The organism is Ruminococcus flavefaciens (genome assembly GCF_900119075.1).
Taxonomy (GTDB): domain Bacteria; phylum Bacillota; class Clostridia; order Oscillospirales; family Ruminococcaceae; genus Ruminococcus; species Ruminococcus flavefaciens_Q.
This window is the reverse complement of sequence record NZ_FPIP01000009.1, coordinates 115,344-173,014: the sequence shown is the minus strand read 5'-3', so window position 1 is coordinate 173,014 and position 57,671 is coordinate 115,344. Positions and strand designations below refer to the sequence as shown.

The following is a 57,671-nucleotide window of genomic DNA, read 5'->3' as shown; positions in this document are numbered from 1 at the left end:
AGCTCCGTCTGACAGCTCTGCCATTGCCTTAGCCTGCTCGGGCTTTGAGATACCGAAGCCTACTGCGCAGGGCACTTTCGTATTCTCACGGATGACCTTTACGATATCGCCGATATTGGTGTTTATCTCGCTTCTAACGCCTGTAACTCCGAGACTTGATACGATGTAGATGAAGCCCTCTGCTTCCTTTGCTATCATTGCGATACGGTTCTCGGACGTAGGAGCAATAAGCGATATAAGGTCAACTCCATACTGCTTTGCAACTGCTGAGAACTCCTCCTTTTCCTCAAATGGAAGGTCGGGAAGTATGATACCGTCAACTCCTGCCTCGCAGCAGCGAGCCATGAATCTCTCTGCGTCGTAGGAGTACACAACATTTGCATAGGTCATAAATACGAAAGGTATCTTGACGTCTCTGCGGAGCTCCTTTACCAGCTCGAAAACCTTGTCTGTGGTGACTCCACCTGCAAGTGCGCGGATATTAGCCCCCTGTATAACAGGGCCTTCCGCAGTCGGATCGGAGAAAGGTATTCCAAGCTCGATAAGGTCTGCGCCGTTCTCGGCAGCCGCACGAACTACCTTTGCGGTAGTCTCAAGGTCGGGATCACCGCAGGTTATAAATGGTATGAAAGCCTTGCCGTTTGCAAAAGCTGATCTTATATTACTCATAGATATCCTCCCCTCTGTAACGGGCAATTGCAGCGCAGTCCTTGTCGCCGCGTCCCGAAACCGTAACGATAATTATCTTGTCCTTGTCCATAGTAGGAGCAAGCTTCATAGCGTAAGCAATTGCATGAGCCGACTCGATAGCAGGGATAATGCCCTCGGTGCGTGAAAGATACTCGAAAGCGTTTACTGCTTCGTCATCTGTAACAGGTACATACTCAGCTCTGCCGATATCGTGGAGATGTGCGTGCTCGGGACCTACACCGGGATAGTCAAGACCTGCTGAGATAGAATAAACAGGAGCTATCTGACCGTACTCGTCCTGACAGAAGTAGGACTTCATACCGTGGAAGATACCTATTCTTCCTGTATTCACTGTAGCGGCAGTCTCAAAGGTGTCTATACCTCTGCCTGCGGCTTCACAGCCGATAAGACGTACTCCCTCGTCGGGGATAAAGTGATAGAAGCTTCCGATAGCGTTTGAGCCTCCGCCTACACAGGCGATAACTGCGTCGGGAAGTCTGCCCTCTGCTTCAAGTATCTGGGCTCTTGCCTCACGGGAGATAACAGCCTGAAAATCACGGACTATAGTGGGGAATGGGTGTGGTCCCATAACAGAACCGAGACAGTAATGTGTATCTGAAATACGTGAAGTCCACTCGCGCATAGCCTCGGAAACAGCGTCTTTAAGAGTAGCAGTACCGCTCTTTACGGGGATAACGTCAGCGCCGAGAAGCTTCATACGGTAAACGTTGAGAGCCTGACGCTTAGTGTCCTCCTCGCCCATGAAAACTACGCACTCCATATCGAGGAGAGCCGCCGCTGTTGCAGTAGCAACGCCGTGCTGACCTGCTCCTGTCTCTGCGATAAGTCTGGTCTTGCCCATTTTCTTTGCAAGGAGAGCCTGACCGAGAACATTGTTTATCTTATGTGAACCCGTATGGTTGAGATCCTCGCGCTTGAGGTATATCTTAGCTCCGCCAAGCTCTCTTGTGAGCTTATCTGCGCGGTACAGCAGAGAAGGTCTGCCTGCGTAGTTATTGAGGAGCTCTGTGAGCTCGCGGTTGAACTCGGGATCGTTTTTATAATGGTCGTAAGCCTGTTCAAGCTCGATGACCGCATTCATAAGCGTTTCGGGGATATACTGTCCGCCGTGAACGCCGAATCTTCCTTTTGACTGTGACATGATATCTTTCCTTTCGGTTTATATTTTACGCAGGATATCCAGCGTATGATTTGAAGCACCTGTCAAGTCCTGTCTTTCACAGGTAGCGAAGTGGTACTCCATGTATTTTTCAAATGTAAAATCGTCCATGCTGTCGATACATTCGCTGATGTAATTTGCCGCTCCGTCAGCCGCTATGAGCTTTATCCGCTCCACAGGAAGCTCTGTGTCGAGAGAAGCTATCTCCTCTGTTCTCACCAGCTGAAAGAGCTCCTTTGGCTCGCTTTTGCAGTGCCATTCGGAAGTCAGCATATCGTTTTCAAGGACTTTTTGCAGGTTGCCGTGAAGAAATGCGTGCTGTATAACAGCGGCTTCGTTCATGCAGTAGGCAACGAGTATATGTCCGCCCTTTTTGGTGACTCTCACCGCCTCGGACAATGCCTTCAGCATATCCTCACGGGTGAAAAGATGATACATCGGACCAAACACCAGAGTCATATCGAAGCTGTTGTCTGTAAACATTGACAGGTCAAGAGCATTGCCCTGTATCGCTGTAAGCTTTTCACTGCCGTCAAGCTTTGCCCTCAGCTTATTGAGATTGCTTTCAACAAGCTCCACAGCGGTGACATTATGTCCCTCACAGGCAAGAGCTATGCTGTAGCGCCCCGTGCCTGCACCCACTTCAAGGATATGGACCTGCTTTGCTCCGCCGAGGAAGTCGTGAATGTACTTCATGGTGGTCAGGTACTCCACCTGACCGTGACGGGAGAGCAAACGCCCGTCCTCATCAAAGTCGCTGTAAAATTCCTCAAGGTAATTCATAGTCTCACCACCATTCATATGTTTAACGGACGGGACGCCGAGGGCGGCGTCCCCTACACTACTCACTACTTACTAAGCTCGATAAAGTTTCTCAGCATGATATGTCCGTCGGGAGTCATTATTGACTCGGGGTGGAACTGCACGCCGAATATGGGGTAATCCTTATGCTGGACTGCCATTATCTCGCCGTCGTCGGCAACAGCAGTTACCTTGAAGCAGTCGGGAATGGTATCGGCTTTTGCCGCAAGGGAGTGATATCTCGCTACGGGAGCTCCCTCGTCTATGCCCCTGAACAGCGGACTGTCGTTCATGAAGCTGATAACAGACTGCTTGCCGTGCATGAGCTCCTTTGCGTAGGTGACCTCAGCACCGTAAGCCGCACATATTGCCTGATGACCGAGACAAACGCCGAGGGTAGGTATTTTCTGACACACTGTCTTAGCCGCTTCGATTATTATTCCTGCGTCCTCGGGACGTCCCGGACCGGGAGAAAGGATTATCCTGTCGGGAGCGAGCTTCTCTATCTCGGAAACTGTCATCTCGTCATTGCGTATGACCTTGATATCGGGCTCTATAGCGCCTATCATCTGATAAAGATTGTACGAAAAGCTGTCGTAATTATCTATGAGAAGAATCATAAGTCTCCCTCCTCTGCCATTTTAAGCGCATTCACAACAGCAGCCGCCTTGTTTATGCACTCCTGATATTCCTTTTCGGGAACTGAATCTGCAACGATTCCTGCGCCGCTTCTTACGAAGACCTTGCCGTTCTTCTTGTAGGCAATGCGGATAGCGATACAGGTATCGAGGTTTCCAGTGAAGTCAATGTATCCGATAGCGCCGCCGTAGATGCCGCGCTTGTTGTTTTCGAGCTCTGCGATGAGCTGGCAGGCTCTTATTTTCGGAGCTCCCGAAAGAGTACCCGCAGGGAGCACAGCGCTTACTGCGTCAAGTCCGTCGAACTCCTCACGTATCTCGCCGCGCACCGTCGAACCGATGTGCATAACGTGGGAGTAACGCTCGATACTGTGGAGCTTTTCAACTTCAACACTGCCGAACTTGCTTATCTTGCCGAGGTCGTTTCTGCCCAGGTCTACCAGCATATTGTGCTCTGCAAGCTCCTTTTCGTCACGGAGAAGTCCCTCCTCCAGCTCCTTGTCCTCCTTCTCCGTCTTTCCTCTCGGACGGGTGCCTGCAAGGGGGAACGTATGGAGAACGCCGTTTTCAAGCTTTACAAGAGTCTCGGGAGAAGCTCCTGCTATCTCAACGTCCGTGCCCGAGAAATAGAACATATAAGGCGACGGGTTGATAGTTCTGAGAACTCTGTAGGTATTGAGGAGACTTCCCTCAAAGCCTGCGCTGAGGCGGTTCGAGAGGACTATCTGGAAGATATCGCCCTCGTGGATATGTCCCTTTGCCTTTTCGACCATCTCACAGTACTCTTCCTTGCTGAAAAGTGCTGTAACATCGGTAGTGAGCTTGCCTGCCTGCTCCTTTACGGGAGCGCCGTTCCTGAGAAGCTCCGCCATCTGCATGAGCTCCATTTTAGCCTTGTTGTAGCCTGCCTCGCCCTCTTCAAGTCTCATATTCGCAATGAGTATGAGCTTCTGGCGGAAGTTATCAAATGCGATGACCTTATCGAAAAGCATCAGGTCTACGTCCTTGAAGCTCTCGGTGTCGTTCACGCCGATACGGAGCGACTTCTCGGTATAAGCGAGGAAATCATAGGAGAAGTAGCCTGCGAGACCTCCCGTAAATGTCGGGAGATAATCGAACTTTGGACTTCTGTACTTAGCAAGTATCTGTCTTATCTGTATCGAGGGATCGTCAGTGGTTATCTTGACATCGCCGATAGTCATTTCGCTTCCCACAGCTGTTATCTGCATTTTCGGATCATAGCCGAGGAAGGTGTATCTTCCCCACTTTTCCTTTTCTGCTACCGACTCAAGCATATAGCAGTGAGTGGAAACGTTTTTGAGCTTCATGATAGCTTCGATAGGAGTGCAGATATCCGACAGTATCTCACAGCTTACGGGGACAATGTCGTATTTTCCGCTTTCGGCTATCCTGCCGATTGTTTCAAGATCGGGCATAAAATTCATAAAAAAGCACCTCCGTCGGTCTGTCGGGCAACAAAAAAGTCCTTGACAGACCAGATTAGTCTGTCAAGGACGAATATACTTATCCGCGGTACCACCTTGATTCACAGCATAGCTGTGCACTTAACAGGATACTATCATATCCCTGATGATTAACGCACATCTTAACGTTGCAGAATACTCTGACCGCCGCCAATAGAATGTCATCTCCGCGATCATTTGACTGCACCCTCAGCGGTCCATTTGCTGACCTGTTTTTCGCCCCATTCTCAGCACCAGAGGCTCTCTGTACAAGCATAATCAACTTTATCTCCGCGTCGTCGGTTTGAATTTTTTTAATTATAGCATTGCATTATAGACTTGTCAAGTAGGCTTAAAATATTTTTTATATTTAACTTTAATAAACAACACATTTCATTTTATGCATAAACAGCTGTAAAGTGCGCATTTCCTATTGACTTTTTTAGGTGTAAATGCTACAATAAATATGATTATAGTATACTGGATAATTGTATACTATGCTCCGCAGAAAAAACTATAAATCACATCTGCGGAGAAAATATCGAGAGGGGTAATATAACATGAAAAAACTCACACGCACAGCTGCTGCGCTTGTTTGCGCTGCGGCAATGACCATTACGGGAGCAGCACCTTCCTTTGGTCAGACAAACGACATGACAGCACAGGCTGTTGACACAAACAACGACGACTGGCTCCACGCAGAGGGCAGCCGCCTTTACGACATGAACGGCAATGAGGTATGGCTCACAGGCGCTAACTGGTTCGGCTTCAACTGCAACGAAGCCTGCCCACACTACCTCTGGAGCGCCGACGCTGACGACTGTCTCACAGAGATAGCAGACCGCGGTATCAACATTATCCGCTTCCCTATCTCCACAGAGCTCATCGTCTCATGGATGAAGGGCAAGCCCAATCCGGTAAACAGCTTCTCATGCAACACAGACCCGGCATTTACTATCAATGCTGATTTCTGTGCTGAAGACGGCAAGACACCTGTTGACAGTATGCAGGTATTCGACATAATGATGAAAAAGTGCAAGGAGCACGGTATCAAGGCATTCATCGATATCCACAGCCCCCACACAGACAACTCCGGACATAACTACAACCTCTGGTACGGCAAGGCAGGAGTTACCACAGATGTGTGGATAGACTCACTGGTATGGCTTGCCGACAAGTACAAGGACGATGATACTCTTATCGGCTACGACCTCAAGAACGAGCCTCACGGCAAGGGACAGGAAGGCAAGGAAGCAGCCAAGTGGGACGGCTCAAAGGACGAGAACAACTGGGCATATGCCGCTACACGCTGTGCTGAGGCTATCCTTGATGTAAACCCACACGCTCTTATCCTCGTTGAAGGCGTTGAGCAGTCAATGAGCGGAGCTATGGAGGGCGACTACTGGGGTATGCCCGACAGACGTGACAACTCCCCTTACATCGGTGCATGGTGGGGCGGTAACTTCCGCGGTGCAAGAAAATACCCCATCAAGCCTAAGCAGGGTACTTCACAGATAGTTTATTCTCCCCATGACTACGGTCCGTCGGTTTACGCTCAGACATGGTTCGACAAGAACTTCACAGAAGAGACTCTCCTTAAGGACTACTGGTACGACACATGGGCATACATAAACGCAGAGGACATCGGCCCTGAGCTCATCGGAGAGTGGGGCGGCCATATGGACGGCGCTGAGAACCAGAAATGGATGACTCTCCTCCGCGATTACATGATAAAGCACCACATCAACCACACCTTCTGGTGTCTCAACACCAACTCGGGCGATACAGGCGGACTCTGGGACGACCTTGGATTCCAGGCTGGAAAAGGCACTACCATCAAGTGGAACGAGCCTAAGTACAAGCTCTTTGAGGAAGCTCTCTGGCAGACCAAGAGCGGTAAGTACATCGGTCTCGACCATCAGGTAGCTCTCGGCAAGAACGGTATCTCACTGAACGACTTCTACACAAACTACGCTAAGTCCGAGGGAAGCAACCTTGACGGCGGAAAGACCTCCGACGGCAAGGCAGTAAATGCTGATCCTTCAAAGACTACAACTTCTACAACAAAGCCTGTAGTTACTACAACTACTACATCAGACTCAACAACATCGACTTCAAGCACAACAACAACTCCCGAGGTCAGTAATCGCACTTTCGGGGATTCTAACTGCGACGGTACAATTGATATGTCAGACGTTGTTCTCATAATGCAGTCTCTTGCTAATCCGAACAAATACGGTATCAGCGGCAGCGACGAAAAGCATATGACCGAGGAAGGTCAGAAGAACGCAGACGTTGTCGGCAACAACGGCGTTACTACAGACGACGCTTTAGCTATCCAGCTCTATCTGCTCGGTAAATACACCAAGCTCCCTGTAGAGTAAGCTCAAACACGCATTTGTCTGCGCAGCTTCAGGGTGCTGCGCAGCAAAAATAACTTTATGAGAGGGAAATAAAAATGAACAAAATTCTACGCTCAGTGGCAGCTGTTGCTGCCGCAGCAGCTCTGACTGTCTCAGGCGCTGCTTACTATCCGTCAATGCAGACTCCCGATACACTTGGAAAGGCGCTTGCAGCTGACGACAACAACGACGACTGGCTCCATGCAAAGGGCAGCCGCCTTTACGACATGAACGGCAACGAGGTCTGGATCACAGGTGCAAACTGGTTCGGCTTCAACTGCTCCGAGAACTGCGCTCACGGTCTCTACGCAAGAGATGTTGACGATATGCTCCAGAGTATCGCAGACCACGGTATCAATACTCTCCGTCTGCCTATATCCTCAGAGCTTCTCGTATCGTGGATGGGCGGCAAGCCAAATCCCGTAAGCTCGGTGCAGGCTTCCTATACTCCTCCCGTTGACGAGGTCGGCGAGGACGGAAAGGTCACTCCTGCAGGCTATTACACAAATATCAACAAGGACTTCGTTGAGTCCGACGGCAAGACTATCAAGAACTCAATGGAGATCTTCGATATCATCATGCAGAAGTGCAAGAAGTACGGTATCAAGGTATTTATTGATATCCACAGCCCCGACGCCAACAACTCAGGTCATAACTACGAGCTCTGGTATGGCAAGGCAGGCGTTTCAACAGACGTTTGGATAGATTCTCTTACATGGCTTGCCAAGAAGTACTCAAGCGATGATACTCTCATCGGCTATGACCTCAAGAACGAGCCTCACGGCAAGCGAGGCTACAAGGGCGACAAATGCCCCGACGATATCGCAAAGTGGGACGGCTCAAAGGACGAGAACAACTGGGCTTATGCAGCTAAAAAGTGCGCTGATTCTATCCTTGCGGTAAATCCTCACGCTCTTATCTTCATCGAGGGTATCGAACAGTATCCTATGACCGAAAAGGGCTACACCTTCGATACAGCCGACGTATGGGAGCCCAAGACAGAAGAGGACAAGAAATGGCACGGCGCATGGTGGGGCGGAAACCTCCGCGGCGTTAAGGAATATCCTGTAGTTCCCGAAAGCGGAACAAGCCAGATAGTTTACTCTCCTCACGACTACGGCCCGTCAGTATATGCTCAGACATGGTTCGACAAGGACTTCACAACACAGACTCTCCTTGACGACTACTGGTACGATACATGGGCTTACATCAACAAGGAGGACATCGCTCCCCTGCTTATCGGCGAGTGGGGCGGTCACATGGACAAGGGCGCTAACCAGAAATGGATGGAGCTCCTCCGTGACTACATGATAGACAACCACATCAACCACACCTTCTGGTGCATCAACCCCAACTCAGGCGATACAGGCGGACTTCTTGATCCTACCTTTATGAACTGGGACGACAATAAGTACAACCTCTTCGAGAAGTCTCTCTGGCAGACAGACTCAGGCAAGTACATCGGTCTCGACCACCAGACTGCTCTCGGCAAGAACGGTCTTTCACTGAACGGCTTCTATTCATCAGGCGCTAAGAGCAATCTCGACGGCGGCAAGGCAGGCGGCGGTACTCCCGTAGTTGTTGACAAGACGACCACAACTACCACAAAGCCTGTAACTACAACTACTACAACAAAGCCTACAGCAACTACCACAACAGTTACAACTACTGCTCCCGTAAAGACTGTCAAGTGCGAGCACTGCGGCAAGGAGATACCCGAATCAGAGGCTATCTACGGACCTCTCGGCTTCCCTGTGTGTCAGGAATGCTACGATAACGGCGTTTACATCGGCACATCTGCTCCTTTCCCGACAACAACAACAACGACTACCACAACTACTACAGCTACCACTACTGTAAAGGTCACTGCTCCTATCCCTACAACACATGAGACCTATGAGTTCAACAAGGTCATCTCATATCCTACAAAGACAAATTACAGGCAGGGCGAGGCTCTTGATCTTTCAGGTCTGAAATTCGACGGTGTTTCAAAGATCGACGCATCTCACCCAAATATGGAATACACCGATAAGAGCATCCGCGCCGTCAGCAGTGATAAGGAGCCTGTGACTATCACCGACGGAAGCGGCAAGAGCGTTCCCAAAAAGGAGTTCATCAAGCTTCCCGCAGGCGAATACACTGTAAATATAGACAGCAATGCAGGTTATTACTACTCCTATAACCTCTGCTACAATGTAAAGATATCCTTCAAGGTGACGATCAAGGCTGGCAGCACTGTAACAACTGCTCCGAATGAGGGAAATAAAACTACTACCACAACAACACTTCCCAATGCTCATACTGATGCAGCTGTATGGGGCGACGCTAACAACGACGGCGGTGTTGATATGGCAGACGTTGTTCTCATAATGCAGAGCCTTGCTAACCCCAACAAGTACGGTCTCAACGGTACTGACAAGAACCACATAACAGCACAGGGCCTCAGCAATGCTTCTGTTGTCAATAAAAACAACAGCGTTACCACAGAGGACGCTCTCCAGATACAGCTCTTCCTTCTCGGAAAGCTTGACACAAAGGCTTCCAAATAAAAATATATCGGCACGGTCGATCCGTGCCGATTTTTTTGCACAAAATAAAGCATACAAATTTGTGGAACTCTACAAATCTGTATGCTTTTTCGTCTTTTTTGCCTTATGAAATCACTTACTTATAAAAGCAGTTGGACTTTTATATACGAAAGGAGTATTTTTATGAAAAGAATCATCGCTTTTACACTTGCTTTCAGCCTTATGGCTGCCTTTTCCTGCGGTAAGAACAAGGACAGCAGCTCTGAGCCCGACGGGGATACTCAGCAGGACATGCTGACTACCAATGAGATAACTATCGGTATGCCTGAGATAAACAAGCTTGTAGTGCCTGCTATAATCTCGTTCAACAACAGTCAGAAAGCATACCAACTCAAAATCGTCGACTATTCAAAGCTCGTCAGCGAGGACGACAATTTTCACTCAAACGCCCTGCGGCAGCTGCAAATGGACCTTATATTGGGAACTGCTCCCGATATAATCGTTCTTAACCCTTCATATACGCAGCCGCTTGTGCATAAGGAAGTCTTTGCGGATATGTACGAGCTTATGGACAGCTTCGGCGGAGTTTCACGAGATGAGTTTATACCAAACGCCCTCAGCGGATTTGAGGCAAACGGCAAGCTGCCTGCAATAGCTGCGAATTTTGACCTGCACACAGCTGTTGCAAAGACAGAATTTGTTGGAGAAAACAAGGAAAACTGGACAATTGATGATCTGGTGAAGACTTATGAGAAACTCCCAGAGAATATGAAGCTCCTGCACTGCGAGCCCTGCAATGCACAGGCAGTCTGCGATTTTGTTACAAACAAACTCTCCTCAAAATGCGTAGATTTCGATAGTTATACCTGTAATTTCAACACTCCCGAGCTTGCAAAGGCTCTCGATTTTGCAGGCAGATTCGGCAGGGAAAACGCTGACATGAAATACAGCACCGATACAACTACATATACCAGCGATGAGTTTCAGAACGAATTAAAGAATAACGGCGCTCTTATATCTGAAATAGACATTGGCTCATTTAATCAGAGCGTTGCTTGGAACGTATGCTACGACTTTGGCTGCGAACCCGTCACCTTTGTTGGATATCCCTCAGAGGACGGTAACGGCTCTGTATCCGATTGCAGATGGCTGTACGGCATAAGCAAGGATTCCCCCAATAAAGAAGGCGCTTGGAGATTCATCACCTATATGCTCAAGGATAAAAATTATCAGCACAAGGCGAATGAGGAAAACAGAGGACTTCCCGTTATAAAGAGCTTCTACGACGATTATATGTCACTGTCTGCCGACAATGAAAACTCAATATTATTCGTCCCTGACTGGCAGGAGGATACTCCTATCACAAAGGAGCAGGCTGAGCAGATAAGGGATTACATTTTCAGAACAAAATTCTCCCCCTATTTCAACTTTGAGATAAACAGTATCATATCAGAGGAATGTGCCGCTGTTATCAACGGTGAGAAAACAGGCAGTGAATGTGCAGATATCCTTAACAACAGGATAGGGATATACCTCAGTGAGCGAAGCTGACTATAAAAAGAAGAGGACCGCCAACACTATTGCGCCGGCGGTCTTTCTTTCCGAAAGGTGTGTTCATGAAGCGGTGGTGTGCGGGCACCGCTTTTCGCGTCGGGAGGTATAGGTCGACGCGGAAGTAAAATGAGAAACAATGAAGGTTTTTTCTTGTTTATTTCCTTTTCCTTGACTATATTATACCCCACTGCGGCGCGATTTGCAATAACAGAGCGATTTCGGTTTGAATACAGTTCGGCTATGAAATGCTTACGGACAGTTTCAGAGCGGTTACACAATTCTGACAATGATTACTGTAAGATTTTTCTTTGTACCTTTTTGCCTTTTCTGCATAATATAATGTAAGCGGCAATATGCGCTGCGTCGTCAGGAGGTGGAGTTTTTTCCCGTGAGCAGCTTCCCGACACATGACGGAGCTGCTGACGGCTGCTTTGATATAAAAAGCTGCCGAAGCAGATTCGCTTCGGCAGCTTAACTGTTAATTGTAATAAGATGTTACTCCGAGGTATTCCTCAAGGCAGAGACCGCTGTTGTAAACAGCGGTGGCAGTATCTACGCCTAAGTATCTGATATGCCACGGCTCGTACTGGAAGCCCGTTAAAGCCTCCTTGCCCTTTGGGTAGCGGATAATGAAGCCGTACTTATGGGCGTTCTTTTCAAGCCATTTGCACTCTGGAGTATCTGCAAACTCTGAGCTTATTGAATTCACGTCGATAGCAAGTCCTGTCTGGTGCTCGGAATGACCTGGTCTTGCGGAATAGGTATCAGCCTTTAAGATACCGTCCGCAGCAACGTAGTTGTTGTAGATGAGCTCCTGATTTGCGTATGAACGATAGCCCGATGTACAGATTATCTTCAGTCCGTGGAGAGCCGCATCTTCGGAGAGCTTATTGAACATCGCAAGAGCATTCGCATTGAGTCCGCCCCCTGCGTTGAAGTCCTTCGGAACGCTGTATGTCTTGTTTACGATAAGGATACCGTCCACATATGTAGCGCCGTTGCGCGTCATAATAAGGTGCTCAGGAACAGAGGTAGTCGAGCTTGAAGCAGGCTGCGGCTTTGTTGTTGTAGAAGATGTTGTTGATGTTGAGGTGGTCGTAGTAGTTGTCGTGGTCGTGGTCGTAGTCGTGGTAGTAGTAGTGGTTGTAGTAGTTGTTGTCAGAATAACAGGCTTATTGTGAACAGTTACCTTTATATCAGCCTTTACATTGGTATTGGACTGGCTGTATACCGTTATGGTGCAGACGCCTGCGGAAACTCCGTAAACATTTCCCCACTTGTCCACCTTGGCAATGGTGTTGTCGGAGCTTATCCACAGCTCGGTCTTATCAACGGCTGTCTTCGGGAGCATAGTTACATAGGATATATCAAGCGTACCCACAAGAATATCCATTTCGTACTTGCTCAGCTTTATCTCTGATACCTGTTTCGGATCGGTAACAGTTACCTTTATTGAAGCATGAACGTCGGGATTTGACCTGCTGTATACCGTTACGATACAGTTTCCAACAGCTGCACCCGTTATCAGGCCCTCGCTGTCAACTGTAGCGATCTTTTCGTCGGAGCTTACCCATATCTCCTCCTTATTCGGAGCAGTGACAGGGTACATAGTTACCATTGAGATGTCCTTGCCGCCTACAGGTATGGATATCTCGCTCTTGCTGAGCTTTATCTCCCTGACCTTGTTGGGATCGACTACCGTTACATTTATTTCGCCGTAAACCAGCGGATTATTTACGCTCTGTACCTTTATTGTACAGTTTCCCTCGCCTACAGGGCTTATCCAGCCCTCAAAGTTTACGGTAGCAACATTCTCATCGGAGCTTGTCCATATCTCCCTTTTGTCGGGAGCTGTTCTCGGCAGCATAGTGACCATTGATATATCGCCGTCGCCGCCCACAGTGAGCTTTATCTCCGTCTTGCTCAGCTTTATCTCAGACACCTTGTTAGGATCGGGAGCCTTAGTCGTTGTAGTTGACACAGGCAGAGTTGTCGCAGAAGTTGTTGACGATGTGGCAGTTGAAGTCGTAGATGCAGCAGTTGCCGTTGTTGTTGGCGCTGCTGTCGAGGTCGTTGTAGGAGCAGCTGTTGTGGTAGTTGTAGGAGCTGCGGTCGTTGTTGTGGTCGTAATAACTGTTGTTGAAGTGGTAGTTACAGCAGTCTTAACAGTGGTAGTTGTCGGCTTTGGAGCTGTAGTAGTTGAAACAGTCGTTATAGGATTTGTTATCGGGATAGGCTTTGTGGTAGTTACCGCTGTAGTAGTCGATGAGGTCGGGGGATTTGTCAGCGGTATCTGCTTTGGTGCAGTGACAGTGGTTGTGACTGCTGTTTTTGCTGTTGATGTTACAGCAGTAACAGTAGTTGTGGCAGTTGCAGTAGTAGTTGTTGTTGTGCCGTCCGTCTGCGCCTTGAGCTCCTCCATAGCCTTATCGGGAGCGCTGAGGTATTCCTCCAGCGAGCGCTTGCCCTTTACCGAACGGTAGGCATAGTAGGACAGGATACTTGAGGCGTCAACGGCATTGACGCTTCCGTTGTTATCCACATCGGCTGCAACGACCTGAGCCGCTGTAAGTCCGATAGGTCTGCCTGACGAGATATTTGCATAGGCAGTGAGCACAGTTGACGCGTCCGAAGCGTCGATACTTCCGTCGTTGTTGACATCTCCAAGCTTTATGGTTATAACAGATGCAGACGGAGTTTCATCAGGAGTTGTTGCAGTGTCTTTGTTGCTTGATGCAGTGGCTGCCGCGCCTGTATCATCGGCTGTGACCGTTGGCATAATGCCAGCAGAAATGCCGCCTGCTGACAAATTGCCCTCCGCATGGACGCCGACCGAGGTCATAGCACCGACGCACATGGCAAATGACAGCACAGACGCAATAATTCTCTTTGCTCTCATTTTTTTCTCCTTCAAAATTTACCTTCCGCGCCTCACATTCCTCTTTTTTTAGCCGACTCGGAAAGCATAATAGACTGTATTTCTGCGTTTATGTAATTTATTCGCATAATTTATGAACAATACAGCCATAAAATCATAAATATAATTATATCATATATTGTATAAAATTGGAAGATGTTAAGCACAAAAATACAAGATTTTGTCGTTTTTTCGTAGTTTTATATAAAATTTTTGCAGTAAGCCGCTGCTGCCTCTAAGACATTGTGCAAGTTTTTCCCCTATATACGTTGATTTAGTTGTTTACTAAGGCTATCATACAAAAAATATCCGCTGTACTTCCGTACAGCGGATATGCGCATTAATTTGTCTTTGAGGACGTATTTCCCGACGCAGACGACTGCTTTACAGCGCCCTCCTTGGCAGTTTTCCTGATATTGACCTTTGGCGCATTGAAGCACCATACATTATTATGCGTACTGCATGACACATCAACATAATACTCAAACAGGTCAGGATTCTTTGAGGTATCCTCACCGAGGAAGTTCACGGTAGCGTCAAGGTCAGCCGCTATGATATCGTCTATCACATCAGCAGGTCCTATTAGCTTGAACGTTATCTTCGCAGTCTCGATCGAATAATTATATCCGTCGCTCGGAACATGGAGAAGTTTGACATTTCCGCCCGCAAGAGTTATCTCCTTGGACGCGAGCCCCTCATCTTTGAGAGTTACCTTAACATTCTCTATTCCCGATACATTTATAACATTCTTTGCCGACAGCATATTCTCAATGTTGTAATCCTTTGAGAAGCCTATATCAACAGCACTCAGCGAGATCGGTATCTCCAGAGGATCGTCAGTAAGAGTAACATCTGATGAACCCGAAGCGATAGTGAGCTCGGCAGGAGTTATATCGAATTTGAGGCTGTCCTTATCAAAGTCTGAATTCTGCGGCAGCTTAAGATTTACCTTGAACGGCAATGTCTTCTGAGTCAGTACCTGCATACTTATGTTTACAGTAGCAGGATCGGTGGTGATGAACTGGGTATCAATAAGCGGATTGCCCTCAGCGTCAATAAACTCCAGCCTGTCGCTGTTAAGACCGCTGTAGCTTGTATCAAGGTCAGTGAGAGTTTTCTCGGATACCGCATAGCACTCGGCTATCTGAGCGAGCTTTGAGGACGGACCTGTAATGGTTATCTCCTCAGGCTGGCACTTTATATCACCGAATACCTTACCCTCTGCAAGGGTAACATTGGTCAGCTTCGGCTTGACGTTTATGGTCTTTATCTCAAATTTGTACAGCTCAACTTCAACAGTCTCGGGATAGACCTTGAGGTTTGTGAGCTCCACGCCGTTGTCGGAATCCACCTGAATAGTGAGAGTCTTTTTGCCCTCTGTTGTGATATTGTCGAAATTCACATAGGCTCTGATGTCGTCAGCGTTTATACGGTTGTAGTTGGTACGGCTGCAATCAAAGCTTACAGTTACCTTTTCAACGTTCCTGTTGGTAATGGAAAGGCCGTTTTCTGCGGCAGAAGTACCTGTAATATCCATTATCAACGGGATATCGGTGATAGTCTTGGATTCCGAAGGATATATGGTCATAGCTACGATGAACCACGCCGCAACAGCGCAAATTATAGCGATAAGCAGCAGTGTAGCGTTGTTTGTGGTCTCGTTTATGCCGCGTTTTCTGTTTTCATTCATTTTTTCTTCCTCCTTTCGGAGCGCGAAGAAAAAAGCTTCTTTTTGCCGATAGATATTTCCGTCTTATCCTTGAAAAGCTGCTCCTCGAGGAGAGCCTTCAGCTTGTCACGGGTATAATCTCTGGTAAGATTGCCGTTGAGAGCTACGGATATCTGTCCTGTTTCCTCCGAAACAACGATAACAATAGCGTCGGAATTCTCGCTCATACCAATAGCGGCTCTGTGGCGCGAGCCCAGCTTCTTGTTGATGAGAGCGTCCTTGGCAGGCTTCGGGAGGAAGCAGGCTGCCGCAAGGATAATACCGTCGCGCATGATGACAGCTCCGTCATGGAGCGGTGTTTTCGGATAGAATATATTGCCGAACACCTCTTTGCTGGGTGTGGCGTTGAGGATAGTGCCTGTTTCTATCTGTTCGCCAAGTCTTACCTGACGCTCAACTACTATGAGAGCGCCCGTGAAGGTCGCCGACAGCTCAACGCATGAATCGCAGATAGCCTCGATAGCAGGATTCCAGCGCTGCTTCATCTCGTCGTTGTCCTGTCCGAGACCGAACAGCCTTATTCCGAACTTGGTTCGTCCTGCTTTTTCGAGAGCTCTTCTCAGCTCAGGCTGGAAGAGGACTATCATTGCAAGGACGCCCATGCTGAGAGTTTTTTCCAGCAGATAGCTGACTACCTTGAGCTCAAGGGCTATACTTATGAAATAGCCTGCAACGAGAAGCATGATACCCTTTACGAGCTGTCCTGCGCGAGTCTCGCGGATAAGCTTGAGAAGCAGGTAAATAACGTATGTAAGGATAACTACGTCGATAACGTCGGTAAACTTGAAGGTACTGATAACGCTGAGAAAAGCGTCCAGTATCTCCTGCGGCGACGACTTGAAGAACTTATTTTGAAAAAAGATGGACATCTATACACCCCCCCGGGGATTTGCGTTTAATTACACATATTTATCTTATAGTTTATCTATGTAAGTATGAGGACTCGCGTCCTCATAGCTGACTGCACAATACTGCATATTAATATTGTACCACAAATTCAGATAATTTCAATAGTTTTTTAAGAATTTTGTAAATTTTTCAATATCTTAACATAATATACAAGTTTTAGCACCTCTGCTTCGGTATTGAACACCGAGGGAGCAAAGCGGACAGTTCCGCCTTTGGTGCCCAGTGTGGCGTGGGCAAGAGCCGCACAGTGGTAGCCTGCACGGAGACAAAAGCCCTTTTCACCAAGTATCGCCGCGGCTTCTTCAGAGCCCATACCATAGGCATTGAAGGACACTATGGGTACGTACTCCGCCCCCTCGTCACGATAGATCGTGATACCCTCTACAGGGCTAAGCTCCGAGATGAACCTGCGGCAGAGCCGTTCCTCATGGGCACGGATATTGTCGATACCGCGCCCCTTTATGAAGCGTATCCCCTCGCCTGCCGTGACTGCTCCTATGATATTGGGAGTTCCGCTTTCAAGGCTGTCGGGAAGAATAGTCGGCTGAAAAAGGCTGAGGGACTCACTGCCCGTGCCGCCCTGTATTATGGGAGCTATAGGGTATTTCCCGTCTGTGATGAGAAGTCCCGTGCCTGTTATGCCATAGAGTCCCTTGTGCCCAGCGGTACAGAGTATATTTATGCCGTCAGACAGCTTTATATCGTAAATGCCGCAAGCCTGCGCTCCGTCCGCGATAAAGCAGACTCCGCGCTGACGGCAGAGCTCCCCTATCTCACGGTACGGCAGGAGCTGTCCCGTGACGTTGCTTGCAAGAGTACAGACCACAGCCTTGGTATCGCTTCGGATAAGCCTGCGGAAGCTCTCAATCGTTTGCTCCTTGTCGGGATAGACCTCGGCTACGGATAGAGTTATCTGCTTTTTCAGCGCAAGAGCCACGGCAGGACGAGCCGCTGAGTTATGCTCCATACTGCTGATTATAAGATGTCCGCCCTGTGACATAACGCCCTGTATAGCCATATTCAGCGCATAGGTGCAGTTTAGGGTAAAAACGGTGTTCTCGGGCTCTGCCCCGAAGAATTCCGCTGCTGTTTCACGGGCATTGTAGTATGCCTCGGAGGTCCGCATGGCGAGCTGATGTCCGCCTCTGCCTGCATTACCGCCGAAGCTCATTATGGCGTCGGCAGCCGCCTTTCTCACGCTCAGCGGCTTTGGGTAGGTGGTGGCGGCGTTGTCAAAGTTTATCATCATCGTCAGCACCGTCCCTTCTTATGGTATAGGGCACGGAATAGCTGTCGAGTATCTCTGCTGCCCTGCCGCAGCGGTCTCCCACGTACAGCGAATAGCCGCAGCCGTTTTCGCTGTCCTTGCTGCGCCGTTTTATAGCACAGGGATAACCGCGCTGTCTCAGCAGGCGCTGTCCCTTGACAGCGTATGTGTAGGACGGCATATCCAGTATACATTTCGTCAAAAGTATCACCCCTGACTGCTCAGACTGCGCAGCCAGCAATATTGCGGTACATTTTATTATATGCGCTGCGGAGTTTTTAGTGCTTAGTGGTCAGTGATTAGTGAGTAGAAAAATCGGTACCCAAACTACTTCATGACAACCTGAACGGGATTCCTAAGGGACGTGTTCCTTAGGCGGTGTCCAGAGGCAGAGCCTCTGGCAGGTTTGGGCAGCGCCCAAGAATCGAAGGCGCTCCGCAAGAGGTGAATAAAAAAACAGTCCAGCGGACTGTTTTTTTAGAGGAGACGCCCTGCAAGAGAGGGCGTCTCCTAAAGGGCTGTCGAGGACGCCAGTCCCTACATTCTTAACTCTCAGTTCTAAATTTCAAATATATCATAAAAAAATAAAATACCCCTTGACAAGCAGGAAAATATATGCTAATATATGAATAGATATTCAAGTGTTCAATCGTTTGGAGTGAATTATCAGAAAGGAAGTGCAAATGTGACAGAAAAAACGGATATGAAATATTATGCTATTACAGATGAAAAAGCCAAAAAGCTGAGCGAGGAAATGCCTGCCGATGAAAAGCTTTACGACCTTGCGGAGCTTTTCAAGGTCTTCGGCGACAGCACAAGGATACGGATACTGTATGCCCTGCTTGAATCCGAGGAGCTCTGCGTAAGCGACCTTGCCCAGTTTCTCACCCTCACCCCCACAGCCTGTTCACATCAGCTGAGAGTGCTCAAAAACAACAAGCTGGTAAGAGCACGCAGGGACGGCAAGACCATATTCTATTCCCTTGCAGATGAACACGTAAGGCATATACTCGGCATGGGTATGGAACATATAATGGAATAAATTTTATATAACGAAAGGATAATTATTATGAAAAAGGTATTCAAGCTTATCGATCTGGACTGCGCTAACTGTGCAGCAAAAATGGAAAACGCTATAAAGGACCTCCCCGAGGTAGAGGACGCAGTTGTCAGCTTCATGACGCAGAAAATGACTATCAAGGCTCCCGACGGCACTGATTTTGACGAGCTCATGAAAAAGGTAGTCAAGCTCTGCAAAAAGGTAGAGCCCGACTGCGAGATAGTTCTGAAATAAAAGCTATGAGCAAAAAGCAGAAAAACATACTGATAAGGATAATCTCGGCAGGTATTCTCCTGATAATCGCCGCATTGCTGCCCCTTGAAGAAAAAAGCCTTTTAAGGCTTGCGGCATTTCTTGTTCCCTACGGTATCATAGGCTGGGACGTACTGTGGAAAGCCATACGCAATATCAAAAACGGTCAGGTCTTCGACGAGAATTTCCTTATGGCTGTGGCAACTGTCGGAGCTCTTGCGGTAAAGGAATACCCCGAAGCTACTGCGGTAATGCTTTTCTATCAGATAGGCGAGCTTTTCCAGAGCGTTGCAGTTGGAAAGTCCCGAAAAAACATCGCATCTCTCATGGATATACGTCCCGACCACGCCAATATCGAAGTGGACGGCAAATTAGTCGAGGCTGATCCCGAGGAAATAGAGCAGGGACAGCTCATCGTCGTAAAGCCAGGCGAGAGGATACCTCTTGACGGCATAGTGACCGACGGTACTTCCTCAGTGGATACCTCCGCACTTACAGGCGAAAGCGTTCCTCGCACCGTCAGAGTCGGCGACAGCGTAATAAGCGGCTGTATAAATCAGAGCGGTGTGCTTAAAGTCGAAGTCACCAAGGAATACGAGGACTCCACCGTTGCAAAAATACTTGACCTCGTTGAAAATTCGGCTTCAAAAAAGGCAAAAGCAGAGAATTTCATCACAAAATTCGCCAAGTATTACACTCCTGCCGTAGTAATATCCGCACTTCTTCTTGCACTTATCCCGCCCCTTGTCACAGGCGGCAACTGGGCGATGTGGATACACAGAGCGCTCATCTTCCTTGTTATCTCCTGCCCCTGTGCGCTGGTGATATCCGTTCCCCTCAGCTTCTTCGGCGGCATAGGCGGAGCAAGCAAAAAGGGCATACTCATAAAGGGCGGCAACTTCCTTGAAGTCCTTGCAAATGCGGAGATAATAGTCTTTGACAAGACGGGAACTCTCACAAAGGGAGTTTTCGAGGTAGACGAGATACACCCCCACGGTATAGACGAGGATAAACTCCTTGAGCTTGCGGCATATGCGGAAAGCTACTCCGACCACCCTATCGCTCACTCAATATCCTCGAAATACGGCAGGGAGACCGACAGAAACAGGATAAGCTCCAACGAGGAGATATCAGGTCACGGCATAAAGGCAGTCATCGACGACCATGAGATATGTGCAGGCAACTCCAAGCTCATGGACAAAATGGGCGTAGAGATAGTCCACTGCGACAAGGCAGGCACTATGGTGCACATCTCCGACAACGGACAGTACTCAGGTCACATCGTTATAGCCGACAAGGTAAAGGAGTCTGCACAAAGCGCCATAAAACGCCTGAAAGCAAGAGGCGTAAAGCAGACTGTAATGCTTACGGGAGATTCCTCATCGGCGGCAGACGCGGCTATGAAGGAGCTCGGTCTCGACAAGGCTTACAGCGAGCTCCTGCCTGCGGACAAGGTTGAAAAGGTAGAACAGCTCCTTGAAGAAAAGTCCCCCAAGGGAAGCCTTGTATTCGTAGGCGACGGCATAAACGACGCACCTGTGCTCTCAAGGGCAGATGTGGGCATTGCAATGGGCTCTCTGGGCTCTGACGCGGCAATAGAAGCCGCAGACATCGTTCTCATGGACGACGATCCCGAAAAAATAGCTCTCGCTATGGATATCTCCAAGGGAACGCTGAAAATAGTATACCAGAATATCATTTTTGCTCTCGGAGTAAAGTTCATCGTGCTCCTGCTGGGAGCTCTCGGCATAGCAAATATGTGGCTGGCAGTTTTCGCAGACGTGGGAGTTTCGGTAATAGCCATACTCAACGCAATGCGAGCTATGAGGATAAAGGAAAAGAATTAGTTTCACCGTTAAAAGGCAGCCGCTGGTGCGGCTGCTCTTTTTGCATATATACCAAACTGAAATTCAGCATAAACTCTCAGCTCTCAGAGCTAAAAAACTATTGAAAAAACTCCAAAACTCTGTTATAATGTATATTGATACTTTTATGAAAGGAAATTCCACATGGATATCAGATCAACTGTCGTTTCTCTCTCTGAAATATCAAGCACTTCGGGCAGCGAAAGCAAGGCTGCACAGCTTGCTCTCGGAATGCTCCGTGAATACTGTCCCGACGCAGAAATAATAAACGGCAATGTTACAGGCAAATTCGGCGTTCACAGGGAAGGTCTCCCCTCTCTGCTCCTTGACGCTCATATAGACCAGATAGGCTTCGCTGTGACCTATATCACAGACGACGGATTCATCAAAGTAGGCAACATCGGCGGCATTGACCGCAGACTGCTCCCCGCTCAGCCCGTAGTTGTACACGGAAGCCGCGATATCAAGGGAGTTATATGCTCTGTACCCCCTCACCTTACCAGCGGCAGCAGCGAAGTCCTCGAAATGGACGACGTTGCCATAGATACGGGACTTACAAAGGAAGAGCTTGAAAAGCTGGTCTCTCTCGGGGACTCCGTCACCTTTGACGTGACCTGCCGTGACCTGATCGGCAGCCGTATCACAGGCGGCGCTCTTGACGACCGCTGCGGAGTTGCTTCTATCCTCTATGCACTGGAGCTTCTCAAGGACAGCGACCTTGCGTATAATGTGACAGTCCTCTTCTCCACTCAGGAGGAAGTTGGCGAGCGCGGCGCAAAAATCGGCGCTTTTGAGATAAATCCTGATATTGCTCTTGCGGTGGACGTAAGCTTCGCATACGCCATTGGCGAGGAGGAAAGCAAGTGCGGCTATCTGGGAAAAGGTCCTATGATAGGCATTTCGCCCTCACTTTCAAGAGAAATAAGCGAAGAACTTATAAATACTGCAAAATCTGCTGATATCCCCTATCAGATCGAGGTAATGAGCGGACTTACAGGCACAAATGCGGACAGATTCTCCGTGAACCGCTGCGGCGCCAAAGCCTGCACAGTTTCCATACCTCTCCGCAATATGCACACTCCCGTTGAGGTCATAGACCTTACAGACGTGGAGCAGACCGCAAAGCTTTTGGCTGCATACATAAGGGGGGACAAGTGATGAAAGAGCTGCTTAAGAAGCTGTGTCTCACCGACAGTGTTTCGGGCGATGAAAACGCTGTCCGCGAGCTTATAATCAGCAGGATAAAGGACGTCTGCGAGTACAGAGTGGACAATCTGGGAAGTATCATCTGCTTTAAAAAGGGCAGAAAGACTCCCGAAAAAAAGCTTATGATATGCGCCCACATGGACGAGGTTGGCTTCATGGTGACATATATCCGCAGCGACGGAACTCTCAGCTTCGGCAATGTTGGCGGCATTGATCCCTCAGTTGTCATCGGCAGACAGGTCCGCGTTGGCAAAAGCCGTATCAGCGGCGTTGTAGGCTCTACAGCCGTTCATAATCTCAGCAAGGAGCAGCGCGAAAAGGCTCCCAAGACCGACAGTCTCTACATAGACATCGGAGCTGACGACAAGGAAGAAGCCGAGAAATATGTATCTCTCGGAGACTGCGCTTACTTCGATTCCGAGTTCACTGAACTGGGTGAACGCCGCATAAAGGCTAAGGCTATCGACGACCGCGCAGGCTGTGCAATGATGATAGAGCTTCTCCACGAGGAGCTTGAATACGACACATACTTTGTTTTCAACGTTCAGGAGGAAATAGGTCTCCGCGGCTCGACTGCATCTGCATTTGCAGTTGCTCCCGACTATGCTGTAGTCCTCGAATCAACAACTGCTGCCGATATCGACGGAGCAAGCGGAGCTAAGCGCGTCTGCGCACTGGGCGGCGGTCCTGTAGTTTCATTCATGGACAGACACACTATCTACGACAAGGAGCTCTACAGTCTTGCCTTTGATATCGCAAAGGAGCAGGGCTTCCCCTGCCAGACCAAGACCATGATAGCAGGCGGCAATGACGCGGGAGCTATCCACATAAGCGGCAAGGGAGTCCGTACTATAGCCGTTTCCCTGCCTTGCAGATACCTCCACTCCCCCTCGTCGGTCATTGAATACGCCGACATGGAGAACTCCTATAAGCTGGTAAAAGCACTCATCGGAAGGATACATGAGATATGATAACACTTATCGAACACGAGCACGAGCTTGACCGCGTACTGCTCAATAAGACTCTGTCGGGCAAGAAAATGCTGGCGTATATGCGGGCATACGGTCCCAATTATGAATTCTGCCGCTTCTACAAGATAACCGACGAAACAGGCGTGGGCTTCATGTTCATCATAAACTCCACCCTTATCATCTGCGGAGACGGCGATTTAGAGCCAAATGAGGAGATAGACCTCTTTGTCAGCATGAACGTGCCGTTCCGTATCGAGGGCGACCAGAAGATACTGGAGGGCATAAAGATACCTGACCGCTATCAGGTGCTGAACCGTACTATATTCGAGCTTATCCCCGATGATACGCCACTTGAAGCTATCGAGGAGCACGTTGAGTTCAATCCCAACCTCCCCGATGTATACAAGATACTCAGCGAGGGATTCCCGAATATCGCGGATTTCTCACTGTGGTACACCGATACTTCACACCGCTGCCGCCACGGCATAAGCCGAGTTTTCACTTACCGTGATTCCACAACGGCTTCGGCAGTTTTCGATATCGGCAGCACCGTCCTCATCGGACAGGTTGCTACCAATAAGGCTGCCCGTGGACGGGGCTACGCAAGGGAGTTCCTCAAATGGCTCGCCAAGTTCTTCAACGGACTTGGAAAACGTGCGTATCTCCTTGCTCTGGACGTCCGCGTAAGCTTCTATCAGGAGATAGGCTTCCGTATCGCAGGACGCGAGATAGTCCTTGAACGTATCGACGTCAAGAAGGACAGCGCCGCTAAGGGACGCCTTGAAGAGAAGTAATTGAGGATTCTCAATTATATAAATTTCTTATTACAGGTTAAAAGGCGATTTTCCGCTTCATAGCGCTGTTACACTCAGTAAACAGCGCCTTGACTTTTATCCGCAGATAGAGTATAATGTTCATTGAATTTGTAATTAGGAGATGTATCTATGAATCCCGAGGTCTATGGAAAATATGAGATAATCGACGCTCATGCCCATATCTTCCCTCACAAGATAGCCGAAACGGCTACTGAAAGTATCGGCCATTTCTACGACATACCGATGAACAACTGCGGTCTGACAGACAAGCTTCTTGAGGCAGGCAGCAAGATAGGAGTATCAAAATACCTTGTGTGCTCCACTGCTACTTCCCCCCGACAGACAGACGCTATAAATACATTTATCGCAAAGAAATGCGACCAGCACGAATGCTTTTACGGCTTCGGCACTACCCATGCGGATTCCGCCAATATCGAAGCCGACATCGAACAGATAAAGAAGTTCGGGCTCCACGGAGTAAAGCTCCACCCCGATTTTCAGAAGTTCAACGCTGACTCTCCCGAGGCATTCAAAATTTATGAGCAGATAGAGGGACAGCTCCCCCTGCTTATACACTGCGGAGACGCAAGATATGATTATTCGGCTCCTCACCGTATCAAGAGGATACACGATAACTTCCCGAAGCTCCAGCTCATGGCGGCACATCTGGGCGGCTATCAGCAGTGGAGCGAAGCCGAGGAGATACTGCCGGGACTTGAAAACGTAAGATTCGATTTCAGCAGCTCTCTTGCATTCCTTTCTCCCGAAAGAGCCGTACATATCATCAGAAAATACGGCGTTGAAAACTGCTTCTTCGGCTCTGACTTCCCAATGTGGAGCCACGAGGACGAGTTCATGCGCTTTTTGAAGCTGGGCTTCACAGAGGAAGAGAATCAGAAAATGCTTGCAGGCAATTTCAAGGAATATCTTGGACTTTAATAAAAATAACGGGACGTAACTGTCCCGTTTTTCATTGGAAAGGAGATTTTCATGGTAAAAGACATAGTCAAGGACGAAGCTGTCCTCAGCATAAAATCAGAGCCTGCCACAAAAGCCGATATGCAGGCAGTCCGTGACCTGCTGGACACAGTAAAGGCAAACGAGGAGCGCTGCGTGGGCATGGCTGCAAATATGATAGGCGTTCACAAGACCATACTTGTAGCACTCATAGGCGACGAGTACATCGCAATGATAAATCCGAAGATAGTGGACAAGTCCAAGGAGACCTACGACACTGAGGAGGGCTGCCTGTCTCTCAGCGGAGTCCGTCCCGTTACCCGTCACCGCATAATCACCGTGGAGTACATGGACAAGAAGTTCAAGCGCCGCCGCGATATCTTCCGTGATTTCGAGGCGGAGATAATCCAGCATGAAATAGACCATTTCAGCGGTATAATCATATGACAAGAAAAGCCCGAAGGCAAATGCCTTCGGGCTTTTTCACTTATGCAAGACTGTCCTTTTTAAGGTCAAGTCCTTCCATTGCAGCCTCTGTGCCCATTACGCACACATTTCCGAAGCTTCTGAGAGTTTCGGCTGCCGTGCGGAGCTGCTCCGCAGTAACGCCGAGCATACGCTTTTTCTCGTCGGCACGTTCCTCATCGGTAATGCCCCTGAACCACAAGCCGTCAGCCTTGGCGCTCCTGTTGCCGTCGGACATGAGGGGCTCCTCCTTGGCGATAGTGCTTATGATATACTGGGTGATATCGGGAGCTCCGCCGCAGTAATCAGCAATGAAGTCCGCAGACTTCCTGTAAATATCCAGACTTGCCGCAGGGGACGGATCACGGTATGAGAAGAACGCCTGCTCACCCGAGGGCGCTATGAAAGCTCCCGTGCCATAGGCTCCGCCCTTTACGCGAACCTCGTTCCAGAGATATTCAAGGGAAAGTGCACGGTAAAGCACCTTTCTCACCGCTGTATCTGCGTTTGTATCAGGGAAAGCCATTGCGGAGTATGATACGCCCGCTGGTATGATAACTCCCTGTTTTTCGGGGATATCCAGTTTGAAGCTCATATCGCTCTGCTCAGCCGCAGTACCTGTCGGGAGAGCTTCGAGGAGTGGCTTTATATCCGCATTTCCCGTAACACTGGCGGTCAGCCTTGCTGTGCATATCATTCTGCCGCTGAGAGCCTTTATTTCCGCAGTCAGCTTCTCGGGAGCCTTTATTGCTTCGTGAAGTCTCTTGTAACCCTCATAGCCCGATACCAGCTCGTTCACTGCGGATTCCGCAGACAGCGCCGCGCGGACACGTCCCATGGAGTAGGTATGACCGTTGGCGATAATGCTCTGCTTGTAGTTCTCGTCGGTCTGCTTGAGAAGCTCGGTAACTGCCGATATATCGCTGAAATCAGTCTCGGTGAGTATCTCCGCGATAAGGGCAAGTGCCTCTTCGGTGTTCTTTTCGAGGAAACGCGCCTTTACTGCGAAATAGGGGCTGCACTTGTCGGAAACGCCGTTTTTAGAGAACACATCGACGCCGTAATTGATACTTCCGAGAAGTCCTGTTATCCTGCGCTGTAAGTCAGCCGCGGAACTCTTTGCTGTGGACAGCTCGCCGAAAAGCTCGGCTGCCGCAGCTGCGGCGGAGAGCTGTGTCTCGTTACAGTCAGCCAGCGAGAAATAGAGGTTCAGAGCCGCGATGCCCTTATCCTGTGCAGTGTGCTTCAGAACAGTTACGCCGTTCACATTTGTTTCCTCGGTGTCGAAGTGCAGCGGCTCGGGACTTACCTCGGAAAGCGCAAGGTGCGGCATTGTGGCAAGCTGCTCGGGAGTATCCACGGACTGCTGCCATTCATCAAGCTGTCTGTTCTGCTCGACTATAACGGAGCGCTCCTCGCAGGAAAGACCGTCAACTACAGCCGCAAGACGCTTCTTTTCTGCCGCCTTCTGCTCCTCGCCGTAGGTTCGGGACGGCAGCAGATAGAGCTCCGCCCTGCCGTTGTCATCAAGGAGCCATTCTCTCAGAAGCTCCTCGAAATAGCCGCTGTCGACCTTGCTGCGGAGCGAATCGTAGACCTCGCCAAGCTCCAGATAGTGCAGCGGATCGCCGCCGTAGAGCCAAGCGGAAAGTGCGGAAATATTGCGCGTAAGACCTCTCGGCTCGCCGCCTGCGCGGAATCTGAATTCAAGGCGGTTAAGAGCCGCCGTCAGCAGCCCACGGTCAATACCCTTGCCGCAGAGTTCGGTAACTGCGCTGCGGACTGTTTCTTTCAGCTTTTCGCAGTTTTCCTCGTCGGTATTGTTTATGCACAGGCAGCCGAAGGGCTGTAAAATGCCGTCGCTCACTTCAAGAGATACGTCGAGACAAAGCCCTGTATCAAGGAGAGCGCGTTTCAGCGGAGCGTCGTTGCTGCCCGTGAGCGCCTCCGCAAGTACAGAAGCCGCAGTTATCTTTTCGCGGTCCTGCCAGCTGCCCAGCACCTTGCCGATAACAAGGTAGGTGTGGTTGGCTTCCTCCTCGTCGGGAGTTATCTCATAAAAGCACTTCTTAACAGCAGGCGCAACGGCTTTCTGCGCAGGTATCTCGCTGCGGACCTCGCGCTTATCAAAGCGGCTGAGGTACTCGCTGTCGATGAGCTTCAGCACAGCGTCGATATCCACAGGTCCGTCAAGGTATATGTAGGCGTTTGAAGGGTGATAGTAGGTGCGGTGTCCCTCGATGAACTGCTCGTTTGTCAGATTCGGGATAGCCTCGGGAAGTCCGCCCGACTCAAAACGGTAGCAGGTATCTGGGAAGAGAGCTCCCATTATCTCGGTCTCCATTCGGCTGTATACCGAGGAAAGAGCGCCTTTCATCTCGTTGAACACAACGCCCTTGTAAACTGGCTCGTCGGACTCGCTGCGCATTTCGATGTGCCAGCCCTCCTGCCTGAAAATATTGGGGTTGTAGTATATGGCAGGATCGAAGACTGCGTCCAGATATACCCTTGCGAGGTTCATGAAATCCGCGTCGTTTCGGCTTGAAACAGGAAATACGGTCTTGTCGGGATAGGTCATGGCGTTGAGGAAGGTGTTCATAGTTCCCTTCATCAGCTCCAGAAAGGGCTCCTTTACGGGGTATTTCTTTGAGCCGCCGAGGACGGAGTGCTCCAGTATGTGGAATATTCCCGTGTCATCGCTGGGCGGAGTCCTGAAAGCTATGGAAAAGAGCTTGTTCTCACCGTCGTTTTTCAGCCATACAAGCTGAGCGCCCGTCTTTTCGTGGCGCATTTCTATGAGCTCCGAGCCGCTGCATGGGGCAGGAGCTGTCCTTGTAACGGCAAAGCCGTGTATCTTGTCGTTTACATTCATGTTGTGCCTCCTAATATGCATTATGTAATAATTATATCATTTCGTCAACCTTTATGCAAGTGAAGTTTACAAAGGGCAACAAATCGTTCATTTTTTGGTCGGCATTTCCAACAAACAAACGTGCTCCGTTATGTATAATCTGTGAGTTTTGCGCTGTATTTATTGACTTTCACAGCTTTAAATGCTACAATAATAATATAAAATGACGAAACAGGGGGTATGGATGTGGCAACTGTAAATGCTATCTGCACGAGCTGCGGAAAGACCGTAGAGGTCGATAATCAGAAGGACGCTTGGGTTTGTCCTCACTGCAGTACGCCTTTTGTAGTAATAAAGGCTATAAACAGGTATAAATCAGAGCACAAGAACGTGGCGAAAAAGGTCAAGGCTGTCAAGAAGCACAGCGCCGACTTTGAAGTCAAGGACGGAGTTCTTATCGCATACAAGGGCAGCGCCGAGGAGGTGGCTGCACCTGCCGAGGTGCATAAAATAGGCGAAAACGCCTTTGAAAACAACACGACTCTCAAGCGCGTGATACTTCACGATAAGGTCGAAGTTATCGGCGGATATGCATTCCGCGGCTGTACTGCCCTTGAAGAGATAAAGTTCCCTGACGACCTCAAAGATATAGAGGGCTGGGCGTTCCGCGGCTGTACAAGCCTTAAAAGTATCGTGATACCGCCTCATATGCAGCGTATCGCAGACTGCGTTTTCGCGGACTGTACAAGCCTTGTATCTATCGAATTCCCCGAATGTATCGGCGAGATAGGTGCATTTGCGTTCTCGGGCTGTAAGAATCTCGAAAACATAGAGATACCGAAATATGTTTCGATTATCGGAAAATACGCTTTTTCGGGCTGCGAAAAGCTTGAAAAGGTCGTTATCCCCGAGGGAGTATCCGTTATCGAGGAATGTACCTTTGCAAACTGCACAGCTCTTTCGGCTCTGGGCTTGTCAAGGGGCATAAAGACCATATGCGCCTCTGCTTTCCAGAACTGCGTATCTCTGCGAAATGTCGAGATACCCGCAGGAGTCCTCAGCGTAGACGGATTCCGCGGCTGTACAGGTCTAAGAGCCTTTACAGTACCGCCCGGAACTACAGCTATCGGAGATTTCAGCGGCTGTACCAACCTTGAGCAGATAAGCATCCCTGCCTCTGTCAAGAAGATAAGCGGCGGCTTTACGGAATGTCCGAAGCTTCTGAACATCGCATGGAGCAATCTTGCGGAGAATGCCGTACACTTCCCAGCTTATTACGAGACTGTAGTTGCAAGCCGCAAGACCGCAGGAAAATGCGTATACTGCGGCGGAGATTTCAAACTCATCTCAAAGACCTGCAAGGTCTGCGGAAAGAAAAAGGATTATTGATAACAGGCGGACTTTATGTCCGCCTTTCTTAGTTATTAGCAGAACTAAGAGCTATGTAGGGGCGAACAGTGTTCGCCCGAAACGATCATGAATGGTAGTACACGGGCGCACAATGTGCGCCCTACAAAACTAAAAGCTAATGGCTCGGGCGGATAGTATCCTCTCCTGCTGCTCACTATTCACTTCTCTCCCCTATTGACGTTTTTGCGATTTAGAGCTATAATAGTCATATATAAATTCTAAGGAGATAAATATGAACATCACTTCACGCATTATGGCGGCTGCAACAGCTGTCATACTGTCTGCCGCAGCTTATGGCTGCTCAAGCAAGACCTCTTCTTCTGTATCGCCGTCCTCTGAGACCACAACAGCCACTTCCTCTGACGAGGCTTTTACAACTACAGATACAGAGAAGTCCACGGACAGCTCTTCCACTACAACTGCTGCAACCACTACATCGGGAAAAGCTGCTGAAACAACTACAACTACTGCCGCCGCTGAAAAGCCTGCTGAAAAAGCCACAGAGCCCACAAAGGCTGAACCCAAAACGGGCTTCGGCAGCAGCTTTGAAGCCGCTAAGGCTTACTACAATGCGTACCTCACCAACAACGCCGACGCGGTCTATGATATGTTCTGCAAGGAAGAAATAGAGGCTTATCACGCATATATAGGCACGACCGACCTCCTCGACGGCAAGAATCCGCAGGTGGTTTTCAAGCGCTCGGCAGTCATTGACGCCATAAAGCAGTCCATGGGGAATATCCGCAGGATAATGGCAGAAAAGTCCGATGTGCCCCCTGAAAAGTGGACTACCTCCCTTGCCGAGGATACTCTGAAAGCTACAGGAGAAAATGAACTCAAGGACTTCAACAAGACTCTCAGCACCGAGTTTACGGCAGGTTCTGACTGCGGTCTCGTTTACTACAAGGACGGCAACGAGGAACACGATTTCGTGGGAAACGGCTGCGCATTCGTAGAGCTGGACGGACGCTGGTATCTTTCCTACAGCTCAGTCATGAGATCCGAGCTCATAACATATATGGATAAGCTTTTTCAGTAAGAAAGGATAAGCAATGTCTGTCAAAACTATTGTAAGTATATTTCTCATGGCATCTTTACCTGCGATGTATACCAAGGATATAATACTGCTCATTGCCGACTTTTTATTCGCGCCCCTGTTCAGATTCCGGGTAAAAATGGTGTCGTTTTTCGGGCTTTCTTTCATTTTAGAGGAAGAAGATAAGTGGAAGTTTTCATACACGAAGAAGAGCCCGCTGATACAGCACAGTGTTCTTCGTGATACCCGAAAACCTATAGACAGCTTCAATGATAAGGACTCGGTCTATCTTAATATCATCGAGGGAATAGTCCTTATATCAGTTTCTTCCGCAATATGCTTTGCTTTTCGGGAGCTCATTTTCAAAAGCGGAAAGACCATTCCTGAATACTTTGCAGTGGGATTCGCCTGCTTTATGCTGCTTTTCAGCTTGAAATACGTTTTGATAACGGTATACGTGCACCTTATCGTCATGAAAAGACTGGGCGGCTATGTGGAACAGCTCATCGGCAGACTCAAACACGGCGAGACCTTCTCTGCTCTCGACCTGAAACCTGTCAGCGAACTGGGATTCAAAAATCCCACCTTTGTTGAGCAGGAGCAGTATTACATGGTCTACATGGGCTATCTCGCCGAAACAGGCAATACCGAGGCTATGAGGCAGCCCTCCCATATGGTAATGGAGAGAATGCGCGAACGCGATTTCATCTTGCAGGACGGCTTGAAATACTACTGGCTCATATACTACTTCTCGGACGTTGAGCCCAACAAGGCAAACGCCGACCTGCTGCTTCAAAAGATAGGCAATGTTATTTACGATGACAATCTGCCCAATGCAAAACGTGTGCTCGCCTACTATGTCTTTAACCACGAGCACGACCTTGAACGCGCCGAGGAGCTTGTCACAGAGGGCTTTGCCGCCCTTGAATCAGGCACATTCACCAACGCCGAAAGGATACTGGAGCGCTCTCTGCTCACACAGCTGAACACCCGTATCATCAAGGCTAAATTCAACACCAATACCAGATTATAATGGAGGAACATCTTTAATGGACGGCAAACTTTTCGCAGAGACCACTGACGCTGTCAGACAGGTCACAGAGCGCTTCGGCGTTAATATCCTTACTGACCACAAGCGCTTCTGCTCGGCTTTCTCCGACTTTGCACCAAAGCTATCCAAGGAGAACAAGGCTTTCTTTGTGGCTCTCAGCGAGGACGTCGGCGAGATATTCATAAGTGAGAACGCCGCTGTTATAAACGGCAGCAAAAGCGCCGAGGAAGTTATCCAGCGTGCCATGACCGATATCTGCGAATACCTCAACGAGGAAAAGGCGGAGCTCATCGCGCGGAGCATAGCTGCGGCTTTAGGCTGGCAGGCAGGAGAGGTACTCCCCGACAGCTCGGACGTTCAGAGCAGCAGCTTCGTCAGCGGTTCTACCCTTATCGAGGACCTCTTCCGCAGAGCTCAGGGCGGCGACAACGACGCCTGCTTCAATCTTGGCGAATGCTTCTTTTACGGACGCGGAGTCAGTCAGGACTACGCTAAGGCTATACACTGGTACATTCAGTCCTCTGACCGCGGCGATTGCAGCTCCCAGAAAAAATTAGCGGACTGCTACTATCTCGGACAGGGCACTGACAGGAACCTTGCGAAAGCCGCCCACCGCTACGAGCAGGCTGCCGAGCAGGGCGATTACGACTCGCAGAAGGCTCTTATCCGCTGCTATATCATAGGCGGAAACGGCCTCAATGCTGACCGCAGACGTGCGGAATACTACTCCAAGCGCTACGGTATCCCGATAGAGGACGGCACCTCCAACGGACTTATGAAACGCGCTCAGAACGGCGATCCAGAAGCGCAGTTTACTCTCGGAAATATGTACCTCCTCGGCACAGGTATCGAGCAGAGCAACGAAAAGGCTATATACTGGCTTAAAATGGCTGCACAGAAAGGTCATGCCGGCGCTGCTTACAATGTTGCCTGCTGCTATCAGTCTGGTACGGGAGTTCCAGAGGACAAGATAACCGCCGCGAATATGTTCAGAGAAGCTGCGGAAAAGGGCGACCTTGACGCAATGAATAACCTGGGCGGCTGCTATATGTACGGCAGCGGCACGGAAAAAGACCAGTTCAAGGCGGCTGAATGCTACAGAAAGGCTGCGGAGGGCGGTCTGCCCAGAGCCCAGTACAACTACGGTGAGTGCTTATTCAACGGCTGGGGCGTGAGCAAGGATACCGCCGAAGCTGTGAAGTGGTATAAAGAAGCTGCCAATCAGAAAGACGCCAACGGACAGTACTCCTACGGCTGGTGTCTGTGCAACGGCGTGGGCACTGCACAGGACACGATCTCGGCAAAGGATATGTTTGAGCTTGCCGCAGCTCAGCGAAATACCGCGGCGCAGAAGGCTTTAGGCTACTGCTACACCAACGGCTGGGGCACGGCTAAGAACTTCGCCGTAGCTGCCGAATACTTCGGAAAAGCCGCTGCAAACGGCGACAAGGAGGCGGCAGAGGTTCAGGTAGCCTGCTACAAATACGGCGGAGAATACCTTGCGGCAAATGAACCGAAGGCGCGTTATTACGCCGACCAGTACGGTCTGGACTATGATAATATATGAAAAAGGCTTCCCTTTTGGGAAGCCTTTCGCTTTATGCTCAATAATTCGGAGCTTGTACCAAGTTGAATTCGTTTTCATCAAGATACTTTATTACTTCGTCTTTGCTCATGGGAGCTTCTGCTTCGTCGTCAAACTTATAATTCATCGCCTTGAAGCTGCTATGAAGCATTCCCTTTTCGCCTGAATCAGTCATGTAGTAAAGCTCATTTGCAAGCCAGATTCCTGTTTCAGCGTCAACATCGGCTGTAATTATCATGGGTTCATACTGACCTTCATGGAGCTGCTCATAGCTGAAGCTTACGCTTGCTATACGTCTGCCGTTTTCATATCTTTCGCCTGTTATCGTCCATTCAGACTCGTTGATAATATCATCTATCTCGTCATACTTTCTTTCTCTTTCATTATCCATGCAGATATATTTAAAGCCGCCGTAATATTCAAATAATACTCTGTCTGGCTTAGTCCACCACCACAAAAATTCGTTGTCGATACTTTTGTATTCAGCGCCCTTATGAGATGCTATATATTCAGTTCCGATGTAGTCGTCAGCTGTTATATAGATATTGTTAAGGAAGTAAAAATGCGTATAGTCATATGGGGTTCCGTCTGTTCCAAATTCCGTTCGATTATATTCACCTGTCATGGTGGTATTATCAATTTTTATGGTACCCTGACAATCAGCATAGAAAGGTCCGTTTTCATCGCCGTAGTTCGTTTGGCGTGATGTGGTCCATTCCGCCGAGAACTTATCATAGTAATGTGTGGCGTTAAGGCTTCTCTCACGGAGGAAATCACCTGTTAGCTCATCAGGAACAGGGTGTGCCTCGGTGGTTATAGTCCCGGTCACAGGCGTATATGCTACAGTTGTTGTGGCAGGCGATACGCCGTCAAGGACTTCAAGATCATACTTAGAATGTCTGTACTTATCGTATCCTCCGTCAAGGACAAACTGCTTGAACTCAGCAGGAGCCATAGGCGCTTCAGCTTCATCATCGAATTTGTAATTAGTATACTTTACCTCATATACGACCTCTTCGCTGAAGTTTTTATATACCTCGGAAAGAACTATGCCTGATTCTGCATCAATATCAGCAGTAAACTTCATGCTTGCACCGTTTGTCACAATGTCATGACCGCACTCGCCCTCAACAGTAACTATTCTTCTGCCGTTTTCCGTCTTGTCATCTTTTATGTCCCATTTGCTTGTATCATCAAGAAAAGACCAAAGCCAGCCGTAAGTACGCGGAAGCTTATCAAGATTGATTTCTTCGCTGTCTGCGCCAAAGCTTACATCGTACCTTTTATTTTTTATATCGCCCTCATAGGTCTCATTTGTGTATATTCTGTACCCATTGAATGAGTACTCATATATGAGATTGTTTATTTTCTCCTCGTGGTCGGGCTCGTCATAAATTATCTCGTTTCTGTTCCAGCCTGTTTTTGAATCATTATCCAGCTTACAGGAGCCCTTTATAGTATAAGGCTCAGATTTAGTGGAGGTGTCATACTCATTGCTTCTTATTTCATAATCGCATGAGAATTTATGGTAGCTCCAGTCACGACCTACAATATGCTGTATCGAATTTTTGTTTATTTCATAAGGAACTTCGTTTCTTGTAGTGTTCTCTGTTTCAGTAGTGCTTTCTATATTGCTGTTGTGATTGTTATTGAGCCTGTCGTTCTTCATAAGCTTAAAGCCTGCAAGGACTCCGCCTGTGACAAGAACTGCCGCAGCCGCTATTGAAGCTATGCGCGTCATGCTTATCTTTCTGTCGTAATGCTCAACACCGCTTACTTCTTCCGCAAAACCGCCTTCAGAGCCGTCCGAAACGCGCTCCATTACCTTTGCATATATCTCGTTCTTCTTTGTTTCCTCAGCCATGAGCTTCTCAACAGAAGCCTTGTCCGCATTCTGCAAGGTATCTATTATCTTCTTTTTGCTGTTCATATTTATCCTCCTTTACAGGGTGATGTTGTTTTCTTCAAGGAGCTTCTTCAATCGCTTCATAGCCCGTCCGCAGCGAACTCTCACGCCTGCCGCGTTCAAGCCCGTCATTTCTGCTATCTCCTTTGAGCTCCTGCTGTAGTAGTACTTCTGAATGATAATGACCGAATCGGGATAGCCCAGCTCGGATATGCATTTGAGGAGCTGCTCCGAGAGCTCGTTCTTTTCAGCCTCAGCCGCTACATCGGTATCCTCGGCAATCTCAGCCATATTCTCATCATCAATGGGATCGTTGAGCCCTGTTTTTGCGGCAAGCTTTCTCCGCATACTTATAGCAGCATTACGCGCCGCAGCTCCGATATAGGAGTTCAGAGCTCCTATCTCTGCGCCTTTCAGCTTCATCATCACCGAAGCAAACACATCTATGGTACATTCGTCGCAGTCGTCGGGACTTCCGAAGCCTCTTAGTATTCTCTGTACAATAGTGTAGACATATCTGTAGTATTTATCGAAAAGTGCTTTTTGCCCCTGAGGCGGAGTATCCCGCATAAGCGTTAATATCTCGTTATCGGTCATATGCATTCTCCTTTGCTGTTTTTTCAGACTGGATCCGTCTTCACCTATAGTAACGCAGCCCTGTAGGAAAGTGTAACACTATTTTAGCATTTTTTTATTTTTTTTGCAAACACGAATTCCTTTTCACTGTAATATCTGCTCACTAACCACTAATCACTAAAAACTCCGCCAGGCATATAATATCAATGAGGGAGGGAAATCTCCCTCCCTTAGTACGGCGGAGCTTCCGCCATATGGAGGATAATTATATGGCTACTTTTTTCAATCAGGCTACACTGTCCTATAACGGCACAGTTACAAGCTCTAATATAACCGCAGGCGAGATAATCGACGTTCTTTCAGCTTCAAAGAGCGCTGTTTCCGACACCTACACCGCAGACAGCGAGGTCGTTTATATCATCAGCCTTGTGAATACAGGCTCTTCCTGTTTCAGAGACCTTACCGTTACAGATAACCTCGGCGAATACAGCTTCGGAGAAAGCGGCACAGCCGTACCGCTGACCTACAATGAGGGCTCCCTGACCTATTATGTAAACGGAGTGCAGCAGGCAGCACCCACTGTGACCTCAGTTTCGCCCCTTACCGTTACGGGTATCAACGTACCCGCAGGCGGCAATGCTATGCTGGTATATTCAGCTGAGACAAACAGCTTCGCACCTCTCGGCGAAAATGCTGAGATAGTAAATACAGCTACAGTCAGCGGCGACGGTATCAGCAATATCACAGCTTCCGAGACTATCACCTATGCCGAGGGCGTTGACCTTGCGATCAGCAAGTCCCTCAGTCCTGCGGCTGTTGAGGAAAACGGCGAGGTGACCTACACCTTTGTTATCCAGAATTTCGGCGCAGTTCCTGTTGAGGCTTCTGCTGATGTTGTTTTCAGCGACACCTTTGATCCTGCGCTCAGCGAGCTTACTGCTGAGTTCAACGGCGAAGCATGGGCTTCTGGCACAAACTACGCCTACGATCCCGATACGGGAGTATTTACAAGCCTTGACGGTCAGATAACCGTTCCTGCGGCACAGTTTATCCAGAACGAAGATACAGGCGAGTGGTCGGCACAGGCTGGCGTAAGCACTATCATCATCAAGGGCAGATTAGCATAAATGTAGGGGACGGCGTCCTCGACGTCCCACTCAAGGGAACGCCTTCTCTTGCAAGGCGACACTAATCGTGTCCGGCACCCTCTGTCCTTCGGACATCTCCCTACACTGTAGGGAGTCACCCTTTGCGAGGCGCCGCCTTTGGAATCCCATTCAGATTTTCAGGAAGTAACTGCGGTATAAAAAACCTATTTGCTCATATGCGGATAATATTCGCCAGCAAAAACGGGGACACATAACCATGATACTCATATAGAAGTTTTATAATTATTATTGAGAGAACCCCTTTTGAAAAAGGGGCTTCTCTCAAACTCTCTCCCTAAAACTTTCGTTTTGTTTTTTCACAGATAGGGCGCATCTGCATTTTTGCGGTTTTTTTTTATTTAAAAAGCGCCCTATCTGCGAAAAAACCAGATAAAAGTCTTTGGAAAGGGGTATGGGGGAGAACCTTTCCTCAGAAAGGTTTCCCCCATAATTAACTGTAAGCTTCTATATAAGTGTTGCGGTTAGTGTCCCCGTTTTTTATACCTCGAATCCCTTAGCACGAAAGTCGTCAATCAACTGTCCCAGTATCTCCGCATTTGTTGCCGAGACTGAGTGGAGCAGGAGTATCTCTCCGCCGTGTGCCGCGTCGCCGAGCTTTTTAAGCCCCTCCGCAGGCGACGGCTGTGAGTTTGTATTCCAGTCCACATAGGCACTGCTCCAGAACAAGGTCTTATAGCCGCAGTTCTTTGCGGTCTCAAGAGCCCTTTCCGAGTACTCGCCGCATGGGCAGCGGAAATACTGCATCTCATAGCCGTAGTTTTCCATGACATAGTCGTGAAGCGACATTATCTCTTTCTTTGCGTCCTCATCGGAGAGCGTTGGCAGACTTGCGTGAGTCATGCCGTGATTTCCGAGGATATGCCCCTCGTCTATCATACGCTGAACAAGGTCGTGCTCCGTCTGTGCATAAGGACCTGTCAGAAAGAATATCGCCTGAACGTCCTTTTCTTTCAGTGTGTCAAGTATCTTAGCGGTATAGCCGTTTTCATAGCCCTGATCAAAGGTGATGATTATTCTTTTATCGTCCTCCGACAGGGCGAAGGCATCAAGGTCGCCGAATCGGCTGTTGAACTGCACTGCGTCTACGGGACGGTTGTTCTCGTCAACATTCGTACCCTGACCGTAGCCTACCTTAGTGTTATCGGCAGCATAAACTGCCGTACATGGCATGACAGCCGCAGTCAGCAATGCAGCGGAAGTGTTTATTTTCATAAGCATTTACCTCTGATTTTAAGTGCGGAATAACTCCGCAAAAGTATTATTAGCTCAAAGCAGCGAAAAAAACATGGATTTTTCTGCATTTTTCGATTTTTTCCGCATATTTATCTACAGAGGTGATAGTATGGAAAACGAGGATATCCTCGAAGATAACAGCGAGGACAGCACTGAAGCGCTTATTGAGTCCTACGACAGAAAGCGGAAAAACCGTGCCGACGATATCATAGCTACACAAGCAGTCATATGCATACTGCTCGGAGTCCTTTTTATTGCAGGAAATATGCTTTATCCCGATATTACCGGAGCTGTGTTTGCCAAGCTCCGCGGACTTGTGACCGAGGACAAAAACATCATAACCAACCCAATTGACCATATCCTGAGCTATATTGATAAGCTTTAGACTTGGAAAAGCCGCATTTCGCGTCTATTTTTCATTTTTTGTGTTCAATGCGCTGATATTCCTGCTCCGTGACAGCAGACTTGTTCTGGCTTTCTACACGGTCTGCGCAGTCCATGAAGCAGGGCACATTGCTGCTCTTATGCTTGTGGGCGGAAGTATCGGCTCTGTGGAGCTCAGCGGCTTCGGTATCCGCATGGAAAGGAAAAAAAGCCGCATGATATCCGCAAAGAGCAGTATTTTCGTGCTTCTTGCAGGACCTGCGGCTAATATTATTATGTATATTCTTATGAAGCTGACGGGCTGCGGCGGAACTTTTCCCCTGCTGAATCTTATGGCGGCGGCATATAATATGCTCCCCTACCGCAGTCTTGACGGCGGAGCCATAATAGCGGAATTCACCGCAGGCTCAGCTCACGAAAGCAAAGCAGAGACCGTACTTGCGGCGATAAAGCTAAGCTTTATCGCCCTTGCCGCCGCAGCTGCGGCGGCATACGGAAAAGGTACGCTCCCACTGCTGATTGCAGCAATAGCACTGTACATAGGAGATAAACGCACCAATAATAACTCTTAACGAAAAAAGCAAGGGCGGCATTAGGCTGCTCCCCTTAACGGAAAAAGCGGGCTACCGAGCCGTAAAGTAACGGCTCATATTTGGTAACCTGCGATTCCGCCAAAGGGGGCTCCCCTTCCGCCGCCCCTGCAAAGCTAATAGCTAATGGCTCAAATAATAGTTTTACAGCGCAAAATTATTATTTTTCCTGTAATTCCTTTATCTTATCGCGGAGATACGCTGCGTGCTCAAATTCAAGCAGCTTCGCAGCGTTCTTCATTTCCACAGTGAGCTTGTCTATCAGGCGCTGTTTCTCTGCTGCGGAAAGCTTCTTCTTTTTCGTTTTTTCCTCCACCTTGTTCTTGGAGGTTATCTCCAGTACGTCGCGAACGTCCTTGATAATAGTTTTCGGCACGATACCGTGCTCCTCGTTGAACGCCATTTGCAGAGAGCGGCGGCGCTCGGTCTCGGTGATAGCACGCTCCATAGAGCCCGTAACGCTGTCGGCGTACATGATGACCTGTCCCTTAGCATTTCTCGCCGCACGTCCGATAGTCTGTATAAGTGAGGTCTCGCTTCTCAGGAAACCCTCCTTGTCGGCGTCCAGTATGACTATAAGGCTTACCTCAGGGATATCAAGTCCCTCACGGAGCAGATTTATTCCCACAAGCACATCGAACACGCCCTCGCGGAGGTCTTTTATTATCTCCATACGCTCGATAGTATCGATATCATGGTGAAGATAGCGCACCTTTACACCCAGCTTCTCATAATATGAGGTCAGGTCCTCTGCCATTTTCTTGGTGAGAGTTGTGACCAGAACACGCTCATGACGCTCAACGCGCTCGTTTATCTCAGAGAGCAGGTCGTCAACCTGTCCGTGAGTAGGCTTTACGATTATCTCAGGATCAACAAGTCCCGTAGGACGAATGACCTGCTCCACGATAGTGTCGGTCTTTTCGCGCTCTATCTGTCCCGGAGTCGCGCTGACATAGATAGCCTGATGAATATGAGCATTGAACTCGTCGAAATTCAGCGGACGGTTGTCCATAGCGCTGGGCAGACGGAAACCGTAATCCACAAGAGTGGTCTTTCTTGCTCGGTCTCCTGCGTACATAGCCCTTACCTGCGGCAGAGTAACATGGCTCTCGTCCACGATAAGGAGGAAGTCCTCGGGGAAGTGGTCCATAAGAGTCAGCGGAGTACTTCCCGCAGGTCTGCCTGCAAGAACACGGGAATAGTTCTCGACGCCGCTGCAATAGCCGACTTCGCGGAGCATTTCCATGTCGTAGTGTGTGCGCTGTTCGATACGCTGTGCTTCTATGAGCTTGTTATTCTGCTTAAAATAATCGATACGCTCCGCAAGCTCACGGTCTATCTCAGTGAGAGCAGATTCAAGCTTTTCATCGCCCACAACATAGTGTGAAGCAGGAAAGATAGCCGCATGGGAAACTACCGCCTTGACCTCCCCCGTTATCACGTTTATTTCGGAGATACGGTCGATCTCGTCGCCGAAGTACTCCACTCGCACAGCCGTATCCGTTGACATTGCAGGGAATATCTCCACAACATCGCCGCGGACGCGGAAGCGGTTACGCTCAAAGGCTACGTCATTGCGCTCATAGCGAATCTTCACAAGCTCCGCAATGAGTTGATCACGGGGCTTTTCCGCGCCCTGACGTATGGAAACGCACATGGAACGGTACTCCTCAGGACTACCGAGGGAGTAAATGCATGAAACACTGGCAACTATGATAACGTCGCGGCGCTCCGCAAGAGCCGTTGTAGCAGAGTGACGGAGCTTGTCTATCTCGTCGTTTATGGAGGAGTCCTTTTCGATGTAGCTGTCAGTGCTTGGCACGTAGGCTTCGGGCTGATAGTAGTCATAATAGGATACGAAGTACTCCACAGCGTTTTCGGGGAAAAACTCGCGGAACTCCGAGCATAGCTGTGCCGCAAGTATCTTATTGTGGGCAAGTACGAGAGTAGGTTTGTTCACACGGGCGATGACATTTGCCATGGTGAAGGTCTTTCCCGAGCCTGTAACGCCGAGGAGTATCTGCTCCTTTTTGCCCGAGTTTATACCGTTTACCAGCTTGTCTATAGCCTGTGGCTGATCGCCTGCGGGAGCGTAGTTTGAACATAGCTTGAAGTGATCCATAATACCGCCTTTCGGAATTGAAAATTGAGAGTTGAGAATGTAGGGGCGCACAGTGTGCGCCCGTATCTTTTGAGAAAAGAAGTGTATGGGGCGATGTGGTCATCGCCCCGTAAGTGTATTATGTTATTTTGTGTATTGACGGCGTCCCGTCGCCCCTACAAAAGCGTGTATGTCACGGGCGCACACTGTGCGCCCCTACAGGCTAACGGCTAACAGCTTCGGGCGGATAATATCCGCCCCTGCTGTGGGCTGTCGAGGACGCCAGCCCCTACAGGTTTATATCTTGGTGATGTCAACTAATTCAACGTCGTTGATAGTTCTGCCCGATTCAAGCACCTTTACCAGCGATTTCGCCGTATCCACAGCAGTTAAGCTACAGATAGAACGCTCTATGGACTTTCTTCTCATCTTAACGCTGTCGCGCTCGGGAAGTCTTCCCTTTGCGGAAGTTGATATTACATAATGTATCTTGCCGCTGTCAAGGAGAGTCTCAACGTTTGGCTCACCGTCGGAAATCTTGCGGACAAGGTTTGCCGCTATCATGTTCCTGTGGAGAACGCTCTGTGTACCCGATGTTGCATAGAGCTCGAAGCCCATACGCTCGAACTTGTCCGCGATAGGAAGTATCTCCCTCTTGTCGCTGTCACGGACAGAGATAAGAACTCCGCCCTCACGCTTCAGGTCAAAGCCAGCGGCGATAAGTCCCTTGAGGAGTGCGTCCTCGAGGTTTCTGCCGATACCGAGACACTCACCTGTGGACTTCATCTCAGGTCCCAACATTGTATCAACGTCAGTCAGCTTCTCGAATGAGAATACAGGGACCTTAACAGCAACATAGTCGCCTGCGGGATAAAGTCCGCTCTCATAGCCCATATCCTTGAGCTTTGCACCGAACATTATCTTTGTAGCGATATCCACCATAGGTATTCCCGTAACCTTGCTGATATAAGGAACAGTTCTTGAAGAACGTGGATTTACCTCGATAACGAATACCTCGTGATTGTATACGACGTACTGGATATTTACCAGACCAATAACGTTGAGTTCCTTGGAGAGAAGCCTTGTATACTCAACGATTATGCGCTTGATACGCTCAGAAAGGTGCTGAGCAGGGTAAATTGAGATAGAGTCGCCAGAGTGAACGCCTGCACGCTCGATATGCTCCATGATACCGGGAATAAGGAAGTCCTCGCCGTCGCAGATAGCGTCGACCTCGACCTCAGTACCCATCATGTACTTGTCGATGAGTACAGGATTTTCGATGTTGTGGCTCATAATGATGCCCATATACTCCTTTACGTCTGCGTCGGAGTGAGCGATTATCATATTCTGTCCGCCGAGAACATATGACGGACGAAGAAGCACTGGATAACCGAGGTCATTAGCCGCTGCAAGAGCTTCCTCTGTGTTCATAACTGTATGTCCCGCAGGTCTCGGTATACCACACTTTTCAAGCACCTCGTCAAAGCGCTCCCTGTCCTCTGCGGCGTCTATCATGTCAGCAGAAGTACCGAGGATACGAACTCCCATATCTGAGAGATAGCGTGTCAGCTTGATAGCTGTCTGTCCGCCGAACTGTACAACAACGCCATAGGGCTGCTCGGTCTCGATAATGGACTGAACGTCCTCCTTTGTCAGCGGATCGAAGTAAAGTCTGTCGCCTGTATCGAAGTCGGTTGAAACGGTTTCGGGGTTGTTGTTGCAGATAACAGCCTCGTAGCCAAGCTCTTTCAGAGTCCATACGCAGTGTACGGAGCAGTAGTCGAACTCGATACCCTGTCCGATACGGATAGGACCTGAACCGAATACGATGACCTTTTTCTTGCCCTTGTCGGTGCGCTCGATGAACTGCTTTGCTTCGTTCTCCTCGTCGAATGTGGAGTAGAAGTAAGGAGTCTCAGCCTTAAACTCGCCTGCGCAGGTATCGACCATTTTGTAAACGGCGCTCTTGTGCTTGGGGCACTTCTGTCCCGATATGCGCTCGATAGTGCTGTCAAGGTAGCCGTACTGCTTTGCGATATCGTACTTTTCCTCTGTGAGCTCGCCCTCTCTGAGCCATTTTTCAAGCTCTACAAGATTCAGGAGCTTATAGAGGAACCAGTTGTCTATCATGGTTATCTCATGTATCTCCTCGGGAGTTATGCCGCGCTTCAGCGCCTCAAATACGCAGAATGAGCGCTCGTCATCGATAACGTGGAGCTTCTCGCGTATCTCCTCAGTGGAGAGCTTTTCAAGCTTTTTCAGGTTCATGGTGTCCATGCCAAGCTCGATAGAGCGGACAGCCTTCATCATAGCCTGCTCAAAGCTTGTACCGATAGCCATTACCTCGCCTGTAGCCTTCATCTGAGTGCCGAGGGTACGCTTTGCGTAAACGAACTTATCGAATGCCCATTTCGGGAACTTTATTACAACATAGTCCAGTGCAGGCTCAAAGCAGGCATAAGTCTTGCCTGTTACCTGATTGATTATCTCGTCGAGAGTGTAGCCGATAGCTATCTTAGCGGCAGTCTTTGCGATAGGATAGCCCGTAGCCTTTGAAGCCAGCGCAGATGAACGTGAAACTCTTGGGTTTACCTCGATAACGGCGTACTTGAAGCTTGTTGGGTGAAGTGCGAACTGGCAGTTGCAGCCGCCCTCAACTTTAAGCTCCTTGATGATGTTGATAGCCGCTGTACGGAGCATCTGGTACTCTCTGTCGCTGAGAGTTACAGCAGGCGCAATAACAATACTGTCGCCTGTGTGAACGCCTACAGGATCGAAGTTCTCCATGGAGCATACTGTGATAACGTTGCCCTTTGCGTCACGGATAACTTCAAACTCTATTTCCTTCCAGCCGCTTATGCACTTCTCAACAAGTATCTGTGTGATAGGCGAAAGACGAAGTCCGTTTGTAGCGATATCGCGGAGTTCCTCCTCGTTCTGAGCGATACCGCCGCCTGTTCCGCCGAGAGTAAATGCAGGGCGGACAATAACGGGATAGTGAATCACCTGTGCGAAGTCAACTGCGTCCTCAACGGTCTCAACTACCTTTGACGGGATACAGGGCTCGCCTATTTTCTCCATAGTGTCCTTGAAAGCCTGTCTGTCCTCAGCCTTGTGGATAGTCTCAGGGTCTGCGCCGAGAAGCTTTACATTGTGGCTGTCGAGGAAGCCTTCCTCTGCGAGCTGCATGGACAGTGTAAGACCTGTCTGACCGCCGAGGGTGGACAGGAGACTGTCGGGCTTTTCTATTTCAATGATACGCTTGATAACGTCAAGTGTAAGGGGTTCGATGTAGACCTTGTCTGCCATAGCCTTATCGGTCATAATGGTAGCAGGGTTGGAGTTTACGAGGACTACTTCAAGTCCCTCCTGTTTAAGTGCGCGGCAGGCCTGAGTGCCTGCGTAGTCAAATTCGGCAGCCTGTCCGATAACGATAGGACCTGAGCCGATTACAAGAACCTTTTTTATATCATTTCTGAGTGGCATTTCTATTACCTCCAAATAAGTAGTAAGTAGTATTGTAGGGAACGGCGCCCTCGCCGTTCCTTTAATATATCACTTTTGCGGAACGCCGAGGGCGCCGTTCCCTACTGAATTATTTCTTACTCATTGTTTCAACAAAATCGTCAAACAAGTACGCTGTATCCAGCGGTCCACCGTGTGCTTCGGGGTGAAACTGAACTGTTCTTGCGTTGACTGAGGTATAGTGTATGCCCTCGCAGGTCTTATCGTTTGCATTTATATGGGAAACATGACCTACCGACGGATCAATGCTGTCCCCTACTACTGCATAGCCGTGATTCTGGCTGGTAACGTAGGTAAGACCGCTTTCAAGGTCGATAACAGGCTGGTTTGCACCTCTGTGGCCGTATTTCAGCTTCTCGGTCTTTCCGCCGTTGGCAAGCGCCATGAGCTGATGGCCGAGACAGATACCGAATATCGGAATTCCCAGCTTCTGTATCTCCTTGATATTCTCGATTATCTCAACATTTTCGGCAGGATCTCCTGGGCCGTTGGAGAACATTATGCCGTCGGGAGCAAGCTCCTTTATTTCTGCGGCAGTTGTATAGGCAGGTACTACAATTACCTCACAGCCGCGCTTTAAAAGCTCCTGTCTGATATTGCGCTTGTAGCCGAAATCAAAGAGCGCCACGCGGAGCTTCTTTTCTTCGGGCTCATAGGTAAGAGTCTCGGTATTGGTAACAGCCTTTACAGCGTCCTTTACCGTGAAAGCGCGGACCTTTTCGAGAAGCTCGTCCTTCTTTGCGTAAACGTCCTCGGTGGTGATAACGCCGTTCATAACGCCGACCTCACGGATAGTACGGGTAAGGCGGCGGGTGTCGATGTTATTGATACCGACGATGTTGTGCTCCTTTAAGAAGTCGTTGATGTTGCCCTCACAGCGGAAGTTTGACGGTGCGTTGCACCACTCTCTAACGATATATCCCGATACATAGGACTTTGCGGACTCATTGTCCTGAGAGTTCACACCGTAGTTCCCGATAAGGGGAAAGGTCTGTGTGACTATCTGTCCGTAGTAGCTGGGATCGGTGAGAGTTTCCTGATAGCCTGTAACTCCCGTGGTGAATACGACTTCACCTATGACAGTGCCCTTGGCACCGAAGCTCCTACCCTCGAACACCTGTCCGTCGGCAAGCATAAGGTAAGCTTTTTCTCCCATGTTGAATAATGACATTGTAAATTCCTCCCTTTAGTTTTTAGAGGTCGTATTATTGGTGCTTATTATCTTTTCCATACGCCATTGTATAAAAAAGATCTAAGAACTAAGATCTAAGAGCTAAGAGCTAAGACCTTAGTTATTGGAGATTTAATTTTTTTATGAAGCCATTAAGAATTGTACCGACTTCATTTATCAGAGCAAATGCTTCTTTACATTGCTCCTCTGAAAGATAATTCAATTCAATACATATAAGTAATTGTGTTTCAAGCTCATATCTTGAACCACGAGCGATAGAAAGAAAATGTGCAAATTCTCTTGATGAGTTTCTCCCTGCACCTTCAGCTATATTTGAAGGTATTGATACAACAGAACGCCGCATCTGATCCGACAATGAATAATTCTCATATTTAGGCATGAAGCGCAAAAGTCTGTATGTCTCTTTAACAAGCAGCATTGACTTCTGCCAAACTATCAGCTTCTTGTAGTTTTCCATTCTTGCACCTCTCTTAGTTCTTAGCTCTTAGTTCTTAGCTCTAAGCACTAATCACTTCAAGTTGATGTACTGGCAGATATCCTCTCTCATGCGGATAACTTCTCTTCTTGCAGCCTTTGCGAACTCGTGCTCGTCGCAGCCCTCTTTCTTGTATGCGCACATTACTGCGCGTGAGGAGTTTACGATAGCTCCCAGACCGTTCTCGTCGAAGCCGCCCTTCAGGCCCTCAGCTCCGCCGCCCTGTGCGCCGTAGCCGGGAACAAGGAACATAGTATGGGGAAGTCTCTGTCTGAGCTCTGTGAGCATTTCGGGGTATGTAGCGCCTACAACTGCGCCTACTGCGGAGTAGCCGTACTTTCCGCGTGTATCCTCGCCCCACTTCTCGCACATATCACCCATGCACTCGTATACAGTGCGTCCGTCAGCCATTTTCATGTCCTGAAGCTCGCCTGATGAGGGGTTGGAAGTTTTTACCAGAACGTAGATGCCCTTGTCGCGCTCCTTGCAGACTTTAAGGAGAGGAGCTATGCCGTCTGTACCGAGGTAACCGTTCACTGTGAGAGCGTCAGCGCCGAATGGCTCGATATCGCTGCCGCCGATAGTAACTGTACCGAGGTGAGCGTTTGTGTAAGCCTCCATAGTAGCACCGATATCGTTGCGCTTGCCGTCTGTCATAACGAACATACCGTTGAGCTTTGCATAGCGGATAGTCTTTTCAAGAGTTCTGATACCGTAGTGACCGTACATCTCATAGTAAGCAGCCTGAGGCTTGATAGCAGGCACGATATCGTGTATCTCGTCGATGATAGCCTGATTGAAGTCGAATATAGCCTTTGCAGCAGCCTTTAATGTCCAGCCGTCGCTGTCCAGATAGCGGCGCTGGATAAACTCGGGAACGTACTCCAGCTTCGGATCGAGACCTACCACCGTAGGATTTTTCATTTCGATTATCTTGTCGATAAGTCTGTCAAATGACATAGTTTCTCCTCCTGTAATTACATTTCATTATATCTTATCTCGCCCTTTGATATGGTAACGAGAGGCTTTCCTGTGAGCTCCATGCCCTTGAAAACTGTATTATGCGATTTCGAGTGGAGCTTCTCGGGCTCAACTGTCCATTTTTTATTTATGTCAGCTATTACAAGGTCGGCAGTGCTGCCCACCTTTATACTCGGTATGTCAAGTCCCAGTATCTTACGGGGATTCACGCACATGAGCTCAACTACCTTATGCAGGTCTATCTCCCCTGTGTGATAGAGAGCCGTCAGTGTTGCCGCCAGTGATGTTTCCAGTCCCACAACACCGTTGGGAGCCTTCTCGAAGTCAGCCTTTTCCTCTGCGGCATGGGGCGCATGGTCTGTGATTATGCAGTCTATAGTGCCGTCTTTTACGGCTTCGATTATAGCCTTGACGTCCTCGGGAGTCCTCAGCGGCGGATTCATGCGGTAGTCCGCGTCACGCTTCTCCAGCAGCTTATCCGTCAGCATGAAGTAGTGGGGAGCAGTCTCGCAGGTGACTTTTACTCCTCTTGACTTTGCAAAGCGTATCATAGCCGCGCTGCCCTCTGTGGAAACGTGGCAGATATGTATTCTCGCATTAACTGATGAAGCAAGTATCATCTCTCTTGCGGTTATGTAGTCCTCTGAAGCTCTGTCCATGCCCTTGACACCGAGCTTTGCGGAGGTCTCGCCCTTGTTGATGATACCGCCGTTTATAATGCTCAGGTCCTCGCAGTGTGAAGCCACCAACAGACCGTTCTCGTTGGAGAGCTCAAGAGCCTTTCGCATATTCTCCGCATTCTCAACGGGACGTCCGTCGTCGGAGATACATATGCAGCCTGCGGCTTTGAGAGCTTCATAGTCGCAGAGACCGTTGCCGCTCATTCCACCTGTAATACAGCCCACGGGATAAACATCAACTCCCGTACCATTTGCCTTGTCGATGATGTAGCGTATAGTCTCGGGGTTATCGCAGGGCGGCTTAGTGTTCGGCATTGCAAGAACGCCTGTGACTCCGCCTGCCAGAGCCGCACCGCAGCCTGTGAGCACGTCCTCCTTATGGGTGAAGCCGGGATCGCGGAGATGTACGTGCATATCGAACAGTGACGGCATGAGCACAAGTCCCGTTCCGTCAATGGTCTGCTCAGCGGAAGCTGTTATGCCCTCGCCAATTTCAGCGATAACGCCGTCCTTGATTAGTACGTCTGTTGTAATGTCCACAGCATTATCAACTGCACGGATATTCTTTATCAGGATAGATGACATAGATTCCTCGCTTTCTGTTAGTAAGTATATTCAGTATATCGCTACTCCGTCGCTGCCGTCTATCTCCATGGCAGAGACCTTGACCACCTCGCTGTGAGAGGTGGGGAGATTTTTGCCCACATAATCGGGACGTATGGGAAGCTCCCTGTGTCCGCGGTCTACCAGCACCGCAAGCTGTATGGAGCGCGGTCTGCCGCGCTTTATAAGAGCGTCTATAGCCGCACGGGAGCTTCTTCCCGTAAAGATAACGTCGTCAACGATGACCACGTTCTTATCTGTGATGTCGAAAGGGATATCCGTTCTTTCATCAGCGCCGCCGTGCTTGCTGTCGTCGCGGTAGGGCGTGATATCCAGAGCACCGAAAGGGACCTCGTTCTTTTCAAGCTCCGAGAGCTTATCGGCGATACGCTTGCCAAGAGGGACTCCCCTTGAGAAGATACCCACCACGCACAGGTCCTCCGTGCCCTTGTTCCTCTCGATTATCTCGTAGGAGATACGGGCGATAGCACGGGCAATTGCCTTATCGTCCATTATAATGCGCTTCTGCTCCATAGGCGGCACTCCATTCAACAAAAAATGCTCCCCGCCGCGGCAGGGAGCATACATATAGTTATAGCTATAGTTATAGTTATAGTTACAGTATTTACGAACGCGCCTTGCCGACCTCACGGGATCGAATTAAAGGGTAGCTTATCAATTAACACATCTATTATATCACATTGTGAAAGATTTGTCCAGTGATTTCATATTATAATTATTTATTTACTAATTCAGTGATTAGTTGTTAGTGATTAGTGCATAGTAGGGGCGGATATTATCCGCCCGAGCCCTTAGCCGTTACCCATTAGCCTGTAGGGACTGCCTTTGGCAGTCCGCAAATCTCGGAAAGACTTAATGAACCATTTGTAGGGGCGAACATCGTTCGCCCGACCCTTTGCATTGTTTTTTCGGGCTGTTTCATCAGGCAGGGGCGCACAGTGTGCGCCCCTACAGCTAAAGGCTAAAGGCACGGAAACGGCGCCCCTGCATTCTCAATTCTTGACAACGCCGCATATAAGTGCTATAATTTAACTATAACAGTAATATCAGCTGCTTATATTCAATACGCAAGGAGGTATCTGATGAACAACTGGTGGTTCTGGTTTATAATATTTTTCATCTTATTTGTGATACCTGCTCAGAGAGCAAGGCGTATCATGCAGGCAAAGATCGCACGAAACAACCGCATCAAAAGAAAAAAAGGAGTTTTTACCATGAATGAGCTTATAAAAAACTATATCGGCAAGGAAGTTATCATATCTACAGCCTCCTCAACAGGCGTTACGGGTACTGTTACAAAAATCGAGGACAACTGGATAGAGCTTGAGGACAAAAACGGCAACAAGCAGATAGTAAATACCGACTATATCAGCCGTATACAGGAGTATCCGCGCAACAAAAAGGGCAAGAAAAAAATGGTAGTGGCATAAAATCAGCCCCCCGAGGATATCGTATAGAAATGTCATGGATACTATAAAAACACAGCGCAGCAAGGATAATACCTTCTGCGCTTTTTTCTGTAGGGGCGCCGTTTCGGCGCCCGCATTAAGATAACGGATAAATGGCAACGGGCGGCGAAACGCCGCCCCTACATTCTCAATTCACCAGATGTCTCATTTTTTCTTCTTTTTCATCTTATGCTTGAGCAGCACAAGTCCCGTAAGAGCAGCAGCCTTTGCAGCGGTCTTGGCAACGGTCACGGGATCGATTTTTGTGCGGATATTCTGAGGAACGTCCTCGGTAACAGACAGGTCGCCCTTGCCTGCGGTCTTCATGGAGCCGCCCTCAACATGGATAATGCCGAAATCCTTCTGAAATTCCATTATTTTTCCTCCCTTATGGGCTCTGCGATGAGAAACTTTATCTTCTTGCCCTCATCAGAGAACATCTTCTCATGCTCCGTTACAAAATTCTCATATGGACTCTCTGCGTGGAGGTCGTAGGTCTTGTACTTTATCCTGAAGCCTGCCTCCTCGAAGTACTCAAAGGACTCCTCGAAAAGCTCGTCATCATCGGTCTTGAACCACAGCTCGCCGCGGAGGAACTTCTTGTAGTTCACCAGCTGACGGGTATGAGTAAGGCGGCGCTTCTTGTGCTTAGCCTTTGGCCACGGGTTGCAAAAATTGATATAGATACGGTCTGCGCGGTCGTTTTCGTCCCACGCAAGCTCCAGTCGCTCGATATTCTGGATAGCTATTCGCACATTGTCGGGAGCTGTCCCCTTTTCCTCGTAAGCGGCTTCAAGCTTGCGCTTTGCAAGGACGAGCATTTCGTTCTTGATATCCATAGCTATGAAGTTAGCCTCGGGGTGCGCAGGAGCAGCCTGCGATATAAAGCCGCCCTTGCCGCAGCCAAGCTCCACATAGAGGGGCTTTTCAGGCTCCGGAAAAAGCTCAGTCCAGTGTCCTTTCTGCTGAGCAGGCTCTTTTATGTAAAAGGGACAAGCCTCAAGCTCTGGCTTTGCCCATGGTTTGTGTCTTATTCTCATAATGTACCTCCATTATAAACTGAATCAATTATAACATATCAGCACTTAAAAAGCAACAACTGCGATAAAAAAGTAATCAAACATTGTAGGGGCTGATACCTAGCAGGGAGTCCCCCACATCAGCCCGTTAAAAGTCATAAGATGCTCACGGGGCGATGTGGGCATCGCCCCCTACAGGCTAATGGCTAAGGGCTGACGGCTAAAAAAATAACAGCAAAGCTGTTATTTTTTTGATTTACCGCTTTACAACTCTGAAAAAAGGTGATATAATGTCATTAGGCTGTGTTCAATGGCGAGCACAGTAATATAAGGAGGAATTTATTATGGCTAAAGTAAGAATAGGCATCTCAGGCTACGGCAACCTCGGCAGAGGCGTTGAGCTTGCGATCAGACAGAACGACGACATGGAGCTTGCAGGCATCTTCACACGCCGCGATCCATCAACAGTTAAGCCCCTCACAGCAGGCGCTAAGGTTTACAGCATAGCTGACGCTGAGAAAATGGCTAATGATATTGACGTTATGATAATCTGCGGCGGAAGCGCTACAGACCTTCCGAAGCAGACTCCCGCAATGGCTAAGCTCTTCAACGTTATTGACAGCTTCGATACTCACGCACGTATCCCCGAGCACTTCGCAAACGTTGACAAGGCTGCAAAGGAGAGCGGTCACCTTGCATTCATCTCCCTCGGCTGGGATCCCGGTCTTTTCTCACTGAACAGACTTTACGCAGAGAGCATACTCCCCAACGGCAAGAGCTACACATTCTGGGGCAAGGGCGTAAGTCAGGGACATTCCGACGCTATCCGCCGCGTTGAGGGCGTTAAGAAGGGCATTCAGTACACTATCCCGATAGAGGCAGCTATGGACGCTGTACGCAGCGGCAGCCAGCCTGAGCTCACAACACGTCAGAAGCACAAGAGAGAGTGCTGGATAGTTCCCGAGGAGGGCGCTGACCTCGCTAAGATAGAGAACGACATCAAGACAATGAAGAACTACTTCGACGAGTACGATACAACAGTAAACTTCATCAGCGAAGAGGAGTTCAACGCTAAGCACAACAAGATGCCTCACGGCGGCTTCGTAATGAGAAGCGGTCTCACAGGCGACGGCGAAAAGACTCACCAGATGATAGAGTACTCACTTAAGCTTGAGTCCAATCCTGAGTTCACAGCAAGCGTACTTATCTGCTATGCAAGAGCACTTGCAAGACTCAAGGCTGAGGGCGCTACAGGCTGCAAGACAGCATTCGATATCGCTCCTGCATATCTTTCAAAGCTCAGCGGCGAAGAGCTGAGAGCTTCAATGCTTTAATCACATCACAATAACGAAAAAGTACGGAAACCTATTGTTTCCGTACTTTTTTTGTTCTATACCTAATATATCATGACAGATATCGTCAGAAAAGGATATCCTTGAAGCATACCTGAGGCTTGTTGTTGTCAAAGTCCCAGCTGTGATAAGCGTCGCCGTGGCAGAATTCCTTGTGCTCGCACTTTGAACAGACTTCGTTATCGTCTGCAAGGTCGCGGCGGAATACCTGGAACTTGTTCTTCCAGACCTCGCTGAATCTGTCAGTGAGGATATTGCCCTGTGTAAACTCGGGACGGCGTTCGATATCGAGGCAGGCAACGATATCGCCGTTTGCGGTGATACTTGCTGTGTAAAGTCCTGCTGTACAGAGATAGTACCAGTCGCGTACCTCACGCTCGTACTCCATGCCGAGGTAATGGCTGCAGCCGTAGCAAACAGGCTCTCCTGCGATACGCTTGTTTCTGATGAACTCGAAGAGATACTTGTAATCATCGGGAGTAAGTATGAGCTCGGGGTGCTGCTTTGCACGTCCCATAGGCTCCATGTTTACAACTCGCCATGAGTCTATATCCATTTCGTTGAATATCTTGAAGAGCTCGTCAAGCTCGCTTATGCTCTTGTGAGTAACAACGGTAGTGACCTGAATGCTCTCGAAGCCGCCTACGCGGATAAGGCTCTCGATACCGTTCATAGCCCTCTCATAGCCCTTTGGAGTTCTTCTGAACTCGTCGTGAGTAGCTTCAAGACCGTCGATACTTACGGAAATAGTAGCCATGCCTGTTCTTCTAAGGTCACGGGCAACGCTGTCGTCGATGAGAGTAGCGTTGCTGGTCATGCCCCACTCGAAGCCCAGCTCATGGGCAGCACCCATGATATCGAAGAAATCCTTTCTGAGCAGGGGCTCTCCGCCTGTGATATCAAGCATTTTGCCCTTGGTGGTCATGTCCTCCTTGACCTGCTGGAGGAAGGTTTTGTACTGCTCAACTGTCAGCTCGTCTGAGGTAACATCGCCGCAGTGACTTCCGCAATGGAGACATCTCTCGTTGCAGCGCACTGTCAGCTCAAGGAAAAGGTTTCTCAGCTGAGGCTCCTTCATGAGCTTCTGGCGGTAATCCCTCATTTGTCTGAGGTGTTCAAGCTTCATTTTTTCGTTGAGCATATATTAGTTCTCCTCTTGCGGTGTCTGTGGCTCCGCAGTAGTATGTGTAGTTTTATCAGGATTGATATAATGAGCATTTACACTCTTTGCAGGAGCGATACCATAAAGAGTAACAGTAGTCACCTTGCCGGGATTATATGTAGTAGTAGTGGTAGTAGTCTCGATATCCTGCTCATTATTTCCAGTTACGGTCTCAATGGTCTTTCCCCTCATGAAGTCCCACTGACCGTCGTAAAGGCTGTCTATCTTGCCGAGGAGGAACTGCTGAAGACGTACAAGGTCAGCCATATTTACCTTGCGGTCGAAATTGACATCGGCATAGTTATCCGAATAGAATGAGCGGCTCTGTCCGCTTACAAGAAGCTTTCTGAGAGCTACAAGGTCGAAAATATCCACGTCGCCGTCCTCGTTTACGTCGCCAAGGCGGTTGCGGGGAACAACAGGACCATAGAGTATCTCTACAGTAGTTGTTGTAAGTCTCATCAGATCCTCAGTAGTTGTTGTAGTTGTTGTCGAGTTAAGATTTATTGTAGGCTGAGTACCGTAAACGGGCTGCGTCGTAGTTGTTGTCACATCTACGAGAGCTGACGGATCAACGGTAGTGATCGGAGGCGGACCGTAAACGTCCTGTATCTGATCCATTTCAGGATCATAAGCAGCCGCAGGAGGCGGTGCAGGCGTTGGGCTCTCCTGTGCCGTAACAGGCGCAGCAGACAGATTTGCTGTTGCAAAAAGTGCCGCAGTCAATAGCGTGTGAATTGTTTTTTTCATGTTGGAACACTCCTCTCAATAATTTGCATAGTTTATTATTTCTCATCTTCCGAAGAAAGATTTATATCTATATTATCCTTGGTCTGCCAGATAGCCTGATCTATGATATCCTTTGCAGGCTTTATGCCGTAGAGACTTACAACTATATCCTCTCTCGGATCGTAGAACGATGTGGTAGTTGTAGTAACATTCCCGTTCTGCTCCTCCGAACCTATCTTCTCAATATCAACATTTTCCATAAAGCCGAGATATCCCTCACCGCCTATAAGCTCGTTCACCTTGCCCAGCAGGTATCTCTGCAGCAGGATAAGATCAGCCATATTTACCTTTTTATCGCCGTTAAGGTCTGAATAGCTCTCAGAAGCAGGCGATTGTCCATAGCCCTTGACAAGCAGCTTTCTAAGGGCTATCATATCAAAGCTGTCTATCGCTCCGTCCATGTTTATGTCGCCGATATATCTGCGAACATAGGGTGCACCGTAAAGCAACTGGGGCATTGTTACAGTTGTAGTAGTTGTCGTTGTATAAAAATCGAAATTCCACGAATTTGTCGTGGTTGTTTTTTCATCATCGTCAACTGTTGTGGTAACATCAGAATCCTCAAGTGCGGGAACAGTCCAGCTGTAATTATTCCAGTTATCATTATTTCGGTTTTCGCCAAAGAAGGATTGAGCACCATACACACTATATTGATCCTGACCTGCCAGATAATCAAAATCGTCCCAGCCCGACCAGTTCATTTCTGCATCATCAGTGCCTATCGTTTTCCACTGATCATCAGAAGCAAGCTCCTCTGCTGAGACAGGAAGCGCAGACAAATTAGCTGCCGCGAACATAGCCGCAGTGAAGACAGTACGCAATGACTTTTTCATAGAATCACGTCCTCCAAAAATACAGTGCCATATAATAAATGCACTGAAACATATAAGTTTTTCTCATTCGCTTCAAACTTTGTAGGCGTGCACAAATAATCTCACTCCTTATTGTGCATTTCTACTCGCCGAAGCTTTCGGGCGGCCCATATACCAGCTGTATCTTGTCCTTATCGGGAGAATACGGCACGGTTTCCTCTTCTATATCTTTATTATCTGTTTCGGGCTCGGCAATTGCGTCAGTGGTAAAACTCTCCGTAGGAGGCGGTCCATAAAGTGCAGGTACCGTCACAGGCTTGGTCGCAGTTGTTGTGACCTCCTCAGCCACAGGAGCGCCGTATTCTGTCTGTATGGGCTCTGCAGCAGTCGTAGTTGCTTCTGTCACAGGCGGTCCGTAAACTATCTGTACATCATCACCGCCGTGGTCGCAGCCGCCAAGCATAGCAGCTCCGGTAAGTACAGCAGCCATAAGAGCAGTCTTCTTGGTTTTCTTCATATACAGTCCTCCCTGCCCTGATTTTGCCTGTATGCCGCGTATCCCGAGCTTTCTGAACGGAAAGCGTATACACTCTGACATATATAATTATAGATACTATTATTTTACTCCATATATAACGTTTTGTCAACCAAAACCACACATTTTGGAGATAAAGGAAGGCTTTTGTGTTGGTTTTGTACAACTCATCAGTATCTGTTTTATGCAGTGCTACAATTTTATTTTTAAATCAATTCATATTCAATGCATTTACGTTGAAAAAGCAGGCTTTCCGGCGTATGTATAGAGGGGCATTTAGCAAAACTGAGAATGTAGTGGCGGATATTATCAGCCACTACTTAGCTCTTAGTTCTTAGTTCTACTTACTTCTCACACAAATGCCGCTTCTGCAACTCTCAACTCTCAATTCTCAACTCTAAACTAAAAAAAGAGCGCTTTCGCGCCCTTTCTCAGTCATCTTCGTCCTCGTCATAGAAAACGTTGTAATTGACAGCTCTGTGGCTGTAGGTGCTGAGCACCAGTCCGATTATCGCATACATACTTATCATAGCCGTACCGCCTGCACTGAGGAACGGCAGCGGAACTCCGATAACGGGAGCTACCTTTAGCACCATGCCGATATTCATGATACAGTGGGTAAGGATAAGTCCGAACGCGCCCATGCAGATGAATTTTCCCAGATGGTCGCGGCAAACGCGGCTGTCGCCGAATATCTTAAGACAGATATAGGCGAGGATAATAACAAGTCCCACAGTGCCGATAAAGCCGAAAACCTGTCCTGCATAGGTAAAAATGAAGTCGTTGTGTATCTCGGGAACGGTGATGTAATCGTCAGGCTTGCCGAAAAGTCCCTTGCCGAAGACTCCGCCCGATTTGAGAGCCGCAAGACCTAAATCCTGCTGATACTCGATATACTCGGGATCTGTTCCGGGGTGGAAAAGTATGAGTATACGCTTCTTGTGGAACTCGCTGAGCACAAAGAACCACATTGCCGTTACGCCTGCCGCCACAACAAATGGCGCTGCAACGAGGTATTTCCACGATATCTTTGCAGAGCATATCATGAATGCGAATATGCCTGCGAAAACGATAGCCGTTCCGTAGTCGCCCTGCAAGCCGACGATACCAATGGGTATCATGCCGTGTATCAGTATCAGAAGCATATGCAGGGGCTTGTTCATCTCCTCCTCGTCACGGGAGAGATGATAGCCGAAGGTCAGTATGAACGCCAGCTTCAGCACCTCCGAGGGCTGGAACTGGATAAATCCGAGGTTCAGCCACGCCTGGTCGTCTGCGCCCTCACGCCTGTAGCCGAGAGATGTAAAGGTCAGGGCGGTCAGCGCCAGTGCCACGGGAACGAATACCACCCACAGCTTTACAAGCTTTCGGTAGTCTATGAACGATATGACTACCGCAGCCACGATACCAGCCGCCATGGAAAAAGCCTGTGTTTTCCAGTAGCTTGAGCCAACGGTCTCCAATACCTTATTATGTGTGATAGAATATATCAGCAGAGTACTGATAGCGGCGC

The 57,671-nt window shown here is 48.8% G+C and carries 47 protein-coding genes and 1 pseudogene (2 of these 48 cut by a window edge); 20 read left to right on the top strand and 28 right to left on the bottom strand.

Annotated elements, in window-relative coordinates; genetic code table 11:
- The 5 genes in view from trpA to trpE are tightly spaced (at most 47 nt apart) and all read right to left on the bottom strand, a layout consistent with a single transcriptional unit that may run on beyond the window.
- On the bottom strand, positions 1-669 hold the 5' portion of the coding sequence (trpA, locus tag BT105_RS12595; protein WP_072301063.1) for a tryptophan synthase subunit alpha. Its footprint begins 108 nt before the window's first position; 669 of the gene's 777 nt are visible here — the first part of the coding sequence; it begins with the start codon at positions 667-669; its stop codon lies beyond the left edge, outside the window.
- Entirely contained in the window at positions 662-1,852 is a 1,191-nt protein-coding gene (gene trpB, locus BT105_RS12590) for a tryptophan synthase subunit beta (RefSeq protein ID WP_028514655.1), read from the bottom strand. Before trpB ends, trpA begins: the two co-directional genes overlap by 8 nt.
- 18 nt (positions 1,853-1,870) lie before the next feature.
- On the bottom strand, positions 1,871-2,671 hold the full coding sequence (locus BT105_RS12585; protein ID WP_242940130.1) for a class I SAM-dependent methyltransferase: 801 nt from the start codon (positions 2,669-2,671) through the stop codon (positions 1,871-1,873).
- Between the two features lie 47 nt (positions 2,672-2,718).
- Positions 2,719-3,291 carry an anthranilate synthase component II gene (locus BT105_RS12580; protein WP_072301061.1) on the bottom strand — a complete coding sequence of 191 codons (573 nt, stop codon included), beginning with the start codon at positions 3,289-3,291 and terminating at the stop codon, positions 2,719-2,721.
- Complete coding sequence (trpE, locus tag BT105_RS12575; RefSeq protein ID WP_072301060.1) at positions 3,288-4,754, bottom strand: anthranilate synthase component I; 1,467 nt, start codon at positions 4,752-4,754, stop codon at positions 3,288-3,290. The genes BT105_RS12580 and trpE overlap by 4 nt, the downstream gene beginning before the upstream one ends.
- Positions 4,755-5,332: 578 nt before the next feature.
- Here trpE and BT105_RS12570 point away from each other — a divergent pair.
- The 3 genes and pseudogenes from BT105_RS12570 to BT105_RS12560 all read left to right on the top strand — a co-directional run bounded on the left by BT105_RS12570 (position 5,333) and on the right by BT105_RS12560 (position 11,253).
- A complete protein-coding gene (locus BT105_RS12570; RefSeq protein WP_072301059.1) occupies positions 5,333-7,156 on the top strand; it encodes a cellulase family glycosylhydrolase in 1,824 nt (607 codons plus the stop codon).
- 155 nt (positions 7,157-7,311) lie between these two features.
- Positions 7,312-8,829 (top strand): annotated as a pseudogene (locus BT105_RS15330) (glycoside hydrolase family 5 protein); the annotation flags it as partial.
- A gap of 1,056 nt (positions 8,830-9,885) precedes the next feature.
- On the top strand, positions 9,886-11,253 hold the full coding sequence (locus BT105_RS12560; protein ID WP_072301057.1) for an ABC transporter substrate-binding protein: 1,368 nt from the start codon (positions 9,886-9,888) through the stop codon (positions 11,251-11,253).
- 481 nt (positions 11,254-11,734) lie between these two features.
- On the opposite strand, the gene BT105_RS15110 is transcribed toward BT105_RS12560, so the two are convergent.
- The 5 genes from BT105_RS15110 to BT105_RS12535 all read right to left on the bottom strand — a co-directional run bounded on the left by BT105_RS15110 (position 11,735) and on the right by BT105_RS12535 (position 18,280).
- A complete protein-coding gene (locus BT105_RS15110) occupies positions 11,735-14,155 on the bottom strand; it encodes a D-alanyl-D-alanine carboxypeptidase family protein (RefSeq protein WP_072301056.1) in 2,421 nt (806 codons plus the stop codon).
- Between the two features lie 358 nt (positions 14,156-14,513).
- Positions 14,514-15,863, bottom strand: coding sequence for a CdaR family protein (locus BT105_RS12550; protein ID WP_072301055.1), 1,350 nt, complete (start codon positions 15,861-15,863; stop codon positions 14,514-14,516).
- Positions 15,860-16,771, bottom strand: coding sequence for a diadenylate cyclase CdaA (gene cdaA / locus BT105_RS12545; RefSeq protein WP_072301054.1), 912 nt, complete (start codon positions 16,769-16,771; stop codon positions 15,860-15,862). Before cdaA ends, BT105_RS12550 begins: the two co-directional genes overlap by 4 nt.
- 149 nt (positions 16,772-16,920) lie before the next feature.
- The gene (locus tag BT105_RS12540; protein ID WP_347497039.1) at positions 16,921-18,060 is read right to left on the bottom strand and encodes an aminotransferase class V-fold PLP-dependent enzyme; all 1,140 of its coding nucleotides are present in this window, start codon (positions 18,058-18,060) and stop codon (positions 16,921-16,923) included.
- Positions 18,044-18,280 carry a putative Se/S carrier-like protein gene (locus BT105_RS12535; RefSeq protein ID WP_072301052.1) on the bottom strand — a complete coding sequence of 79 codons (237 nt, stop codon included), beginning with the start codon at positions 18,278-18,280 and terminating at the stop codon, positions 18,044-18,046. Before BT105_RS12535 ends, BT105_RS12540 begins: the two co-directional genes overlap by 17 nt.
- A gap of 501 nt (positions 18,281-18,781) precedes the next feature.
- Here BT105_RS12535 and BT105_RS12530 point away from each other — a divergent pair.
- The 8 genes from BT105_RS12530 (at position 18,782) to BT105_RS12495 (ending at position 25,651) form a co-directional block, all read left to right on the top strand.
- The gene (locus tag BT105_RS12530) at positions 18,782-19,120 is read left to right on the top strand and encodes an ArsR/SmtB family transcription factor (RefSeq protein ID WP_072301079.1); all 339 of its coding nucleotides are present in this window, start codon (positions 18,782-18,784) and stop codon (positions 19,118-19,120) included.
- 27 nt (positions 19,121-19,147) lie between these two features.
- Complete coding sequence (locus tag BT105_RS12525) at positions 19,148-19,372, top strand: cation transporter (RefSeq protein ID WP_072301051.1); 225 nt, start codon at positions 19,148-19,150, stop codon at positions 19,370-19,372.
- A gap of 5 nt (positions 19,373-19,377) precedes the next feature.
- A complete protein-coding gene (locus BT105_RS12520; RefSeq protein ID WP_072301050.1) occupies positions 19,378-21,237 on the top strand; it encodes a heavy metal translocating P-type ATPase in 1,860 nt (619 codons plus the stop codon).
- A gap of 162 nt (positions 21,238-21,399) precedes the next feature.
- Positions 21,400-22,413 carry a M42 family metallopeptidase gene (locus BT105_RS12515; protein ID WP_072301049.1) on the top strand — a complete coding sequence of 338 codons (1,014 nt, stop codon included), beginning with the start codon at positions 21,400-21,402 and terminating at the stop codon, positions 22,411-22,413.
- The gene (locus BT105_RS12510) at positions 22,413-23,432 is read left to right on the top strand and encodes a M42 family metallopeptidase (RefSeq protein ID WP_072301048.1); all 1,020 of its coding nucleotides are present in this window, start codon (positions 22,413-22,415) and stop codon (positions 23,430-23,432) included. Before BT105_RS12515 ends, BT105_RS12510 begins: the two co-directional genes overlap by 1 nt.
- Entirely contained in the window at positions 23,429-24,226 is a 798-nt protein-coding gene (locus BT105_RS12505) for a GNAT family N-acetyltransferase (protein WP_028514641.1), read from the top strand. The genes BT105_RS12510 and BT105_RS12505 overlap by 4 nt, the downstream gene beginning before the upstream one ends.
- A gap of 150 nt (positions 24,227-24,376) precedes the next feature.
- Positions 24,377-25,186, top strand: a complete 810-nt coding sequence (locus tag BT105_RS12500) for an amidohydrolase family protein (protein ID WP_028514640.1) — start codon at positions 24,377-24,379, stop codon at positions 25,184-25,186.
- A 51-nt stretch (positions 25,187-25,237) separates the two neighbouring features.
- Positions 25,238-25,651: a peptide deformylase gene (locus BT105_RS12495; RefSeq protein WP_072301047.1), complete on the top strand. Its 414-nt coding sequence runs from the start codon at positions 25,238-25,240 to the stop codon at positions 25,649-25,651.
- A gap of 40 nt (positions 25,652-25,691) precedes the next feature.
- Here BT105_RS12495 and BT105_RS12490 read toward each other — a convergent pair whose 3' ends face one another.
- Complete coding sequence (locus tag BT105_RS12490; RefSeq protein ID WP_072301046.1) at positions 25,692-28,541, bottom strand: insulinase family protein; 2,850 nt, start codon at positions 28,539-28,541, stop codon at positions 25,692-25,694.
- Between the two features lie 225 nt (positions 28,542-28,766).
- Here BT105_RS12490 and BT105_RS12485 point away from each other — a divergent pair, with 225 nt between their 5' ends.
- The 4 genes from BT105_RS12485 (at position 28,767) to BT105_RS12470 (ending at position 33,584) form a co-directional block, all read left to right on the top strand.
- The gene (locus BT105_RS12485) at positions 28,767-29,909 is read left to right on the top strand and encodes a leucine-rich repeat domain-containing protein (RefSeq protein WP_072301045.1); all 1,143 of its coding nucleotides are present in this window, start codon (positions 28,767-28,769) and stop codon (positions 29,907-29,909) included.
- A 253-nt stretch (positions 29,910-30,162) separates the two neighbouring features.
- Complete coding sequence (locus tag BT105_RS12480) at positions 30,163-30,969, top strand: hypothetical protein (RefSeq protein WP_072301044.1); 807 nt, start codon at positions 30,163-30,165, stop codon at positions 30,967-30,969.
- A 46-nt stretch (positions 30,970-31,015) separates the two neighbouring features.
- Complete coding sequence (locus BT105_RS12475) at positions 31,016-31,999, top strand: hypothetical protein (RefSeq protein ID WP_143186597.1); 984 nt, start codon at positions 31,016-31,018, stop codon at positions 31,997-31,999.
- Between the two features lie 16 nt (positions 32,000-32,015).
- A complete protein-coding gene (locus tag BT105_RS12470; RefSeq protein WP_072301042.1) occupies positions 32,016-33,584 on the top strand; it encodes an SEL1-like repeat protein in 1,569 nt (522 codons plus the stop codon).
- Between the two features lie 37 nt (positions 33,585-33,621).
- On the opposite strand, the gene BT105_RS12465 is transcribed toward BT105_RS12470, so the two are convergent.
- Both BT105_RS12465 and BT105_RS12460 read right to left on the bottom strand, forming a co-directional pair.
- Complete coding sequence (locus BT105_RS12465) at positions 33,622-35,532, bottom strand: hypothetical protein (RefSeq protein WP_072301041.1); 1,911 nt, start codon at positions 35,530-35,532, stop codon at positions 33,622-33,624.
- Positions 35,533-35,544: 12 nt separating this feature from the next.
- Positions 35,545-36,105, bottom strand: a complete 561-nt coding sequence (locus BT105_RS12460) for an RNA polymerase sigma factor (RefSeq protein WP_072301040.1) — start codon at positions 36,103-36,105, stop codon at positions 35,545-35,547.
- Between the two features lie 248 nt (positions 36,106-36,353).
- Between BT105_RS12460 and BT105_RS12455 the strand changes: the two genes are divergently transcribed.
- A complete protein-coding gene (locus BT105_RS12455) occupies positions 36,354-37,211 on the top strand; it encodes a COG1361 family protein (protein WP_072301078.1) in 858 nt (285 codons plus the stop codon).
- Positions 37,212-37,730: 519 nt separating this feature from the next.
- Here BT105_RS12455 and BT105_RS12450 read toward each other — a convergent pair.
- Positions 37,731-38,465, bottom strand: coding sequence for a polysaccharide deacetylase family protein (locus tag BT105_RS12450; protein ID WP_072301077.1), 735 nt, complete (start codon positions 38,463-38,465; stop codon positions 37,731-37,733).
- A 130-nt stretch (positions 38,466-38,595) separates the two neighbouring features.
- Between BT105_RS12450 and BT105_RS12445 the strand changes: the two genes are divergently transcribed.
- Together BT105_RS12445 and BT105_RS12440 are read left to right on the top strand one after the other, a co-directional pair.
- Positions 38,596-38,871 (top strand): hypothetical protein, encoded by a 276-nt coding sequence (locus tag BT105_RS12445; RefSeq protein WP_143186596.1) that lies wholly within the window; start codon positions 38,596-38,598, stop codon positions 38,869-38,871.
- 40 nt (positions 38,872-38,911) lie between these two features.
- Positions 38,912-39,442: a zinc metalloprotease gene (locus tag BT105_RS12440; RefSeq protein WP_072301039.1), complete on the top strand. Its 531-nt coding sequence runs from the start codon at positions 38,912-38,914 to the stop codon at positions 39,440-39,442.
- 178 nt (positions 39,443-39,620) lie between these two features.
- On the opposite strand, the gene uvrB is transcribed toward BT105_RS12440, so the two are convergent.
- The 7 genes from uvrB to pyrR all read right to left on the bottom strand — a co-directional run bounded on the left by uvrB (position 39,621) and on the right by pyrR (position 49,554).
- Complete coding sequence (gene uvrB / locus BT105_RS12435; protein WP_072301038.1) at positions 39,621-41,582, bottom strand: excinuclease ABC subunit UvrB; 1,962 nt, start codon at positions 41,580-41,582, stop codon at positions 39,621-39,623.
- A gap of 276 nt (positions 41,583-41,858) precedes the next feature.
- Positions 41,859-45,050, bottom strand: a complete 3,192-nt coding sequence (carB, locus tag BT105_RS12430; RefSeq protein ID WP_072301037.1) for a carbamoyl-phosphate synthase large subunit — start codon at positions 45,048-45,050, stop codon at positions 41,859-41,861.
- 109 nt (positions 45,051-45,159) lie between these two features.
- Positions 45,160-46,260 (bottom strand): carbamoyl phosphate synthase small subunit, encoded by a 1,101-nt coding sequence (locus tag BT105_RS12425; RefSeq protein WP_072301036.1) that lies wholly within the window; start codon positions 46,258-46,260, stop codon positions 45,160-45,162.
- 121 nt (positions 46,261-46,381) lie between these two features.
- Positions 46,382-46,738 carry a four helix bundle protein gene (locus BT105_RS12420; protein ID WP_072301035.1) on the bottom strand — a complete coding sequence of 119 codons (357 nt, stop codon included), beginning with the start codon at positions 46,736-46,738 and terminating at the stop codon, positions 46,382-46,384.
- A gap of 51 nt (positions 46,739-46,789) precedes the next feature.
- A complete protein-coding gene (gene pyrF / locus BT105_RS12415) occupies positions 46,790-47,716 on the bottom strand; it encodes an orotidine-5'-phosphate decarboxylase (protein WP_028514625.1) in 927 nt (308 codons plus the stop codon).
- A 17-nt stretch (positions 47,717-47,733) separates the two neighbouring features.
- Positions 47,734-49,002: a dihydroorotase gene (locus tag BT105_RS12410; protein WP_028514624.1), complete on the bottom strand. Its 1,269-nt coding sequence runs from the start codon at positions 49,000-49,002 to the stop codon at positions 47,734-47,736.
- Between the two features lie 30 nt (positions 49,003-49,032).
- Positions 49,033-49,554, bottom strand: a complete 522-nt coding sequence (gene pyrR / locus BT105_RS12405) for a bifunctional pyr operon transcriptional regulator/uracil phosphoribosyltransferase PyrR (RefSeq protein WP_028514623.1) — start codon at positions 49,552-49,554, stop codon at positions 49,033-49,035.
- A gap of 569 nt (positions 49,555-50,123) precedes the next feature.
- On the opposite strand from pyrR, the gene BT105_RS12400 reads away from it, so the two are divergent.
- Entirely contained in the window at positions 50,124-50,471 is a 348-nt protein-coding gene (locus BT105_RS12400; protein WP_072301034.1) for a DUF6897 domain-containing protein, read from the top strand.
- Between the two features lie 183 nt (positions 50,472-50,654).
- Here BT105_RS12400 and BT105_RS12395 read toward each other — a convergent pair whose 3' ends face one another.
- The gene (locus tag BT105_RS12395) at positions 50,655-50,864 is read right to left on the bottom strand and encodes a hypothetical protein (RefSeq protein WP_028514621.1); all 210 of its coding nucleotides are present in this window, start codon (positions 50,862-50,864) and stop codon (positions 50,655-50,657) included.
- A complete protein-coding gene (trmB, locus tag BT105_RS12390; RefSeq protein WP_072301033.1) occupies positions 50,864-51,529 on the bottom strand; it encodes a tRNA (guanosine(46)-N7)-methyltransferase TrmB in 666 nt (221 codons plus the stop codon). Before trmB ends, BT105_RS12395 begins: the two co-directional genes overlap by 1 nt.
- A 323-nt stretch (positions 51,530-51,852) precedes the next feature.
- Here trmB and BT105_RS12385 point away from each other — a divergent pair, with 323 nt between their 5' ends.
- Positions 51,853-52,842 carry a diaminopimelate dehydrogenase gene (locus tag BT105_RS12385; protein WP_028514619.1) on the top strand — a complete coding sequence of 330 codons (990 nt, stop codon included), beginning with the start codon at positions 51,853-51,855 and terminating at the stop codon, positions 52,840-52,842.
- Positions 52,843-52,927: 85 nt separating this feature from the next.
- On the opposite strand, the gene BT105_RS12380 is transcribed toward BT105_RS12385, so the two are convergent.
- From BT105_RS12380 to BT105_RS12360, 5 genes are all read right to left on the bottom strand, one after another.
- A complete protein-coding gene (locus tag BT105_RS12380; RefSeq protein ID WP_072301032.1) occupies positions 52,928-54,001 on the bottom strand; it encodes a radical SAM/SPASM domain-containing protein in 1,074 nt (357 codons plus the stop codon).
- Positions 54,002-54,004: 3 nt separating this feature from the next.
- Positions 54,005-54,772, bottom strand: a complete 768-nt coding sequence (locus BT105_RS12375; protein WP_072301031.1) for a dockerin type I repeat-containing protein — start codon at positions 54,770-54,772, stop codon at positions 54,005-54,007.
- Positions 54,773-54,807: 35 nt separating this feature from the next.
- Complete coding sequence (locus tag BT105_RS12370) at positions 54,808-55,644, bottom strand: dockerin type I repeat-containing protein (protein ID WP_072301030.1); 837 nt, start codon at positions 55,642-55,644, stop codon at positions 54,808-54,810.
- 121 nt (positions 55,645-55,765) lie between these two features.
- Complete coding sequence (locus BT105_RS12365) at positions 55,766-56,140, bottom strand: hypothetical protein (protein WP_143186595.1); 375 nt, start codon at positions 56,138-56,140, stop codon at positions 55,766-55,768.
- A gap of 449 nt (positions 56,141-56,589) precedes the next feature.
- Positions 56,590-57,671, bottom strand: partial view of an FtsW/RodA/SpoVE family cell cycle protein gene (locus BT105_RS12360; protein ID WP_072301028.1) — the 3' portion only. Its footprint extends 76 nt past the window's final position; the window shows 1,082 of its 1,158 coding nt (coding positions 77-1,158); its start codon lies beyond the right edge, outside the window; the stop codon is at positions 56,590-56,592.

Excerpts from the sequence above, each read along its gene's own strand:
- trpB (WP_028514655.1), bottom strand. The coding sequence starts at position 1,852 with ATGTCACAGTCAAAAGGAAGATTCGGCGTTCACGGCGGACAGTATATC.
- BT105_RS12585 (WP_242940130.1), bottom strand. The coding sequence starts at position 2,671 with ATGAATGGTGGTGAGACTATGAATTACCTTGAGGAATTTTACAGCGAC.
- BT105_RS12580 (WP_072301061.1), bottom strand. The coding sequence starts at position 3,291 with ATGATTCTTCTCATAGATAATTACGACAGCTTTTCGTACAATCTTTAT.
- trpE (WP_072301060.1), bottom strand. The coding sequence starts at position 4,754 with ATGAATTTTATGCCCGATCTTGAAACAATCGGCAGGATAGCCGAAAGC.
- BT105_RS12570 (WP_072301059.1), top strand. The coding sequence starts at position 5,333 with ATGAAAAAACTCACACGCACAGCTGCTGCGCTTGTTTGCGCTGCGGCA.
- BT105_RS12560 (WP_072301057.1), top strand. The coding sequence starts at position 9,886 with ATGAAAAGAATCATCGCTTTTACACTTGCTTTCAGCCTTATGGCTGCC.
- BT105_RS15110 (WP_072301056.1), bottom strand. The coding sequence starts at position 14,155 with ATGAGAGCAAAGAGAATTATTGCGTCTGTGCTGTCATTTGCCATGTGC.
- BT105_RS12550 (WP_072301055.1), bottom strand. The coding sequence starts at position 15,863 with ATGAATGAAAACAGAAAACGCGGCATAAACGAGACCACAAACAACGCT.
- cdaA (WP_072301054.1), bottom strand. The coding sequence starts at position 16,771 with ATGTCCATCTTTTTTCAAAATAAGTTCTTCAAGTCGTCGCCGCAGGAG.
- BT105_RS12540 (WP_347497039.1), bottom strand. The coding sequence starts at position 18,060 with ATGATGATAAACTTTGACAACGCCGCCACCACCTACCCAAAGCCGCTG.
- BT105_RS12530 (WP_072301079.1), top strand. The coding sequence starts at position 18,782 with ATGAAATATTATGCTATTACAGATGAAAAAGCCAAAAAGCTGAGCGAG.
- BT105_RS12525 (WP_072301051.1), top strand. The coding sequence starts at position 19,148 with ATGAAAAAGGTATTCAAGCTTATCGATCTGGACTGCGCTAACTGTGCA.
- BT105_RS12520 (WP_072301050.1), top strand. The coding sequence starts at position 19,378 with ATGAGCAAAAAGCAGAAAAACATACTGATAAGGATAATCTCGGCAGGT.
- BT105_RS12515 (WP_072301049.1), top strand. The coding sequence starts at position 21,400 with ATGGATATCAGATCAACTGTCGTTTCTCTCTCTGAAATATCAAGCACT.
- BT105_RS12510 (WP_072301048.1), top strand. The coding sequence starts at position 22,413 with ATGAAAGAGCTGCTTAAGAAGCTGTGTCTCACCGACAGTGTTTCGGGC.
- BT105_RS12505 (WP_028514641.1), top strand. The coding sequence starts at position 23,429 with ATGATAACACTTATCGAACACGAGCACGAGCTTGACCGCGTACTGCTC.
- BT105_RS12500 (WP_028514640.1), top strand. The coding sequence starts at position 24,377 with ATGAATCCCGAGGTCTATGGAAAATATGAGATAATCGACGCTCATGCC.
- BT105_RS12495 (WP_072301047.1), top strand. The coding sequence starts at position 25,238 with ATGGTAAAAGACATAGTCAAGGACGAAGCTGTCCTCAGCATAAAATCA.
- BT105_RS12490 (WP_072301046.1), bottom strand. The coding sequence starts at position 28,541 with ATGAATGTAAACGACAAGATACACGGCTTTGCCGTTACAAGGACAGCT.
- BT105_RS12480 (WP_072301044.1), top strand. The coding sequence starts at position 30,163 with ATGAACATCACTTCACGCATTATGGCGGCTGCAACAGCTGTCATACTG.
- BT105_RS12475 (WP_143186597.1), top strand. The coding sequence starts at position 31,016 with ATGGCATCTTTACCTGCGATGTATACCAAGGATATAATACTGCTCATT.
- BT105_RS12470 (WP_072301042.1), top strand. The coding sequence starts at position 32,016 with ATGGACGGCAAACTTTTCGCAGAGACCACTGACGCTGTCAGACAGGTC.
- BT105_RS12465 (WP_072301041.1), bottom strand. The coding sequence starts at position 35,532 with ATGAACAGCAAAAAGAAGATAATAGATACCTTGCAGAATGCGGACAAG.
- BT105_RS12460 (WP_072301040.1), bottom strand. The coding sequence starts at position 36,105 with ATGACCGATAACGAGATATTAACGCTTATGCGGGATACTCCGCCTCAG.
- BT105_RS12455 (WP_072301078.1), top strand. The coding sequence starts at position 36,354 with ATGGCTACTTTTTTCAATCAGGCTACACTGTCCTATAACGGCACAGTT.
- BT105_RS12450 (WP_072301077.1), bottom strand. The coding sequence starts at position 38,465 with ATGAAAATAAACACTTCCGCTGCATTGCTGACTGCGGCTGTCATGCCA.
- BT105_RS12445 (WP_143186596.1), top strand. The coding sequence starts at position 38,596 with ATGGAAAACGAGGATATCCTCGAAGATAACAGCGAGGACAGCACTGAA.
- uvrB (WP_072301038.1), bottom strand. The coding sequence starts at position 41,582 with ATGGATCACTTCAAGCTATGTTCAAACTACGCTCCCGCAGGCGATCAG.
- carB (WP_072301037.1), bottom strand. The coding sequence starts at position 45,050 with ATGCCACTCAGAAATGATATAAAAAAGGTTCTTGTAATCGGCTCAGGT.
- BT105_RS12425 (WP_072301036.1), bottom strand. The coding sequence starts at position 46,260 with ATGTCATTATTCAACATGGGAGAAAAAGCTTACCTTATGCTTGCCGAC.
- BT105_RS12420 (WP_072301035.1), bottom strand. The coding sequence starts at position 46,738 with ATGGAAAACTACAAGAAGCTGATAGTTTGGCAGAAGTCAATGCTGCTT.
- pyrF (WP_028514625.1), bottom strand. The coding sequence starts at position 47,716 with ATGTCATTTGACAGACTTATCGACAAGATAATCGAAATGAAAAATCCT.
- BT105_RS12410 (WP_028514624.1), bottom strand. The coding sequence starts at position 49,002 with ATGTCATCTATCCTGATAAAGAATATCCGTGCAGTTGATAATGCTGTG.
- pyrR (WP_028514623.1), bottom strand. The coding sequence starts at position 49,554 with ATGGAGCAGAAGCGCATTATAATGGACGATAAGGCAATTGCCCGTGCT.
- BT105_RS12400 (WP_072301034.1), top strand. The coding sequence starts at position 50,124 with ATGAACAACTGGTGGTTCTGGTTTATAATATTTTTCATCTTATTTGTG.
- BT105_RS12395 (WP_028514621.1), bottom strand. The coding sequence starts at position 50,864 with ATGGAATTTCAGAAGGATTTCGGCATTATCCATGTTGAGGGCGGCTCC.
- trmB (WP_072301033.1), bottom strand. The coding sequence starts at position 51,529 with ATGAGAATAAGACACAAACCATGGGCAAAGCCAGAGCTTGAGGCTTGT.
- BT105_RS12385 (WP_028514619.1), top strand. The coding sequence starts at position 51,853 with ATGGCTAAAGTAAGAATAGGCATCTCAGGCTACGGCAACCTCGGCAGA.
- BT105_RS12380 (WP_072301032.1), bottom strand. The coding sequence starts at position 54,001 with ATGCTCAACGAAAAAATGAAGCTTGAACACCTCAGACAAATGAGGGAT.
- BT105_RS12375 (WP_072301031.1), bottom strand. The coding sequence starts at position 54,772 with ATGAAAAAAACAATTCACACGCTATTGACTGCGGCACTTTTTGCAACA.
- BT105_RS12370 (WP_072301030.1), bottom strand. The coding sequence starts at position 55,644 with ATGAAAAAGTCATTGCGTACTGTCTTCACTGCGGCTATGTTCGCGGCA.
- BT105_RS12365 (WP_143186595.1), bottom strand. The coding sequence starts at position 56,140 with ATGAAGAAAACCAAGAAGACTGCTCTTATGGCTGCTGTACTTACCGGA.